General features: G+C 65.8%; 54 protein-coding genes and 1 pseudogene (2 of these 55 only partly in view). 17 read left to right on the forward strand and 38 right to left on the reverse strand.

Translation table 11 applies throughout. From position 1 onward, the window contains the following. Positions 1-742, forward strand: partial view of a 30S ribosomal protein S12 methylthiotransferase RimO gene (gene rimO, locus AC59GX_RS17965; protein ID WP_426281966.1) — the 3' portion only. 614 nt of this gene lie to the left of the window's left edge; only the last 742 of its 1356 coding nucleotides appear in the window; its start codon lies beyond the left edge, outside the window; its stop codon occupies positions 740-742. A gap of 94 nt (positions 743-836) precedes the next feature. On the opposite strand, the gene AC59GX_RS17970 is transcribed toward rimO, so the two are convergent. After that, complete coding sequence (locus AC59GX_RS17970; protein WP_107954842.1) at positions 837-983, reverse strand: lmo0937 family membrane protein; 147 nt, start codon at positions 981-983, stop codon at positions 837-839. 167 nt (positions 984-1150) lie between these two features. On the opposite strand from AC59GX_RS17970, the gene AC59GX_RS17975 reads away from it, so the two are divergent. Together AC59GX_RS17975 and AC59GX_RS17980 are read left to right on the forward strand one after the other, a co-directional pair. Continuing rightward, positions 1151-2542: a serine hydrolase domain-containing protein gene (locus tag AC59GX_RS17975; RefSeq protein WP_426281964.1), complete on the forward strand. Its 1392-nt coding sequence runs from the start codon at positions 1151-1153 to the stop codon at positions 2540-2542. After that, positions 2539-3924, forward strand: coding sequence for a leucyl aminopeptidase family protein (locus AC59GX_RS17980; protein ID WP_497302130.1), 1386 nt, complete (start codon positions 2539-2541; stop codon positions 3922-3924). Before AC59GX_RS17975 ends, AC59GX_RS17980 begins: the two co-directional genes overlap by 4 nt. A 116-nt stretch (positions 3925-4040) precedes the next feature. Here the strand turns inward: AC59GX_RS17980 and AC59GX_RS17985 are convergent, their stop codons facing one another. Together AC59GX_RS17985 and tpiA are read right to left on the reverse strand one after the other, a co-directional pair. Next, positions 4041-4739: a hypothetical protein gene (locus AC59GX_RS17985; protein WP_497302131.1), complete on the reverse strand. Its 699-nt coding sequence runs from the start codon at positions 4737-4739 to the stop codon at positions 4041-4043. Between the two features lie 167 nt (positions 4740-4906). After that, positions 4907-5650, reverse strand: a complete 744-nt coding sequence (tpiA, locus tag AC59GX_RS17990) for a triose-phosphate isomerase (RefSeq protein WP_426281960.1) — start codon at positions 5648-5650, stop codon at positions 4907-4909. Positions 5651-5800: 150 nt separating this feature from the next. Between tpiA and AC59GX_RS17995 the strand changes: the two genes are divergently transcribed. Beyond that, positions 5801-7756 carry a peptidylprolyl isomerase gene (locus AC59GX_RS17995; protein ID WP_426281959.1) on the forward strand — a complete coding sequence of 652 codons (1956 nt, stop codon included), beginning with the start codon at positions 5801-5803 and terminating at the stop codon, positions 7754-7756. 4 nt (positions 7757-7760) lie between these two features. Then, entirely contained in the window at positions 7761-9254 is a 1494-nt protein-coding gene (gene trpE, locus AC59GX_RS18000) for an anthranilate synthase component I (protein WP_497302132.1), read from the forward strand. A gap of 151 nt (positions 9255-9405) precedes the next feature. On the opposite strand, the gene AC59GX_RS18005 is transcribed toward trpE, so the two are convergent. Then, a complete protein-coding gene (locus AC59GX_RS18005; protein ID WP_426281956.1) occupies positions 9406-9810 on the reverse strand; it encodes a hypothetical protein in 405 nt (134 codons plus the stop codon). 184 nt (positions 9811-9994) lie between these two features. Between AC59GX_RS18005 and AC59GX_RS18010 the strand changes: the two genes are divergently transcribed. The 4 genes from AC59GX_RS18010 to moaC are packed head-to-tail and all read left to right on the forward strand — an operon-like array spanning position 9995 to position 12909. Next, on the forward strand, positions 9995-10678 hold the full coding sequence (locus AC59GX_RS18010) for an anthranilate synthase component II (protein WP_426281955.1): 684 nt from the start codon (positions 9995-9997) through the stop codon (positions 10676-10678). Then, positions 10675-11667: an anthranilate phosphoribosyltransferase gene (gene trpD / locus AC59GX_RS18015; RefSeq protein ID WP_426281954.1), complete on the forward strand. Its 993-nt coding sequence runs from the start codon at positions 10675-10677 to the stop codon at positions 11665-11667. Before AC59GX_RS18010 ends, trpD begins: the two co-directional genes overlap by 4 nt. 1 nt (position 11668) lies before the next feature. After that, positions 11669-12445, forward strand: a complete 777-nt coding sequence (gene trpC / locus AC59GX_RS18020) for an indole-3-glycerol phosphate synthase TrpC (RefSeq protein ID WP_056048598.1) — start codon at positions 11669-11671, stop codon at positions 12443-12445. After that, positions 12442-12909 (forward strand): cyclic pyranopterin monophosphate synthase MoaC, encoded by a 468-nt coding sequence (gene moaC / locus AC59GX_RS18025; protein ID WP_426281953.1) that lies wholly within the window; start codon positions 12442-12444, stop codon positions 12907-12909. Before trpC ends, moaC begins: the two co-directional genes overlap by 4 nt. A gap of 85 nt (positions 12910-12994) precedes the next feature. On the opposite strand, the gene AC59GX_RS18030 is transcribed toward moaC, so the two are convergent. After that, positions 12995-13687, reverse strand: a complete 693-nt coding sequence (locus AC59GX_RS18030) for an energy transducer TonB (protein WP_497302133.1) — start codon at positions 13685-13687, stop codon at positions 12995-12997. A 540-nt stretch (positions 13688-14227) separates the two neighbouring features. Between AC59GX_RS18030 and AC59GX_RS18035 the strand changes: the two genes are divergently transcribed. Both AC59GX_RS18035 and lexA read left to right on the forward strand, forming a co-directional pair. Then, entirely contained in the window at positions 14228-15409 is a 1182-nt protein-coding gene (locus tag AC59GX_RS18035) for a molybdopterin molybdotransferase MoeA (protein ID WP_426281951.1), read from the forward strand. Between the two features lie 68 nt (positions 15410-15477). After that, positions 15478-16152 carry a transcriptional repressor LexA gene (gene lexA, locus AC59GX_RS18040; protein WP_426281950.1) on the forward strand — a complete coding sequence of 225 codons (675 nt, stop codon included), beginning with the start codon at positions 15478-15480 and terminating at the stop codon, positions 16150-16152. A 665-nt stretch (positions 16153-16817) separates the two neighbouring features. On the opposite strand, the gene AC59GX_RS18045 is transcribed toward lexA, so the two are convergent. After that, positions 16818-19028, reverse strand: coding sequence for a ComEC/Rec2 family competence protein (locus AC59GX_RS18045; protein WP_426282435.1), 2211 nt, complete (start codon positions 19026-19028; stop codon positions 16818-16820). A gap of 90 nt (positions 19029-19118) precedes the next feature. On the opposite strand from AC59GX_RS18045, the gene gltX reads away from it, so the two are divergent. The 3 genes from gltX to AC59GX_RS18060 are packed head-to-tail and all read left to right on the forward strand — an operon-like array spanning position 19119 to position 22061. Continuing rightward, positions 19119-20549 (forward strand): glutamate--tRNA ligase, encoded by a 1431-nt coding sequence (gene gltX, locus AC59GX_RS18050; RefSeq protein ID WP_497302134.1) that lies wholly within the window; start codon positions 19119-19121, stop codon positions 20547-20549. A gap of 25 nt (positions 20550-20574) precedes the next feature. Then, positions 20575-21858 carry a citrate synthase gene (locus AC59GX_RS18055; protein WP_056048581.1) on the forward strand — a complete coding sequence of 428 codons (1284 nt, stop codon included), beginning with the start codon at positions 20575-20577 and terminating at the stop codon, positions 21856-21858. Beyond that, the gene (locus AC59GX_RS18060; protein ID WP_060524735.1) at positions 21858-22061 is read left to right on the forward strand and encodes a hypothetical protein; all 204 of its coding nucleotides are present in this window, start codon (positions 21858-21860) and stop codon (positions 22059-22061) included. The genes AC59GX_RS18055 and AC59GX_RS18060 overlap by 1 nt, the downstream gene beginning before the upstream one ends. Here the strand turns inward: AC59GX_RS18060 and AC59GX_RS18065 are convergent. From AC59GX_RS18065 to AC59GX_RS18075, 3 genes are read right to left on the reverse strand one after another with little or no spacing between them, the layout of a single operon-like run. Continuing rightward, on the reverse strand, positions 22035-23417 hold the full coding sequence (locus AC59GX_RS18065; protein ID WP_426281948.1) for a sensor histidine kinase: 1383 nt from the start codon (positions 23415-23417) through the stop codon (positions 22035-22037). The genes AC59GX_RS18060 and AC59GX_RS18065 overlap by 27 nt on opposite strands. Beyond that, entirely contained in the window at positions 23414-24511 is a 1098-nt protein-coding gene (locus AC59GX_RS18070) for a DUF2336 domain-containing protein (RefSeq protein WP_497302135.1), read from the reverse strand. The genes AC59GX_RS18065 and AC59GX_RS18070 overlap by 4 nt, the downstream gene beginning before the upstream one ends. Positions 24512-24546: 35 nt before the next feature. Then, the gene (locus AC59GX_RS18075; RefSeq protein WP_333960164.1) at positions 24547-25728 is read right to left on the reverse strand and encodes a hypothetical protein; all 1182 of its coding nucleotides are present in this window, start codon (positions 25726-25728) and stop codon (positions 24547-24549) included. Positions 25729-26051: 323 nt separating this feature from the next. On the opposite strand from AC59GX_RS18075, the gene AC59GX_RS18080 reads away from it, so the two are divergent. Beyond that, the gene (locus AC59GX_RS18080; protein WP_497302136.1) at positions 26052-28259 is read left to right on the forward strand and encodes a coiled-coil domain-containing protein; all 2208 of its coding nucleotides are present in this window, start codon (positions 26052-26054) and stop codon (positions 28257-28259) included. Positions 28260-28335: 76 nt separating this feature from the next. Then, positions 28336-29113 (forward strand): annotated as a pseudogene (locus tag AC59GX_RS18085) (SDR family oxidoreductase). 151 nt (positions 29114-29264) lie between these two features. On the opposite strand, the gene AC59GX_RS18090 reads toward AC59GX_RS18085, so the two are convergent. From AC59GX_RS18090 to relB, 26 genes are all read right to left on the reverse strand, one after another. Then, on the reverse strand, positions 29265-29546 hold the full coding sequence (locus AC59GX_RS18090) for a DUF1467 family protein (protein WP_426281945.1): 282 nt from the start codon (positions 29544-29546) through the stop codon (positions 29265-29267). Between the two features lie 4 nt (positions 29547-29550). Then, on the reverse strand, positions 29551-31188 hold the full coding sequence (locus tag AC59GX_RS18095; RefSeq protein ID WP_497302137.1) for a ribonuclease J: 1638 nt from the start codon (positions 31186-31188) through the stop codon (positions 29551-29553). 63 nt (positions 31189-31251) lie between these two features. After that, positions 31252-32028 (reverse strand): type III pantothenate kinase, encoded by a 777-nt coding sequence (locus tag AC59GX_RS18100; RefSeq protein ID WP_133019532.1) that lies wholly within the window; start codon positions 32026-32028, stop codon positions 31252-31254. 10 nt (positions 32029-32038) lie between these two features. Continuing rightward, positions 32039-32770 carry a biotin--[acetyl-CoA-carboxylase] ligase gene (locus AC59GX_RS18105; RefSeq protein WP_426282434.1) on the reverse strand — a complete coding sequence of 244 codons (732 nt, stop codon included), beginning with the start codon at positions 32768-32770 and terminating at the stop codon, positions 32039-32041. Between the two features lie 2 nt (positions 32771-32772). Next, positions 32773-34218: an NADH-quinone oxidoreductase subunit NuoN gene (gene nuoN / locus AC59GX_RS18110; protein ID WP_133019531.1), complete on the reverse strand. Its 1446-nt coding sequence runs from the start codon at positions 34216-34218 to the stop codon at positions 32773-32775. Continuing rightward, the gene (locus tag AC59GX_RS18115) at positions 34218-35753 is read right to left on the reverse strand and encodes an NADH-quinone oxidoreductase subunit M (protein WP_426281943.1); all 1536 of its coding nucleotides are present in this window, start codon (positions 35751-35753) and stop codon (positions 34218-34220) included. Before AC59GX_RS18115 ends, nuoN begins: the two co-directional genes overlap by 1 nt. After that, positions 35753-37858, reverse strand: coding sequence for an NADH-quinone oxidoreductase subunit L (gene nuoL, locus AC59GX_RS18120; RefSeq protein ID WP_497302138.1), 2106 nt, complete (start codon positions 37856-37858; stop codon positions 35753-35755). Before nuoL ends, AC59GX_RS18115 begins: the two co-directional genes overlap by 1 nt. Positions 37859-37863: 5 nt before the next feature. Further along, positions 37864-38172: an NADH-quinone oxidoreductase subunit NuoK gene (nuoK, locus tag AC59GX_RS18125; RefSeq protein ID WP_082441002.1), complete on the reverse strand. Its 309-nt coding sequence runs from the start codon at positions 38170-38172 to the stop codon at positions 37864-37866. Next, positions 38169-38780, reverse strand: a complete 612-nt coding sequence (locus AC59GX_RS18130; RefSeq protein WP_060524713.1) for an NADH-quinone oxidoreductase subunit J — start codon at positions 38778-38780, stop codon at positions 38169-38171. Before AC59GX_RS18130 ends, nuoK begins: the two co-directional genes overlap by 4 nt. 43 nt (positions 38781-38823) lie before the next feature. Further along, entirely contained in the window at positions 38824-39309 is a 486-nt protein-coding gene (gene nuoI / locus AC59GX_RS18135; RefSeq protein WP_055877898.1) for an NADH-quinone oxidoreductase subunit NuoI, read from the reverse strand. Then, the gene (gene nuoH / locus AC59GX_RS18140) at positions 39306-40352 is read right to left on the reverse strand and encodes an NADH-quinone oxidoreductase subunit NuoH (protein WP_056058320.1); all 1047 of its coding nucleotides are present in this window, start codon (positions 40350-40352) and stop codon (positions 39306-39308) included. Before nuoH ends, nuoI begins: the two co-directional genes overlap by 4 nt. After that, positions 40349-42343 (reverse strand): NADH-quinone oxidoreductase subunit NuoG, encoded by a 1995-nt coding sequence (gene nuoG, locus AC59GX_RS18145; protein ID WP_426281940.1) that lies wholly within the window; start codon positions 42341-42343, stop codon positions 40349-40351. Before nuoG ends, nuoH begins: the two co-directional genes overlap by 4 nt. Continuing rightward, positions 42343-43644 carry an NADH-quinone oxidoreductase subunit NuoF gene (gene nuoF / locus AC59GX_RS18150; RefSeq protein ID WP_056050371.1) on the reverse strand — a complete coding sequence of 434 codons (1302 nt, stop codon included), beginning with the start codon at positions 43642-43644 and terminating at the stop codon, positions 42343-42345. Before nuoF ends, nuoG begins: the two co-directional genes overlap by 1 nt. Further along, positions 43644-44312 (reverse strand): complex I 24 kDa subunit family protein, encoded by a 669-nt coding sequence (locus AC59GX_RS18155; protein ID WP_426281939.1) that lies wholly within the window; start codon positions 44310-44312, stop codon positions 43644-43646. The genes nuoF and AC59GX_RS18155 overlap by 1 nt, the downstream gene beginning before the upstream one ends. After that, positions 44312-45523: an NADH-quinone oxidoreductase subunit D gene (locus AC59GX_RS18160; protein WP_426282433.1), complete on the reverse strand. Its 1212-nt coding sequence runs from the start codon at positions 45521-45523 to the stop codon at positions 44312-44314. Before AC59GX_RS18160 ends, AC59GX_RS18155 begins: the two co-directional genes overlap by 1 nt. A gap of 20 nt (positions 45524-45543) precedes the next feature. After that, positions 45544-46368, reverse strand: a complete 825-nt coding sequence (locus AC59GX_RS18165; protein WP_426281938.1) for an NADH-quinone oxidoreductase subunit C — start codon at positions 46366-46368, stop codon at positions 45544-45546. Then, entirely contained in the window at positions 46365-46913 is a 549-nt protein-coding gene (locus AC59GX_RS18170; RefSeq protein WP_056058310.1) for a NuoB/complex I 20 kDa subunit family protein, read from the reverse strand. The genes AC59GX_RS18165 and AC59GX_RS18170 overlap by 4 nt, the downstream gene beginning before the upstream one ends. Then, on the reverse strand, positions 46904-47278 hold the full coding sequence (locus AC59GX_RS18175) for an NADH-quinone oxidoreductase subunit A (RefSeq protein WP_056048518.1): 375 nt from the start codon (positions 47276-47278) through the stop codon (positions 46904-46906). Before AC59GX_RS18175 ends, AC59GX_RS18170 begins: the two co-directional genes overlap by 10 nt. 583 nt (positions 47279-47861) lie before the next feature. Beyond that, on the reverse strand, positions 47862-48674 hold the full coding sequence (locus AC59GX_RS18180; RefSeq protein ID WP_056048515.1) for an inositol monophosphatase family protein: 813 nt from the start codon (positions 48672-48674) through the stop codon (positions 47862-47864). Positions 48675-48785: 111 nt separating this feature from the next. Beyond that, positions 48786-49349: an elongation factor P gene (efp, locus tag AC59GX_RS18185; protein ID WP_056482276.1), complete on the reverse strand. Its 564-nt coding sequence runs from the start codon at positions 49347-49349 to the stop codon at positions 48786-48788. A gap of 87 nt (positions 49350-49436) precedes the next feature. Beyond that, positions 49437-50042, reverse strand: coding sequence for a M23 family metallopeptidase (locus AC59GX_RS18190; RefSeq protein WP_426281937.1), 606 nt, complete (start codon positions 50040-50042; stop codon positions 49437-49439). 4 nt (positions 50043-50046) lie between these two features. Next, entirely contained in the window at positions 50047-51060 is a 1014-nt protein-coding gene (locus AC59GX_RS18195) for a L,D-transpeptidase family protein (RefSeq protein WP_497302139.1), read from the reverse strand. Between the two features lie 76 nt (positions 51061-51136). Beyond that, positions 51137-51826, reverse strand: coding sequence for a thiamine phosphate synthase (gene thiE, locus AC59GX_RS18200; RefSeq protein ID WP_426281935.1), 690 nt, complete (start codon positions 51824-51826; stop codon positions 51137-51139). Positions 51827-51901: 75 nt separating this feature from the next. Then, a complete protein-coding gene (locus tag AC59GX_RS18205) occupies positions 51902-52822 on the reverse strand; it encodes a class I fructose-bisphosphate aldolase (RefSeq protein WP_426281934.1) in 921 nt (306 codons plus the stop codon). Between the two features lie 14 nt (positions 52823-52836). After that, positions 52837-53166: a type II toxin-antitoxin system PemK/MazF family toxin gene (locus tag AC59GX_RS18210; RefSeq protein WP_426281933.1), complete on the reverse strand. Its 330-nt coding sequence runs from the start codon at positions 53164-53166 to the stop codon at positions 52837-52839. After that, positions 53163-53393: a type II toxin-antitoxin system RelB family antitoxin gene (relB, locus tag AC59GX_RS18215; RefSeq protein WP_426281932.1), complete on the reverse strand. Its 231-nt coding sequence runs from the start codon at positions 53391-53393 to the stop codon at positions 53163-53165. Before relB ends, AC59GX_RS18210 begins: the two co-directional genes overlap by 4 nt. A 131-nt stretch (positions 53394-53524) precedes the next feature. On the opposite strand from relB, the gene AC59GX_RS18220 reads away from it, so the two are divergent. Beyond that, entirely contained in the window at positions 53525-54013 is a 489-nt protein-coding gene (locus AC59GX_RS18220; protein ID WP_426281930.1) for a TlpA family protein disulfide reductase, read from the forward strand. Here AC59GX_RS18220 and AC59GX_RS18225 read toward each other — a convergent pair. The 3 genes from AC59GX_RS18225 to gap form a co-directional block, all read right to left on the reverse strand. Then, positions 54010-55200 (reverse strand): phosphoglycerate kinase, encoded by a 1191-nt coding sequence (locus AC59GX_RS18225; RefSeq protein WP_426281929.1) that lies wholly within the window; start codon positions 55198-55200, stop codon positions 54010-54012. The genes AC59GX_RS18220 and AC59GX_RS18225 overlap by 4 nt on opposite strands. After that, positions 55197-55673 (reverse strand): MOSC domain-containing protein, encoded by a 477-nt coding sequence (locus tag AC59GX_RS18230; RefSeq protein ID WP_497302140.1) that lies wholly within the window; start codon positions 55671-55673, stop codon positions 55197-55199. The genes AC59GX_RS18225 and AC59GX_RS18230 overlap by 4 nt, the downstream gene beginning before the upstream one ends. A gap of 185 nt (positions 55674-55858) precedes the next feature. After that, positions 55859-56661 carry the 3' portion of a type I glyceraldehyde-3-phosphate dehydrogenase gene (gene gap, locus AC59GX_RS18235; RefSeq protein WP_056048489.1) on the reverse strand. 208 nt of this gene lie beyond the right edge of the window, so the window shows 803 of its 1011 coding nt (coding positions 209-1011); the start codon falls outside the window, past its right edge; the stop codon is at positions 55859-55861.

Here is a 56661-nt window from a genome sequence, read left to right on the forward strand (position 1 = left end):
CGCCAGCTGGCCGGTGAAGACCGGCGGCCCGATGTCCCGCAACGAAGCCCGAGACGTCCGCGCGCACATGACCGACCTGTCGCGCGAACTCGGCAAGATCGCGCCGTGGGTCCGCCTTCACTACGTCTACCCGTATCCGCACGTCGACCACGTCATCCCGCTGATGGCGGAAGGCCTCGTGCTGCCGTATCTCGACATCCCGTTCCAGCACGCGTCGCCATCGGTGCTGCGCCGGATGAAGCGTCCCGGCAACGATGCGAAGGTGCTCCAGCGCATCCACAACTGGCGGACGATCGCACCCGACATCACGATCCGCTCGACCTTCGTCGTCGGTTTCCCCGGCGAGACCGAGGAGGATTTCCAGTATCTGCTAGACTGGCTCGACGAGGCGCAACTCGACCGCGTCGGCGCATTCCGCTTCGAGCCGGTCGAAGGGGCGGCGGCTAACCTGCTGCCCGACCATGTGCCCGAAGAGCTCAAGGAAGAGCGCTACGCCCGCATCATGGAAAAGACCGCGGCAATCTCCGCGGCGAAGTTGCAGGCCAAGATCGGCCGCACGCTCGACGTCATCATCGACGCGGTCGACGAAGAAGGCGCCACCGGCCGCTCACAGGCGGATGCGCCCGAGATCGACGGCGAGGTCTTCCTCCGCGACGCGTGCCACCTGACGGTCGGCGACATCGTCCCAGTCACGATCGAAGACGCTGACGATCACGACCTTTATGGCGTGCCCGTCGCCTAACCCCGCTTACTGTTCTCCCGCGAAAGCGGGAGCCCAGGGTCCGGAGCGATACCGCCCGTAACCCTGGACTCCTGCGTCCGCAGGAGAACCAAAGTCAGACGACGTTGCGACCGGTGAACAGCTTCACCAGAACGACGATGACCGCGATCACCAGCAGGATGTGGATCAGCCCGCCTGCGACATGGAAGGCGAAGCCTGCCAGCCAGAGGATCAGCAGGATGACGGCGATGGTGTACAGCATGGTTGTGTCCCCTAAGACGTAAAAAAGGCTCCCGGTCGGACGATGAAACGTGCGTGTAACACGGCGTGTTCCGTCAACATTTCTGCCCTAGCCTAACTCCTTCAACCGCCACGGAATAAAAATCGTGGGCGTTGCGCGCGCACGCCGGTTCTGCTTCGTTGCGCGCCATGATCCTCCGTCTTCTCGCCGTCGCCGCGCTTCTCCCGGCCCCCGCCATCGCGCAGTCGCTCACCCCCACCGAAACCGCGCAGATCGACACGCTGGTCACCGGCGCGCTCGGCGATACCGGTGTGCCCTCAGCCTCGATCGCCGTAGTCCGCGGCGGCCGGATCGTGTTTGCCAAGGCGTATGGCAAACCGTCCGAGGCGATCGCCGTCGCGGACCCCAAGCTCCCCTACCAGATCGCCTCGATCTCCAAGCAGTTCACCGCCGCCGCGATCCTGCTGCTCGAAGACGAAGGCAAGCTCAGCCTCGACGACACCGTCGCGAAATACATTCCCGGCATCACCGGCGGCGACCGCATCACGATCCGCCAGCTGCTCAGCCACACGTCGGGCCTCCAGGATTACTGGCCGCAGGATTACAGTTTCGCGGCGATGGCAAAGCCCGTCACGCCGCAGCAGATCGTCGATCGCTGGGCCAAGAAGCAGCTCGATTTCCAGCCCGGTACGCAGTGGCAATATTCCAACACGGGCTACGTCGTCGCCGGGCTGATCGTCGAGAAGGTCGCGAAAGAGCCTCTCCTCACCTTCCTCCAGCAACGCATCTTCAAGCCGCTCGACATCCGCGCACTCGACCAGGACAAGGCGATCGGCAAAGCCTACCCGCAAGGCTATGGCCGCTTCGCCCTCGGCCCGGTTCGCCCCGAGACGCCGAGCGCGGACGGCTGGCTCTACGCCGCCGGCGAACTCTCGATGAGCGCCGAAGACCTCGCCAAATGGGACGTCGCGCGCCTCAACCGCACCACGCTCCCTGCCGACGACTGGGCTGCGCAGGAAACGCCGGTCAAACTCGCTGACGGGTCGAGCAACGGCTACGGCCTCGGCGTGTTCACCGGCAGCGCGAACGGCCGCCGCTATGTCGAGCACAGCGGCGAAGCGGTCGGCTTCCTGTCCGAGAACACCGTCTACCCCGACGACAAGGCGGCCATCGTCGTCCTCACCAACAGCTGGTTCAGCGACGCAACGGGCCGGATCGCCGCGGGCGTTGCCAAGATCGTCCTGCCTACCGCACCCGCCAATGCCGAAGACACCGCCGCGCTCGCCCGCGCCCGCACGGTCTACGACCAGCTCCGCACCGGCACGCTCGACCGCAAGGGGCTGACCGAAGACGCCAACTATTACTTCAAGCCCGTCGCGCTCGCCGACTACAAGGCCAGCCTCGGCGTACTCGGCGAGCCCACTGCATTCGCACAAACCGGCAAGACCCGCTTGCGCGGCGGCTTCGTCAACCGCACCTACCGCATCACCTATCCCGACCGCACGCTCTCGCTCAGCACCTATGCCGAACCCGGCGCGAGCGGCCGATACGAACAACTTTTGGTGGCGCCCGCACAATGACCGACTTCGCCTCGATGCTCCAACCCGACCGCAGCCAGCCCGCACGGACGATCCACGTCGTCCACCCCGACGCCTATGAAGGCTGGCTCGCGAAACAGTCGCAGCGCGTCCGCACGACGATCGCCGCGCACCGCCTGACCGGCAAGCCCGGCGACCGCGCGGTGCTGCCCGGCGAGACCGCGGAAGATTGGTCGATGCTCCTGGTCTGCAACGAAGCCGTGACGTCGCCGTGGCGGATCGCCTCGCTCGGCGCGTCGTTACCCGCGGGCACCTATCGTCTCGCCGAAGGCCCGGTCGGCGCGGCCGGGCTCGGCTGGATGCTCGCCCAGCACCAGTTCACGCGGTACGTGAAGCCCGACGCAACCGGCCCGCGCGTGCTCCTGACCACCGACGCCGCGCATATCGACGAGACAATCCGCCTCGCCGAAGCCACCGCGCTCGTCCGCGACCTCGTCAACACCGGCGCCTCCGACATGGGCCCCGCCGACCTGGAAGCCGCTGCCGAGACGCTCGCCAAACGCCACGGCGGGACCGTCACCACCACGCGCGGCGATGCGCTCGCGACCGGCTACCCGATGATCCACGCGGTCGGCCAAGCCGCGAGCAAGGACCGCGCGCCACGGCTGATCGAACTCGAATGGGGCGACCCGTCGCACCCCCGCATCGCACTGGTCGGCAAGGGCGTCACCTTCGACACCGGCGGGCTCGACATCAAGCCGTCGGCCGGCATGCGACTGATGAAGAAGGACATGGGCGGCGCGGCGCATGCCCTGGCGCTCGCGAGCCTGGTGATGGCCGCCAAACTCCCGGTCCGCCTCCACCTCCTGATTCCCGCGGTCGAGAACTCCATCGCCGGCAACGCCTTCCGCCCCGGCGACGTGCTGGCCACGCGCAAGGGCCTGACGGTCGAGAACACAAACACCGACGCGGAAGGTCGCCTCGTGCTCGGCGACGCGCTGACCAAGGCGGGCGAGAGCAACCCGGAGCTGATCCTCGACTTCGCAACGCTCACTGGCGCAGCGCGTGTCGCGCTCGGCCCGGACCTTCCGCCGATGTTCACCGACGACGAATCGCTCGCGGCGGACCTGCTCGCGTCGGGGCTGGAACAGAACGACCAGATGTGGCGGCTGCCGCTCTGGAACGGCTATGACGAGATGCTCAAGTCCGACATTGCCGACATGGTCAACGCCCCCGATGGCGGGTTCGCGGGCGCGATCACCGCCGCGCTGTTTCTCCGGCGGTTCGTGCCGAAGACCGCGGCGTGGGCGCATCTTGACGTGTTCGCATGGCGGCCGTCCGCCAAGCCGGGGCGGCCTAAGGGCGGCGAGGCTTACGCCCTTCGCGCGACGTTCGCGATGTTGGCGAAGCGGTACGGCGCCTAGCCGTTCCCCCGCGGAGGCGGGGGTCCAGGGTCACGGACGTCAGCCTGTGAGATCCTGGGCCCCCGCCTCCGCGGGGGAACAAGCTGGTGCTTAGAACAGCGCAAGCGAAGACGACGTCAACTCGTCGCGAATTGCCCGAACGGAAGCAACTTGTCCGCCAGAGCCTTCGTCGCATTCGCATCGCCAGCCCGCAACGGCACCAGCACCGCCACCGCAGCCTTGCGCACATATCCGTCGATCGCAGTCGGCGTCGGCGCCTTGCTCGCCGTCTCGACCAAAGCCCGTCCCCGAGCATCGTTCGGATCCAGCTCCAGCCGCAACAACCCGGCAAGCCCTGCAAACATCGCGCGATTGCCACCCAGCGCCACCGACTTGTCCAAAGCCTCGAACCCGGTCGCCTTCTGCGCCCCCGCGACCGCACGCCCGACGAACCGCCCGAGCTTCGCGATCACCCCGACATGCCACGCGCCAAGCGCCGCCTGCGCCTCCGCATTGCGCGGATAGCGGACGACCAGCGCCTCATATTGCCTCCGCGCGGCGATCGCCTCGCTCCGGTTGCCGAGCAGCTTGGCGCGATACCCTTTCGCCATCGCCTGCATGATCGCGGCCTCGGCATCGTTGGGCGAGCGGCTCAGCGCCTGCCCCGCCGCCGCCGCCGCCCGGTCGATCCGCGCCAGCGCGACATTACGATCGCGGTCGACGAACCCGGCCTGCGTCAGCAACTCGCGCGGCGTCTCCGCGCGCGCAGCGATCGGACACAGGACGGCGCTCGCGATCAGCGAGGCACTCACGAAACCGGGAAACCACCTGGCCATATCAACCCTCGCACCGAAGTTGTCCGATCAAAGTCCCGGCCCGAAACTTGGCCGTCGAATCGTTTCACGGACCATAAGACCGCCATGTTTATCGAGACTTAACACGCTCTACCCGAGATCCGGATCATAAACGTCCAGATCAGGATCAAGATCGACCGGACCGCCCGTCACAACCCCGCCGCTGCCTCGATGATCGGCACGAACTTCTCCGCGGTCAGGCTAGCGCCACCGACCAGCGCCCCGTCGACATTCGGCGTATCGAGAATCGACGCTGCATTCGCCCCCGTCACCGACCCGCCGTACAGGATTCGCACCCCGGCCGCCGCATCGCCGATCAGCATCCGCAGTTTCGCACGCGCAATCGCGTGGATCGCCGCGATTTCGTCCAGCGTCGGCGTGCGACCCGTCCCGATCGCCCAGCGCGGCTCATAGGCCAGCGTGAACCAGCTTCCGTCCGCATTGTCCGGCACCGACTTCTCGATCTGCGCCTGCACGACACGTTCTGCACGGTCCGCATCGCGTTCCGCCTCGGTCTCGCCGCAGCACAGGATCACGTTCAGCCCCTGCCGCCGCGCCGCCGCCGCCTTCGCCCAGGCGTCATGGCTGGTCTCGTGCTGGTCCGCGCGACGCTCGGAATGGCCGACGATCGTGAAGCGCGCGCCGACTTCCTTGACCATCGACGCCGACACGCACCCGGTATGCGCGCCCGAATCCGCCTCGTGCACATCCTCAGCGCCGATCGCCAACCCCGGTACGCGCTGCGACGCCGCGTCGATCAGCGTGAACGGCACCGCCACCGCGACATCGACGCCCGGCGCGGCGGCCGCTGCCGCAGCGATCGTATCGAGCTCGGCCAGCGCCGCGCGCGACCCGTTCATCTTCCAGTTTCCGGCTACAAGCTTACGCCGCATCGTCATCTCCCGAGTGTTTTGCCCAGCGATAGCGCCGCACCCGCCCCGCACAACCCCGCACAACCCCAAGCAACGTTGCGCGCCCGACTTGAAGAGCCGCCCTCGCCCCCGTAAAGCAACCGCGTTCCTATCCCTGTCGATCGGCTGTCCATGCTCGCTTTCTTCCGCCGCCTTACCCATTCGAAGGTCGGCGTGATCATCACGTTCCTGGTACTCGGCGTGATCGCGCTCGCGTTCGCGGCGGGTGACGTCACCGGGCTCAGCTCGATGACCGGCGGTGCCGGGATCACCGGCGGCGACGTCGCCAAGGTCGGCAAGGCGGACGTCACCGCGAACCAGCTGAAGACGCAGGCGCAGACCGAGATGGAGGGCTTCCGCCAGCAGCAGCCGACGCTCGACATGGCGACCTTCGTCAACCAGGGCGGCTTCGACGGCACGCTCGACCGGATCATCTCCAGCATGGCGCTCGAGCAGTTCGGCCGCGCACAGGGCATGGTCGTCAGCAAGCGCGCGATCGACGGCCAGATCGCCAGCATCCCCGCGCTGCAGGGCCCGACCGGCAAGTTCGACGAGAATCTCTACCGCCAGGTGCTCGCCCAGCGGAAGCTGACCGACGCGCAGATCCGCAGCGATATCGAGCGTGACACGTTCGCGCAGCAGCTGACGCTGCCCTCGAACGGCGCGACCCAGGTCGCCAGCCAGCTCGCGCTTCCCTACGCGTCGCTGCTGCTCGAAAAGCGCACCGGCACGATCGGCTTCATTCCTGCCGCCGTCGTCCCCGCAGGCCCCGCGCCGAGCGATGCGGACCTCAACACCTTCTATCAGCGCAACATCGCGCGCTACACCGTCCCCGAGCGCCGCGTCGTCCGCTACGCGATGATCACGCCCGAAGCCGTCAAGGCACAGGCCGTCCCGACCGACGCCGAGATCGCCAAGACCTATCAGCAGGACAGCGCACGCTACGCCGCGACCGAAAAACGTGACATCACGCAGGTCGTCGTCGCCGACCAGGCCGGTGCCGCCGCGATCGCCGCCAAGGTGAAAGGTGGCGCCAGCCTCGCCGACGCCGCTCGCGGTGCCGGTCTCGAAGCCTCGACCCAGACCGGTGTCGAGAAGGCCGCCTATGCCGGAACGACGTCCGCGCAGGTCGCCGATGCCGTCTTCGCGGCCGCCAGCGGCGCGGTGATCGGCCCGGTCCGCACGCCACTCGGCTGGACCGTCGCCAAGGTCGACAAGATCGAAAAGGTCGCGGCGCGTTCGCTCGATCAGGTCCGTGGCGAAATAGCCGCCGCGCTCGGTATCCAGAAGTCGGCCGAGGCGCTCTCGTCGATCCACGACAAGATCGACGACTCGCTGTCGAAGAACGCGACGTTCGACGAAGTCATCGCCGACCAGAAGCTCGCGGCCGTCACCACGCCCGCGCTGATCGCCAGCGGCATCAACCCCGACGATCCCGCCAGCAAGCCCGACCCTGCGCTTACGCCGCTCGTCGCCGCAGCGTTCCAGGCTGCCGATGGCGACGGCCCGCAGCTGGTCCAGGTCGGCACCGATGGCGGCTTCGCAGTCGTCGCGCTCGGTCGTGTCGTCCATTCCGCCCCGCGTCCGCTGGCACAGGTTCGCGCCGCGGTGCTCAAGGACGTGACCGCCGATCGCGCGCGCCAAGCCGCGCGTCGCGTCGCCGGCGAAGTGCTTGCGCGCATCAACAAGGGCATGCCGATCCAGCAGTCGCTCGCGCAGACCAAGCTGCCGATGCCGCCCGCGCGCACGCTGACCGCCGCCCGTGCGCAACTCGCCGCCGATCCGCGCGGCGCCCCGCCCGCGCTCGCGCTGATGTTCAGCATGGCGCCTAACACCGCCAAGACGCTCGCCGCACCGGACGACAGCGGCTGGTTCGTCATCAAGCTCGACAACGTCCAGAGCGGCAACGCGACCGGCAACGACGCGGCGATCAAGGCGGCGCGTGGCAACATCGCCCGCTCGGTCGGTCGCGAATATGTCGAGCAGTTCGCCAAGGCGGTCCGCGCCGATGTCGGCGTGAAGACCAACCCGTCCGCACTCGCGCGCGTCCGTTCCGACCTGCTCGGCCAGGGCGGCTCGGGCAACTGATCGCATGACCAGCGCGCGTGAAGCCTTGGCCGAAGGGCGTCCCGCGCTCGTCTGGCGTCGTCAGGTTGCCGATACCGAGACGCCGGTCGCCGCCGCGCTGAAGCTGATCGAGCCCGGGCGCGGCGACTTCCTGCTCGAGTCGGTCGAGGGCGGCGAGACCCGCGGCCGCCACAGCCTGATCGGCCTCGCGCCCGACCTGCTGTTCCGCGCGCACGGCCACCGCGCGGAGATCAACCGCCACTGGGCAACCGATCGCGAGACGTTCGCGCCGTGCCCGATGCCCACGCTCGATGCGTTGCGCGCACTGGTCGCCGAATGTCGTGCGGAAGTTCCCGCCGAACTGCCCCGCGCGCTAGCCTGCCTCGTCGGCTATTTCGGCTACGAGACGATCGGGCTGGTCGAGACCCTGCCACAGCCGCCGGTCGATCCGCTCGGCCTGCCCGACATGATCTTCGTACGGCCGACCGTCATCCTGGTGTTCGATCGTCTGACCGACGCGCTCTACCTCGTCGCGCCGGCCTGGCCCGATCCCGCACGCGATGCCGACTCGATCGTGACCGAAGCCGAAGAGCGCCTCGACGCGGTCGCCGCCAAGCTCGCCAGCACCCCCGTCCCCGCGCCGATCCGTGCCGACGTCGCCGAACCGACCTACACGCCAGCGCTCCCCGAAGGCCGCTACCGCAAGATGGTCGCCACCGCGAAGGACTACATCCTCGCCGGCGACATCTTCCAGGTCGTGCTCGCGCAGCGCTTCAGCACGCCGTTCGCGCTGCCGCCGTTCGAGCTCTACCGCTCGCTACGCCGCATCAATCCGTCGCCGTTCCTGTACCACCTCGACCTCCCCGGCTTCGCGCTGATCGGCTCGAGCCCTGAAATCCTCGTCCGCGTCCGCGACGACGAAGTCACGATCCGCCCGATCGCCGGCACGCGCCCACGCGGCAAGACCGCCGCCGAGGACGAAGCGAACCGCATCAGCCTGCTCGCTGACCCCAAGGAGCGCGCGGAGCATCTGATGCTCCTCGATCTCGGCCGCAACGACGTCGGCCGTGCTGCGTCGCCGGGTTCGGTGAAGGTGACAGCCAGCTACGGCGTGGAATTCTACAGCCACGTCATGCACATCGTCTCGAACGTCGTCGGCACGCTGTCCCCCGACAAGGACGCGCTCGACGCGCTGTTCGCCGGCTTCCCAGCCGGCACGGTCAGCGGCGCGCCCAAAGTCCGCGCCTGCCAAATCATCGCCGAACTCGAACCCGAACGCCGCGGCGCGTATGCGGGCGGAGTCGGCTATTTCTCGCCCGACGGCTCGATGGACTCGTGCATCGTGCTGCGGACCGCGGTGGTGAAGGACGGCACGATCCATGTCCAGGCCGGTGCGGGAATCGTCGCGGACAGTATTCCCGAATACGAACAACGCGAATGCGAAGCCAAGGCCGGCGCGATTCTCGCCGCTGCGCGCGAGGCTGTCGGTCGAGCGAAAGCTCCAGGCTTCGGTCAGTAGATCACAGCCCATTATCACCACCCCGGCGAAGGCCGGGGCCCAGTTGGAAAGGCCGTAGTAACTAAGCGCAGCGATCCGTTGGCGCCGCCCTTTACTGGGCCCCGGCCTTCGCCGGGGGGGTGTAAATCTCAAATATCTCTTACGGGAAAGCTTACGGCGTAGTCGTGGTCTCGCTAGCCGGCGCACGGCGCTCCTGGGCATAGGCATTGTTCCGCGCCAGGAAGCAGCCCGACTGGCCACCAGTCCCTACCGCCGAGCATGTATCCGGCAACCCGCCGGCAACACGCCCGAGCTGATCCATCGACGCCGCACGATTGACCCAGCTCTGGTTCTGCGCCGCGATCGGCTTGTCGTCGCGCAACTGCTTCGGAATGCGATACGGCTGGTCGAGCGTCGAACACACCACGACTTCACCCGCGGTCGACTTCGGGCACGCCTGGTCCCCGGTCAGCGTCACGCTGCGAATGCGCTGCGGCGGCGTGTCGACCTGCGCCTCCTGCGCGTACGCCATGGCGGGGAATGCGATCAGTGCGGCGAGGACGGCGGTACGAAACATGGATCAGGCTCCTTTGAGCGAATAACGTCCGTCATGCAGCATTGCTCCGCACTGAATGATAGTCGCCTACCCAGGCGATATAGGAACCACCAACGCCGTTCGCGACCTTGCCGAGGACAATTAGCGCCGAACCGTCCCGGCCGAGCGCTGTTGCACCGCGCCCCGCATCGGCTATGGCGGCGCCATGATCCTCGTCGTCGACAATTACGACAGCTTCACCTGGAACCTCGTCCATTATCTGATGGAACTGGGTACCGAGGTCGAAGTCGTCCGCAACGATGCGATCTCCGCCGGGCAGGCTCTGTCGTCGGGCGCGGACGCGTTCCTTATTTCCCCCGGCCCCTGCACGCCGACCGAGGCAGGCGTGAGCCTCGACCTCGTCGCCGCGTGCGCAGACGCCGGCAAGCCGCTGCTTGGCGTGTGCCTCGGCCACCAGGCGATCGGCCAGCATTTCGGCGGCAAGGTCGAGCGCGGCGGCCTGATGCACGGCAAGACCTCGCCCGTCGTCCACGACGACACCGGGCTGTACGCTGGGTTGCCCTCGCCGTTCATCGCCACGCGCTATCACTCGCTGATCGTCAACGCGGTCCCCGACACACTGGTGGTGAACGCGACCGCGCAGGACGGCACGGTCATGGGCTTCCGCCACAAGACGCTGCCGATCCACGGCGTCCAGTTCCACCCGGAGAGCATCGCCACCGAACACGGCCACGAAATGCTCGCCAACTTCCTGAAGATGGCGAACATTCCCCACCAACTCCCCTCCCGCCTCCGGGAGGGGTCGGGGGAGGGCCGCGCCGCGCTCACGACCTCGGCTGGACAGGACGCCCCTCCCCTGACCCCTCCCGCAAGCGGGAGGGTAATGTGACCACCACCACGCTCCTGCCTGACCCCGGCTCCCCCCTCTCGCGCGAATCCGCCCGAGAAGCGTTTGCCGACATCCTCGACGCCCGCGCCAGCGACCGCGCGATCGCCACCTTCCTCACCGATCTCGCGACCCGCGGCGAAACCAGCATCGAGATCGCCGAAGCCGCACGCGCGCTCCGCAACCGGATGATCCCGATCGACGCCCCCGCCGGCGCGATCGACGTCTGCGGCACCGGCGGTGACGGCCACCACACCCTGAACGTCTCGACCGCCGTCGCGCTCGTCGTCGCCGCGTGCGGAGTCCCCGTCGCCAAGCACGGCAACCGCGCCGCCTCCAGCAAGGCCGGCGCCGCCGACACGCTGGAAGTCCTCGGCCTCGACATGGACCGCGCCGGCGCCACCGCGGAGGCAAGCCTCAACGAGATCGGCATCGCCTTCCTCTTCGCCGCCAACCACCACCCGGCGATGAAGCGCATCACCCCGATCCGCCAACGCATCGGCAAGCGGACGATCTTCAACCTGATGGGCCCGCTCGCCAACCCGGCGGGCACCACCCGCCAGCTCATCGGCATCGCCCGCCCCGACTATGTGTCGCTCTACGCCGAAGCCCTCGAACAGCTCGGCACCGAAGCCGCGCTCGTCGTCTCCGGCGAAGAAGGCCTCGACGAACTGTCGGGCGCCGGCCCCAGCATCGTCGCCTCGGTCGGCACCGTCGCGCTCCCCGGCAAGGTCACGCCCGAAGACGCCGGCCTCACCCGCCACGCCATCACCGACATCCGCGGCGGCGACGCGCACCACAACGCCGACGCGCTCCGCCACCTGCTCAAGGGCGAGACCGGCGCCTACCGCGACGCCGTCCTGCTCAACGCCGCCGCCGCCTTGATGGTCGCCGGCACCGTCCCCACTCTCGTCGACGGCGCGGCCAAGGCCGCCGCCGCCCTCGACACCGGCAGCGCCGACGCGCTGCTCGCCCGCTGGATCGCCTACTGACATGACCATGCTCGACCGTATCCTCGAGACCAAGCGCGCCGAAGTCGCCGCGCGCAAGGCAACCACCTCGCTCGCCGACATCGACGCCGGCATCGCCCGCATGTCGAAGCCGCGCGGCTTCCGCGCCGCGCTTGACGCCAAGACCGGCTACGCGCTGGTCGCCGAAGTCAAGAAAGCCAGTCCCTCGAAAGGCCTGATCCGCGCCGACTTCGATCCCGTAGCCCACGCTCGCGCCTACGAAGCCGGCGGCGCCGCGTGCCTGTCGGTGCTGACCGACGAAAAGTGGTTCCAGGGCTCCGACGCCTATCTGACCGCGGCGCGCGACGCCGTCTCGATCCCCGTGTTGCGCAAGGACTTCATGGTCGACCCATGGCAGTCGACCGAGGCGCGCGCGATCGGTGCCGACTGCATCCTGATCATCGTCGCAGCACTCGACGACATCCAGATGGCCGAGATCGAAGCCTCCGCGCTCGAATGCGGCATGGATGTGCTGGTCGAAGTCCACGACGCGCACGAGATGGAGCGCGCGCTGAGGCTCAAGTCGCGCCTGATCGGCGTCAACAACCGCGACCTGCGCGACTTCTCGGTCGATTTCCAGCGCACCTACGACCTCGTCGGCAAGGCGCCCAAGGACTGCACCTTCGTCGCCGAAAGCGGCCTGACGACGCGCGCGGAACTCGACGCGATGGCCGAACACGACATCCACTGCTTCCTGATCGGCGAAGCGCTCATGCGCCAGGACGATGTCGAAGCGGCTACACGGGCGCTGGTGGGATGACCGGCCTCACCCATATCGACGAAGCCGGCGCGGCCCGCATGGTCGACGTCGGCGGCAAGGCCGTCACCGCCCGCGAAGCCATCGCCTCCGGCCGCATCACCATGTCCGCCGAAGCCGCCGCAGCGATCGGCGCCGGCACCGCGAAAAAGGGCGACGTCCTGGCTGTCGCGCGCGTCGCGGGCATCATGGCCGCCAAGCGCACCAGCGACCTCATCCCCCTCTGCCACCCGCTCCCGCTCACGAAGGTGGAAATCGACTTGGTCGTCGACGAAACCGGCGTAACCGCCACCGCCACGGCCTCGACCGAAGGCAAGACAGGCGTCGAGATGGAAGCTCTGACGGCTGCCACGGTAACGCTCCTGACGATCTACGACATGGCCAAAGCGATCGACAAGAGCATGGTCCTCACTGACATCCGCGTCCGCGCAAAGTCCGGCGGCAAATCCGGCGACTGGACCGCCTAAAACAAAACCCTCGCCCCAAAGGGGAGAGGGAAAGACGCCAAAGGCGGCGAGGGTGAGGGCAAGCCAAGCAGAACGCGCCTAGCTTTCAGTCATCATCGATAGACCAGTCGTGGCTCTCGACGATCGTAGACTCAACTGGTCGCCCCGCCGCATCCAGCGAAGGGTCATACCGAAACCGCTGCTCGATCAACCGACAGGTCAGTGCATCAAGCTCCCGGCTCCCGCTAGACCGAGTCACCCGACACCCCGACACGCGCCCATTGGTTTCAACCACGTACCGCACGAATACGCGCCCTCTGATCCCGGTCTCCGCACCGTCATCCGGATAATCCGAATCCTTCAACCGCCCCTTTCGCCACCGCGGCGGCGTCTCCTCGCCACCCCCGCCGTCGCCATCGCCATATCCCCCACTCCCGGTGCCATTGCCGATCCCCCCACTCCCGGTCCCCGGCCCGCGAATATCCGAAGCTCCCGCCGTCGCCTGCGCCCCCACTCCAGCCTTCTCCGCAACCACGACAGGCGGCGGCACCACAACCGGTACCACCGGAGGCGGCGCCACCACCTCGGTAGCCTTCGACTTCAAATTAGGAGGCGACGCAGCCCCCTCCGGCTTCCGGCTAGGCGAAGGCCGAGGCCTCACCTTCTCCTCGGGCGGCGGTGGCGGACGCGGCGCCGCATCGAACACCTTCAACGCATCACTCACCGCCGCCGACATCGGCACCACCAGCCCATTGAGCAGGGCATAGCCCAGCACCCCCGGCAACAGGACAGCACCCACCGCCGCCCCGATCCTGTCTCTCGCCCGAGGCTGATTGCGTGTCATCATGCTGATCTGGTGTCTCTTTCCCCCAAACAAAGCCCCGCAAGCGATGAACCCGCGCTGGCCGAGCGTGCGAAGAGGTGATCGACGACTATCCCGAACTCCGCGTCGGGCCGCGGAGAAAACAGTGGAGCACTATCAACACCACCCCGGCGAAGGCCGGGGCCCAGTTGGGAAAGCCGCGGTAATTCAACGCGACCGCCCCGCCCAACCCTGTTTCCCCGCGAAGGCGGGGACCCAGACTGGACTCCCGCCCCTCGAGGCAGTGGCTGCGCCGATCGCCCCGCCGTCCTGCCGCAACCCCAACAACACCTGTCCTACGTTCCAAACCCATGGCAAAGCGCCAGATACGCCAAAACTCACCCCCTCCCGCCGGACCTTCTACCGGACGAGACCGTTCCAAACCTGAATCTCAGAACCGCACCCGCCAAATGTCTCCCAGCGTGTGAACTTCCTGCACTTCCAGCAGGAAAACCACGTAATATCAGAGCCAAAAGCATGACCCTAGTCCCCGTCGCCGAAGCCCAGTCCCGCCTCTTCGCCATGGCCCCCCGCGTCGGCCACGAGACCGTGACGCTACGCGAAGCCGCCGGCCGCTGGGCCGCCGAGGACATCCTCGCCCGCCGCACGCAACCGGCAGCAGACCTCTCGGCGATGGACGGCTACGCGATCCGCTACGCCGACCTCCCCGGCCCCTGGACCGTCATCGGCGAAAGCGCAGCCGGCCGCCCCTTCGCAGGCCATGTCGCCCCCGGCCAAGCCACCCGCATCTTCACCGGTGCCGCAATGCCCGACGGCGCCGACACCGTCATGGTCCAGGAAGAAGCCCAGCGTGATGGCGAAACCCTGATCCTGGCCGGCGAAGGCCCCCCGACGCTCGGCCGCAACACCCGCCGCAAGGGCCTCGATTTCTCCACCGGCACCCGCCTGATCGCCGCGGGCGATCGCCTCAGCCCCGCGCGCATCGCCGTCGCCGCAACCGGCGGCCACGGCAGCCTCACCGTCAACCGCCGCGTCCGCGTCGCCGTCGCCGCCACCGGCGACGAACTCGTCCCCCCCGGCTCGACCACCGACGGCGTCGCGCTTCCCGAATCGAACGGGATTATGCTCGCCGCGATGCTCGCCGACATGCCCGTCGACATCATCGACCTCGGCATCCTCCCCGACAATCTCGAGATCCTCCGCGAAGCCTTCGCCAGCGTCGAGGCAGACCTGCTAGTCACTACCGGCGGCGCGTCGGTCGGCGACCACGACCTCGTCCGCCCGGCAATCGAAGCCGCCGGCGGCACCATCGACTTCTGGCGGATCGCCCTGCGCCCCGGCAAGCCGATGATGGCCGGCCGGATCGGCGAGATGATGGTACTCGGCCTCCCCGGCAATCCGGTCTCCGCGTTCGTCACCGCGACGTTGTTCGTCAAACCCGTCGTCGCGCACATGGCCGGCGCTAGAGACCCGCTCCCCCAGTCGACCCACGCGCTGCTCGGCGAAGACCTGCCCGCCAACAACGCCCGCACCGACTATCTCCGCGCCGAACTGCGCGACGGGAAAGCCTATGCCTCGACGATACAGGACAGTTCGATGCTGCTGACACTCGCCCGCTCGACCTGCCTCATCGTCCGCCCCGGCAACGCTCCCGTCGCGAGGACCGGCGAATCGGCCGAAATCCTCGTAATCGCGTGATACGGACGCTTGACGGCGTTAGTTATGTTCCATAGAAGTTCCCAGTCTGTTCCGGACGGAGAACCGCCATGCTCACGCGCAAGCAGCACGAACTCGTCTGCTTCATCAACGATCGCCTCAACGAAACCGGCGTCTCGCCGTCGTTCGAGGAGATGAAGGACGCGCTCGACCTCAAATCGAAGTCGGGCGTCCATCGTCTGATCAGCGCGCTCGAGGAGCGCAACTTCATCCGCCGCCTGCCGAACCGCGCGCGCGCGCTCGAAGTGTTGCGCATGCCCGAACGTGCGGAGAAAAAGGCGCCGTCAAAGGCATCGAACGTCAAGGCAGCTCCCGCCGCCGCGACCCCGCAACCGGCCAACGACGTCATCGAGATTCCCCTCCACGGCCGCATCGCTGCCGGCGTCCCGATCGAGGCGTTCGAAGGCAGCACCATGCTAGCCGTCCCCGCCGCGCTGCTCGGCACCGGCGAACACTACGCTCTCGAAGTCTCGGGCGACTCGATGGTCGAAGCGGGCATCCTCGACGGCGACTACGCCCTGATCCGCCGCACCGAAACGGCGAGAGACGGCGAGATCGTCGTTGCGCTGATCGAAGACAGCGAAGCCACCCTCAAATACTTCCGCCGCGAAGGCGCCATGGTCCGCTTAGACCCGGCAAACCGAGCCTACGACCCCCAACGCTACGCCCCCGCCCAGGTCCGCGTCCAAGGCAAACTCTCCGGCATCCTCCGCCGCTACGACTGAGTCGCGGAGACCGACCTGCGTTATCATCGCGCAGGCCGGTCTCTGTTTTAGCTGCTTAGGAAAAGTGCCCGCTCAAGCTGGTGAGCCAAGTCGCTCTCTCCCGCTAGCGACAGCGACCGGTCTGATCGGCAAATTAAGCGATGTACTCGGAGTTGTCCGAGACAGTTCTTCGATATGCCCAAGCAAAGACCGCCAAGCGTCCGGAAGACTCTGTCCCGCTTCGATGCATAAGCGCGACCTCGACTCGAACCCTAAATATCTGTGCCTCCGCGCCTTTGCGCGAACATATCGCCATCTGCCCCCCGCGCAGCCGAAGAATTGGTTCGCGCGGAGACGCGGAGGTGTTGCGTTCGGGGAGGGATGAAGCTGTTCCAATGCCTTCGGTAGTGAGACTGAACAATAGCCAGCCCGATTCATCCATCGTATCAAAATTCTCCGCGGCTCCGCGTCTCCGCGTGAACAAATTCTTCGCACTGCGATCGCAGGTGATGACGGATGATTTTGTTCACGCGAAGGCGCAAAGGCGCGAAGATGTGGTGCTTAGATTGGCGTCTATTTGTCTTCGCAGACCACGGAAAAACCGACGTCGGCTCATCGTTCATGAAGGTGTGAAGGTCTCCCGAATCGCATCACCTTCGCAACTGTGCGCCTTCACGTGAACATTTCTACTTTTGACGGCCTCGGCTGGCACGAAACGCCGGCGCAGTACCGTGAAACCGGTCATAGCGCGGCCTGAACGAATGCGCGGTGCGTTCGAGGAGAGGCGGATCGCGCCAAGGGTGACGATCACCTGCGTTCAGGATGGTCACGACTGTCCCGCTCCCCAAGGTCAGCGCGACGCCCCCCGTACGCCGGAGTACACGACGATCCAGTTTCAACCACCGCGGTACACACCGTCTCGGCAGACCGCGTTCGCTGACGACAATATCGGCGCCCTGACAGGCGGCGATGAACTCAGCAATCGGAACCATATAGGCGCTGCGCGTCGCAAGTATCCGCCACATCTGCCCACGCGCGGCGATATCGGTGACGCACAGATCGCGGCTGCACCGGGCATCGGGTTGGTCCGCGAGCAGGAGCGGCTCGCCGTCCACCCCGCCATTCTCGGCGAGCATGTCGCGCGTATAGTCGCCTGCCCGGTCACGCAGCATTGCCAGCCCCGCCGCGGTTCGTACCGCGACGTGGCGACCGTCTCCCGTCACCAGAACGTCAGGCGCTGGCGTGGTCAGCGCCCAGATCGCGCCGACCATGAGCGGCAGAATACCCAACCGACGCCACCAAGTCCGCCACAGCGCGATCCAAATCCCCCCGACAATCATGAGCACGAACGCCGCCGTCGGCATCGCGGGCAACGACCGCACCGAGCCGGGAGCGCTGGCCACGATATGCGCGAGCCACAGCAGCGCATCGAGCGAGCGCTGGACCAGCCACCAGATCGGCGCGCCGAAGCCGCCCGCATCGAGCAGCAGCGCCAGCGCCTCCAGCGGCATCACGACGAACGTGGTCAACGGGATCGCGACGATGTTGGCGAACGCGCCGTACAGCCCCGCCTTGTGGAAATGATAGACCGCGATCGGCATCAGTGCGAATTCGACCAGCAGCCCCGTGAGCAGCAGCGATGCGACACCCCGCGCCAGCTTGCGTCCCCGCCCTTCGTCATGCGGGCCGAAGAACGCGCGGATCACCGGATGTTCGTGCAGCGCCATGATCGCGGTGATCGCCGCGAACGAGAGTTGGAAGCTCGGCCCCGCCGCCGATTCGGGCAGGACCAGCATGACACACGCCGCCCCCGCCGCGACCAGCCTCAAGGTCATCGCCTCGCGTCCCATCGCCAGCGCGGCCAGCACGAGCAAGGCGGCCACGCAGGATCGGATCGTGGGGACCTGGCTGCCGGTCAGCAACGTATAGCCGATCGCCGCCGCCGCACCCGCCAGCGCGGCGATCAACGGCAGGCGCCCATGCAGCGCCAGCCACGGACTGAGCGCCAGCAGCCGCAACACGATCAGCATCGTCGCCGCCACGGCTGCGGTGATATGCAACCCGCTGACCGACAACAGATGCGCGAGCCCCGCCCGGCGCATCGCCTCCGAATCGTCCTCGCTGATCGCACCGACGTCACCCGTTGCTAGGGCGGCGGCGATGCCGCCTGCGCTGCCGTCCAGCCGCGAAACGATGTGGTGCGACAGCGCGACGCGTATGCCCGCGCCCGATTCGCTCGGCGTCGTTACGACCACCGGTGCGAAACCGCGTCCGGTCGCGCCAATTCCGCCGAACCACGCGACCCGGGCAAAGTCGTAGGCGCCCGGCACCGCTGGCAAAGGTGGCGGCATCAGGCGGGCGCGCAAATGCACGACTGCCCCGGTCCCGAGCAGCTTGGGCGCATCGGCCTCCGCGAGGTTGACGCGGACTCGGTATGGCAAGGCAACCGGCTGCCCATCAGTCTCCACACCTTTACCAAGTGGGAGAACCGTCAGCCGCACCAGTTTGCGCGCTACCAGCGGCTCGATCGCCTCCACCTTGGCCGAAAAGCTCGCGATCGTCGGGCCGCCCAACACCGGTCGTGCCACCGATTCCGACCGAGCCCAGATCAACCCAAGACCGAGCCCCGCCGTCAGCAGACCAATCGCCAGCGAGCGCGCCGCACGCCCGCCCTGCCCCACGGCCAGACAAGTCAGCCCACTCGCCACCAGCAGCAGCACCGCCACGCACCACGCCGGCGGGTCCGGCAAAGCGAACCACAACGCGATCCCGCTCCCCAGCATCACCGGCAGCCACAGCACCAACTGGTCGCGCTCCGCCTCCAGCCAGCGCTCGACCGCCAGGCCCCCGCGCTCCACGGCAAGCTCGACGACGGCCCCCCATCGCGGCACGCCCATTTGTCGCCGCCAAGGACGCATGCTAGGGGCGGCGACGGCTGTCATGGCCATCGTTTCTCCATCGTTTCATCAGTCTGGGAGCACCCGCGGTTGGGCGCAATATCTGATACGGGCACCGCCAATTCGGCCGCACCCGTGGTTACCCGTTTCGCTCCGTCGCCGACGGGGTTCCTGCATCTTGGCGGCGCGCGCACAGCGCTGTTCAACTGGCTGTTCGCAAAGGCGAACGGGGGTAAATTCCTGCTGCGGATCGAAGATACCGACCGGGTCCGCTCGACCCAGCCGGCGATCGACGCGATCATCGACGGGATGCGCTGGCTCGGGCTCGACTGGGACGGCGACGTCGTCATGCAGTTCGCGGGCGCCGAGCGCCACGCACAGGTTGCGCACGAGATGGTGGCAAATGGGCATGCCTATCGCTGCTACATGACCAACGACGAGATTGCCGCGATGCGCGCCGAGGCACAGGCCGCGAAGAAGCCGCTGCGCATCCGCAGCCCGTGGCGTGATCGCCCGGAAAGCGAAGCGCCGAGCCTTCCCCATGTCGTCCGCCTGCGCGCGCCGCAGGAAGGCGCCGTCACGATCGAGGACCGCGTGCAAGGCGCCGTCACGGTCAAGAACGAAGAGATCGACGACCTCGTCCTGCTCCGCTCCGACGGCACGCCGACCTACATGCTCGCGGTCGTCGTCGACGATCACGACATGGGCGTCACGCACGTCATCCGCGGCGACGATCATCTCAACAACGCGTTCCGCCAGTTGCCGATCTACCGCGCGATGGGCTGGCCCGAGCCGATCTATTCGCACATCCCGCTGATCCACGGCCCCGACGGCGCCAAGCTGTCGAAGCGTCACGGCGCAGTCGGCATCGAAGCGTACCGCGACGAGATGGGTATCCTGCCCGAGGCGTTCGACAATTACCTGCTCCGGCTCGGCTGGGGTCACGGCGACGACGAGATCATCAGCCGCGAACAGGCAGTCGAGTGGTTCGATCTGTCGGGCGTCGGCAAGTCGCCCTCGCGCTTCGACCTGAAGAAGCTCGAGAATCTCAATGGCCACTACATCCGCGAAGCCGACGACGCGCGGCTGGCACAGCTCGCCGCCGATCGCCTTGGCCACGACCTGCCGACCGGCGGACTCGATCTTCTGACTCGCGCAATGCCCGTCCTGAAGCCGCGTGCCGCAAACCTGAATGAGTTGGCCGAAGGGTCGAATTTCTTGTTCAGCCAACGGCCCTTGGCGATGGACGACGCCGCGGCGAGCCTTTTGCAGGGTGAAGCGAGTGCGATTTTGGTCAATGCCCATGCCGAACTTGACGCGCTCGCCACGTGGGATACGGAGGCGCTCGAAGGCGCGGTACGGCGCGTGGCCGAAGCGTGGGGCGTCAAGCTCGGCCAGGTTGCACAGCCGCTTCGCGCCGCGCTGACGGGACGCAAGACGTCGCCGGGGATCTTCGATGTGCTCGACCTGCTCGGGCGCGACGAGAGCCTGGGACGGATCGCCGACCGGATGGCTAGCTGATAAGATTTCGAGGAAGGATACAAGCATGAGCGAGACCGCAACCCTCAAGGTCGACGGCAAGGATTTCGAGTATCCGGTGATGTCCGGTACGGTCGGACCCGATGTCATCGATATCCGCAAGCTGTACGCGCAGACGGACAATTTCACCTATGATCCGGGGTTTACCTCGACGGCGTCGTGCCAGTCGAAGCTGACCTATATCGATGGTGACGCGGGCACGCTGCTGCACCGCGGCTACACGATCGGCGAGCTGGCCGAGCAGTCGAACTTCATGGAAGTCGCCTATCTGCTGCTAAATGGCGAACTGCCGAGCGAAGACGAGCTAGCGAACTTCTCGAACACGATCACGCGCCACACGATGGTGCACGAGCAGCTCGCGCAGTTCTTCCGTGGCTTCCGCCGCGACGCGCATCCGATGGCGATCCTGTGCGGCGTCGTCGGCGCGCTGTCGGCGTTCTATCACGATTCGACCGACATCCACGATCCGGCGCAGCGCGTCATCGCGTCGCATCGCCTGATCGCCAAGATGCCGACGATCGCCGCGATGGCGTACAAGTACAGCGTCGGCCAGCCGTTCGTCTATCCGGACAACACGCTGAGCTACACCGGCAATTTCCTAAAGATGACGTTTGGTGTCCCTGCCGAGAAGTACGTCGTGAACCCGATCGTCGAAAAGGCGATGGACCGCATCTTCATCCTGCACGCCGATCACGAGCAGAACGCGTCGACCTCGACCGTCCGTCTCGCCGGTTCGTCGGGCGCCAACCCGTTCGCGTGCATTGCGGCCGGCATCGCCTGCCTGTGGGGCCCCGCGCATGGCGGCGCGAACGAAGCCGCGCTCAACATGCTGCATGAGATCGGCACCGTCGACCGCATCCCCGAGTACATCGCCCGCGCCAAGGACAAGAACGATCCGTTCCGCCTGATGGGCTTCGGTCACCGCGTCTACAAGAACTACGATCCGCGCGCGGCCGTCATGCAGACGACCGTCAAGGAAGTGCTCGGCGAGCTGGGCGTCACCGACCCCGTGTTCGACGTCGCGATCGAGCTCGAGCGTCTCGCGCTCAGCGATCCGTACTTCATCGAGAAGAAGCTGTTCCCGAACGTCGATTTCTACTCGGGCGTGATCCTCTCGGCGATCGGCTTCCCGACGTCGATGTTCACCGTCCTCTTCGCGCTCGCCCGTACCGTCGGCTGGGTCGCGCAGTGGAACGAGATGATCACCGATCCCGACCAGAAGATCGGCCGCCCGCGCCAGCTGTACAGCGGCCCGACCGCGCGCGACTACGTCCCGATGGCGTCACGCTGATGAAGGCCCTTCGGCCGATTCTGATGATCGTCGGCGTGCTCAGCGCGCTGATGGGTCTGCTGTGGATCGGTCAGGGGCTCGGTTACGTCCACTGGCCGCAGTCGAGCTTCATGCTCGATCAGCGGCCATGGGCGGACCGCGGTGCATTCCTCGCCGCGTTCGGCCTCGCGCTGATATTAGTGGCGCGCCGGATCCGCCGGTAACGTCAGCACGAACCGCGCGCCTTCGCCGGGTGCGCTCTCGATTCCGAGATCCCCCTGCATCGCCCGCGCGAGACGCCGTGCGATGTACAGGCCGAGCCCGTTGCCGCCGGCCTCCGATGGATCGACCCGCTCGAACTTCTCGAAGATCCGCACCTGATCCTCGGGCGCGACGCCCTTGCCCTTGTCCGCGACCACGACGACCGCGTGGGTCTGAGTCCGCGTCACGGTGACGATCACCTGCGCACCGCGTGGCGAATAGCGCACCGCGTTGCCGACAAGGTTGACCAGAACCTGCAACACGCGGCGGAAATCGCCCAGAGCCGGAACACGCACGTCCAGCGCCGGGCGCGTGATCGTGACGCCTGCGTTCGCCGCGCGCACCGACAACAGCCCAGCCGCTCGTCGCGCTACATCGGCAAGGTCGATCGGCTCGGGCACGAGTGCAAAATCGGGCCGCTCGACCGCCTGGAGATCGACGAGGTCATCGACCAGTTCGAGCAGATGCCGTCCGGCGCTGGCGATATCCGCGGCGTAATCCGCGTAATCGCCCTGCACCGGGCCATCCGCCTGCGCATTGATGCTGTCTGCGTTGGCGACGATACGCGCGAGCGGAACCCGCAACGCCTTGTCGAGTCCGCTCGTAAAGGTCGGCGACAGTGTCTCGGTCGAGGCAGCAGGGGACGGCGCGTCTTCTACCACCATGCGTGCAGCGCCAACGAACCCCGCAAAGTCGCCCGCCGCATCATGTCGAACATTGGCCGTCAACGTCACCGCGCGTCCGGAACTCCGCAGCCGCGCGGGCTGCGCCGTCATCGGGCGTCGCCGGGCGAGAGAATCGAGGATCGGCAAAGCCCCATCCACACCGGTATCCAGCGAAAACATCGCCGTCAGCGGCTGGCCAAGCAAGGCGAACGCGTCGAACCCGTGCTTCGGCCCTGCATCGAGCGTGACGAACGTCAGCCGCAGCGCGGAATCCGTCTCCCACCGCCAATCCGTATCGCTGCCGTGGAAATCGTCCTGCGTATCCGGCGATGGTCGCGCCGGCCGCCACGCCGCGATCTCGCGCCAGCCGCTCACCGTGAGCCGTACGTTCTCACCATCTGGTTGAGCCCGCACCCAGAGATCTACGTCCGTTTCGTCGTCGGCGACGACCACGCCGCGCGACACAACGATTTCGAGCCGACGTGCGAGCCGGGCGATCGTCGCAAGCTGCGGCACGGCAAGTGGCGCACCGCGCATTCCGCCCGCCCGCTGGTTGAGCGCAACCAGCGCCGGGTCCGCAAACGACAGCGAGCCGTCCGGTGCGACGATCGCATGCGCGATCGGACTTTCGATCGAAGGGTCGAACACGCTCATCGCCGATCCGTACGCGCCAGCGCGCGCAACGCCATCCGAAAATCGCGGTTCAACGCCAATGGCGCGAGCGACGCACGCGCATCCTCGACCCCGACCGACACGATCGCATCGAGCGCATCCGCAAACGCCTCGATATCCCGCCGCGGATCCGCCTCCGACAGCGCCAGCCCGATCCGCGCGATCGTCGGCCGATCGAGATCGATCGCGCGCAACGCCAGCCACAGCCGATCGCCCTCCGGGTCCAGCGTGATAGCCCGCGCCTGATCGAACGCGATGCCGATCGCATGCGCCAGCACCGCGACGAACAAAGACAGCCGCCGGTCGCCGATCGATTCGACCAGCACCGCAGGCAATTCGTTCGGTCGCGCATCGAGCGCTCCGGCGAGCCGCGTCGCTACCGCATCGGGTCGCTCGCCTTCGTCATGCGCCGCGAGACTGCGCTGTGCCGCATCGGTGATCGCCCGGTCGCTTTCCCGCGTGACGGACTTCAAGCCATCGCGCACGGCCGCCGCCACCCACCAGACCAGCCGGTGATGCAGTTCGGCCGGCAACTCGCTGCCCCCGACGGCCCCCTGCTCGTTCGCCACCCGCCGCCGGCTTTCCGCAGCCAGCAGCGCAGACGCCGCCGACGCCACCACGCTGTCCGGCACCCCCGCCAGCCGTACCAGCAAGCTCGCTTCGTCGGGTTCCGCGACCTCGACCGGCAACGACGCGGCGATCAGGTCATGCCGCACGCGCGCGATCAGTTCGTCCATCAATTCTTCGTCGCGAAGCAATCCCGCCCGCGTGAGACGATCGAGAACGCCGTCCGCCCCGGCCTTCAACATCGCCTCCCCGGCCTGCGTCGCGCCACCACCCGCGAGCAGTCGTGCGGCATGTCGGCGGATGTCCCATTCGATCGCCCCGACGATCGCGCCGAGCACCTGCGCGAGCATCAGCCGCGTCCGGTCGTCGAGCCGTGCATCGGCATCGAGAAAGAAATCCGCGATCGTTCCGGTCAGCCGCGCGTCCGCGCGCAGGCGTGCATCCTCCGCTCGCGCAACGGGATCATAGGGCGACACGACGTCACGCACTGGGTCTGGACCGACCGACATGATCCCGTGCTTAGCCTCCGGACGTTAAGGTCCGCCTAAGGCGTTCGGCGAAGTCGCTCGATGACCACGGCCAGCGTCGCGGTCGCATACACCGCGGTCAAGCCGAGCCCGAACACCGGGAACCCCAGGATCGCGAACAGCGCGATGATCAGCAGATAGGCCGCCGGACTTCCCCACCACATCTGCCGTTCGCGCTCGAGGATGGCGCGTTCGGCCAGCGCGCCGATCGCGACGAGCGCGGTACCGATCGCCAATGCGGTGTTGTTCCCAGCATAGCCGCTGACAAAAAACGCGAAGACCAGGATCGATGCCGCGGCCACGCCGCCGATCGCCAGGGTCTGCCCCCGGGCCATCGACGCATCGTCGCGCAGTCCGCTGAGCACCGAGCCGAGTGCCAGGGCTACGCATCCGAGGAGCGACAGGACCAGGCCGATCGACGGCAGCCCGAAGCCGATCGTCACCAGTCCGGCCACGCCCAGCGCTGCGCCGGCGGCTCCAACGGTCGTACCAGCCGCACCGCGATCGACCAGCAGCGGCAATGCGAGCCGCGCGATCGGTGCGAGAACGAAGCGGTCGAACCAGCCGCGCCGCCCCGACACGATCGTCATCAGCACCGCGCGCCCGCGCTCTTCCAGCGTCCGCGCCTGACGCTCGATCCCATGCCCACCGCGCACCGCGTCGGTCGGCAGCAGCACGTGCGTCGCGCGCGACTGCACTGCGAACCGCAACAGCGACGACTGGAGATCGTAATCCTGCGGCAGGCCCGCGACTTCGGCGATCCGGCTCGAACTCAGCCGAGCGACGCCGGCCCACGCCATTTGCCCGCCGACACGCTCGAACCCCGGCCCTGCGTCGCTCTCGGGGACGACGAGCAGGCAGTCGCCATCTTCGACCGCCATCGCCTTGACGATCGCGTCGGTGGTGACGAGCCCGTCGCCGAGCATGAGCACCGGTGCCAGCGGATGAAGTTTCTCGCCAGCTTCCATCGCGGATCGTACCGTATCGACGCTCACGCCGCGTCGTCCGATGCGGTTGATCGCCCCGAGCAATTCGGGTGTCATGCGCGCGACGACGATGATGATCTGCGAAACGCCGGCGGCGATCAGCAACCGCGCCTGATACTCGATCAGCGTCACGCCGCTGAAGGGCAAGGTCGCAGCAAGACGATCGGGGCGATCGTCGGCATCATGAATTGCAAATAATAGGCCGGCAAGCATCGCAGGCTGTTAGGCGGTACGCGCCGTCCTGCAAAGCCCGCGTTCGGCCGAACCGCCCTGCGCCAAGGCTCGGTTCGGCGTGCAGGCACGAAACCGCGCGTCGTACGGTACCTAACCTTATGGTCGCCGGATCGTAAGCCGTGCCGCCCTGCTTACCGGACGGATGAACGCGCAAGGATCGCATCATCCGTTTTGTCCCGCTGCAATTCATGATACTTCCGCAGTTCATGAACGGGGGTTCGTCAATGATCGGGTTTCGCGCGTCGGCAGGCAATGCCCATCCCATTCGCGCGGATATCGTGATGGATCCGGTGATAGAAAACATGTCCGACACCGTCACAGAATCCAGTTTCGATGAGGTTTATCAAGACCCTGCGCCCGACCGCGCACGCCTTTACGTAGGTATCGCGGTTGCCGTCGTGGTCGTCTGGCTGGCGGCGATGCTGTGGCTCGCGCGCGGTTCGCTCGCGACGATCGAGCCGGTTGCTTTAGTCCAGTTCATCGCCGCGCTCTGCGTTATCCCGGCGCTGATCGGCATCGTCTGGCTGCTCGCGATGCGGACCAGCCGTAGCGAGGCGCACCGGTTCGGCATTACCGCGCAGGCGATGCGCGACGAGGCGGCGAGCCTCGAACGCACCGTCGCCGCCCTGTCGAACACGATCGACGCCAACCGCCAGCACCTCGCCGAACAATTGAACGCGTTGATGGCGATGGGCGGCGGCGCGACCGAGCAACTCGCAGCGATTGGCCGCGGCATGGTCTCCGAAATCGACCAAGCCGCAGCGCACGCGCGCAATCTGGCGACCTCGACGGCCGGCGCACAGACGAGCCTCGGCGTCCTGATCGCCACCCTCCCCCGCGCGCAGGCGGATATCGACGACGTCGCCAAGCGCCTCGAACGCACCGGGCTGTCTGCGAGCGAACACGCCGCCGCCCTCGACGCGCAGATCGTAGCGCTGGCCGAACGCGGCCGCGATGCCGACGCGATGGCCAGCGGCGCCGCACAGCGTCTCGCCGCCCACATCGTCCGGATGGAGGCGACCAGCCAGACCGCCGGCGCGCATCTCGAATCGGTCACCGACGGCATGTCCGCGGCGGTCGACGCACTGCTCAACCGCACCGCCGACGCGGTAGACCTGTCACGCCGTGGTATCGCCGCGCAGGGTGACGCGATGCTGGCGATGGTCGGCGCGAACCAGGCCGCACTCGACAGCGCCGCCCGCGACAGCGCCGAAGCGCTCGCCAAGCGGATCGCCAGTGTCGAGGACGCGATCGAACGCGTCGCGATCCGTCTCGACCTGCAACGCAGCGCCGGCGACCGTATCGTCGACGATCTTCACACCGGACTCGGCGAAGTCGAATCCCGGATCGAACTGCTCCATCGCCACGGCACCGAGCGCACGCAGGATCTCGCGGTATCGATCAGCGCGCTAGGCGGCTCCGCGGATGCCATGACCGAAGCGCTTCGGGCTGGCGACGACATGGCGCACCGGACTATCGCGACGACCGAAACACTGCTCGTCGCCCTCGACTCTGCCGCGCGCGAGATCGACGAAACGATGCCAGCCGCACTCGGCCGCCTCGATACGCAGGTCCTCGCCAGCAAGAGCATCGTCGTTTCGGCACGCCCCGAACTGCTCGCGCTCGTCACTGCGGCGGAGAGCACGCACGACGCGATCGAGGCGATCGCCGGGGTGATCGGCGAACAGCGCCATGTGCTCGACACGCTCTCGACCGACCTGCTCAACACGCTCAACACCGGCCGCGCGAAGGCCGATGCGCTCGGTCACATGGTCGATGAGGCGATCGGCCGGACGCAGCATTTCGCCGAAGACGCCGCGCCGCAGCTGATCGAGGCGCTCCACCGCGTCCGCGAGACCGCCGCCGTCGCCGCCGACAAGGCGCGCGAGACGCTGTCGAAGGTCATTCCCGAAGCCGCAGCCGCACTCGAAGCCGCCAGCGCCGACGCGATGCGGCGCGCGACCAATGACACCGTGGAACGCCAGGTCAAGGCGCTCACCGACGCCACCGGCGCCGCGGTCGACGCCGCTACCGGCGCGACCGAACGCCTTGCGCGCGAAGTCCAGGCGATCGTCGACCAGACCGCGATCGTCGAAACGCGGCTCCAGGAAGCCCGCGCCGAGCGCGAGGACGCCGACCAGGACACCTTCGCGCGCCGGGTCTCTCTGCTGATCGAATCGCTCAACTCCGCCTCGATCGACATCACCAAGGCGATCGCACCCGAAATCTCCGACAGTGCCTGGGGAGCGTATCTCAAGGGCGATCGCGGCGTCTTCACGCGCCGCGCCGTCCGCATCCTCGACGCCAGCGAAGTCCGCGAGATCGCCGGGCTGTATGACGAGGACGAGACCTTCCGCGAGATGGTCAACCGCTACATCCACGACTTTGAAGCCATGCTTCGCACGATCCTGACGCAACGCGACGGCTCACCGCTCGGCGTGACGTTGCTCTCATCCGACATGGGCAAGCTGTACGTGGCACTGGCGCAGGCAATCGAACGCCTGCGCTGAAAACGACCTCCCGAAATGATTCAACGTCACCGCTAACGGAGCAATCCGCCGACCGGACTCATATTTCGAGGCCCAAATGCCAAGACTGAACATGAAGATCTGCGTCATAACCGGCGCAGCCCGCGGCATCGGCCGCGCGATCGCCGAGCGCTTCCACGACGAAGGCGCCATCGTCATACTCACCGACATCGACGAAACCGCCGGCGTCGAGGCTGCGACGGCGATAGGCTGCCGGTTCGAAAGGCTCGACGTCCGCGAAGAGGCGGATTGGCAGCGCCTGGCGGAGATCGTTCCGGTGGTCGACGTGCTCGTCAACAATGCGGGCGTAACGGGTTTCGAGCACGGCATGGTCGCGCACGATCCGGAACATGCTAGCCTTTCAGACTGGCGCGCGGTCCATGCGGTCAACCTCGACGGCACGTTCCTCGGCTGTCGTTATGCGATCGGCGCGATGAAGGTGGCCGGCCGGCTCGATCATCAACATCTCGTCGAGATCCGGGCTGGTCGGGATTCCCCTCGCCGCGGCCTATGCGTCGTCGAAGGCGGCGATCCGCAATCACAGCAAGACGGTGGCGCTGTATTGCGCGCAGCAGGGGTGGAAGATCCGCTGCAACTCGGTGCATCCCGCGGCGATACTGACGCCGATCTGGGAGCCGATGCTCGGGGATGGGCCGGACCGCGAGGCACGGATGGCAGCGCTGGTGGCCGATACGCCGTTGAAGCGGTTCGGGGTACCCGACGAAGTCGCCGCGGTCGCGGTAATGCTCGCGTCGGACGAGGCGACGTATATTACGGGGACAGAGATCAATATCGATGGCGGCTTGCTGGCAGGTTCGGCCGCATCGCCGGGGTAACGACGACTGTGTAATCCTCCCCCGCTAGGGGGAGGTGGCACCGAAGGTGACGGAGGGGGAGGACACGGAACAGAGGTTACCACTTCCTCCCCCTCCGTCTGGCAAGAGCCAGCCACCTCCCCCTTGCGGGGGAGGATCGTGGGGTCGCCCCTCAGCGCGTGACCATGTTCCCGCGGTCGAACAGGTCGACGCTCTGCGGCGTGATCCACCCGTAAGAATAATTCAGCTGGAACAACACGAACAGAACCGTCGCGACCACAGTCACCCGCCACGCCGTCCACCCCGGCCGAAACTCGTGCGGCGCGCTTTCCGCCTGGCCGGGGACGTGTTCGCCCCCGACCTCCCGCGTCGTCTTCACGCCAAACGGCAGGACCAGGAACACCGAGAACGACCAGAACAGGACGTAGATCGCGAGTGCCGAGGTCCAGCGCATCGGCTCAGCCCTCGATCAGCAGGACATCGACGATCGGCTGCTTGCCGGTCCAGCGCTTGGCGACCTTGCGCACTGCGAGACGAATCTGCTCGCGCATCTTCTCGCTCTCGCGCTTGCCACCGCGTACCGTGTCCGTGGCCGCCTGGACCGCATCGGCGATGAACGCCGCGCGGTCTTCCTCGACCGGCACGCCCTGCACGCGAACCTGCGGCTGGCCGACCATCCGGCCGTCCTTGCCGAGCGCGACGCCGACCGAAATCTGACCGTTGATCGCCAGCTTGCGCCGCTCGCTCAGCGTCGCGCCGTCCGCCGGGAGGATCACGTCGCCATCGAGCACGAGACGCCCGACCGTCGCGTTGCCGATCTTCGCCGGGCCCTTGGGCGCCAGACGGATGATGTCGCCATTGCTCTGGACGATAGCGCGCGGAATGCCCTGCTCGAGACCGAAGCGCGCATGCTCCATCATGTGGCGCATCTCGCCATGCGTCGGCACGAGTACCTCCGGCCGGAGCCAGTCATACATCTGCGCGAGCTCGGGCTGACCCGGATGGCCCGACACATGGACGTGCGCCTGGCGCTCGGTGATCATGCGAATGCCCTTGGCCGCCAGCGTGTTCTGGATGCGACCGATCTGGACCTCGTTGCCCGGGATCTGCTTCGACGAGAAGATCACCGTGTCGTCGGCCTCAAGCGTGATCGTGTGCTGGCCATTGGCGACACGCGCCAGCGCCGCGCGCTCTTCACCCTGGCCACCGGTGGCGATGATCAGCACCTTGTTCTTGGGCAGGCGCATCGCCTCGTCTGGGCTGATCGTGTCGGGGAAATCCTTCAGATAGCCGGTCGCACGCGCGACCTTGATGATCCGGTCGAGCGAACGTCCGGTCACGCACAACTTGCGCCCGGTTTCCTTCGCGACTTCGCCGAAGGTGTGCAGCCGCGCGGCGTTCGACGCGAAGCTGGTGATCATCACGCGGCCCTTGGCCTTGGTGACCTCCTCGAACAGGCCCTTCCGCACGGTGCTCTCGCTGCCCGATGCGGTGGTGTTGAAGATGTTGGTGGAATCGCAGACCAGCACGTCGACGCCCTTGTCGCCGATCGCCATGAAGCCCTCGGGCGTGGTCGGATTGCCGATCACCGGGTTCTTGTCGAGCTTCCAGTCGCCGGTGTGGAACACGCGACCGTAAGGGGTGTCGATCAGCAGCGCGTTCGCCTCGGGGATCGAATGCGACATCTCGACGAAGGTAAAGCCGAACGGCCCGAGCTGGAAATTGCCGCCCATCGGGATCATCTTGAGCTTCACGCGGTTGGCGATGCCCTCTTCCTCGAGCTTGCCGCGGATCAGGCCCATCGTGAACGGGGTCGCGTAGATCGGCACGCCGAGGTCTTCGGCGAGATACGGCAGCGAGCCGATGTGATCCTCATGGCCGTGCGTGATGACGATGCCAAGCAGGTCATCGATCCGGTCCTCGATAAAGGACAGGTCGGGCAGGATCACGTCGACGCCGGGATATTGCGGATCGGCGAAGGTGATGCCGAGATCGACCATCACCCACTTGCCCTGGCAGCCGTACAGGTTGACGTTCATGCCGATTTCGCCGGAGCCGCCAAGGCCACAGAAAAGGAGTTCGTTCTTCGGAGTCATTGATTACTTTCAGGATTATACAGGAATATGGCCCGCAGGCCGGTCGGCGCGAGCCCAATGGCCCTAGATATGGTGACGATCCCACATCATCGCCAGCCCCTGGATCGTCAGGTCGGCTTCGATGACGTCGAACACGTCGGTCTGTTTCTCGAATAATGTAGCAAGCCCGCCAGTGGCGACGACCTTCACGGGACGGCCGATCTCGCGCTTCATCCGCGCGACCAGCCCCTCGATCATCGCGACATAGCCCCAATAGATGCCGATGTGCATCTGCGAGACGGTGTTGAGCCCGATCACGCTTGTATCGCTCGGCGCCTCGATCGCGATCCGCGGGAGTTTCGCCGCGGCGGTGACCAGTGCGTCAAGCGACAGGTTGATCCCCGGCGCAATGATCCCGCCCTTGTACGCGCCGCTATAGTCGACGACGTCGAACGTGGTTGCGGTGCCGAAATCGATCACGATCAGATCGCCGGGATGCAGCGCGTGCGCGGCGATCGTGTTGACTGCACGGTCGGCACCGAGCGACGCAGGCTCGTCGACGTCGATAGAGATGCCCCATTCGACCGGAGCGTGGCCCGCGATCAGCGCTTCGGTGTTGAAGTATTTCGACGCGAGCACCTGAAGGTTGTGCAGCGCGCGCGGGACGACGGTGGCGACTATTACGCCCTCGACCGCGTTACGATCATGCCCCCCAAGCTGCATCAACTGGCTCAACCACACCGCATACTCGTCCGCCGTCCGCCGGGGATCGGTCGCGATCCGCCAGCGTGCGACGATTTCGCCGCTTTCGACGAGCGCGAACACGACATTGGTATTGCCGGCATCGATCGCGAGCAGCATCAGCGGGGCCTCAAAGCAGGAAGACGTCGGCAGCGTGAATGACACGCCGTTCGCCAGACGCCAAGCGGAGGATCAGCGCGCCGTCGGTGTCGAGCCCGACGAACAGGCCGTCGATCCCGGTGCCATCGGGGAGCCGCGCGGTCAACGCTGTGCCCGCCGGGTGCGCGCAATCGACCCAGCGCTCGCGGACGGGGGCGATGCCCTCGGTGCGCCAACGGCCGATCCAGCGCGCGAAGCTGTCGGCGAGGATGTCGAGGAACATCGCCGGTTCGACGACCACGCCGTGCGCGGCGAGATCCGTCGTCGCACGGTCGGGCAAATCGGGATGATGCGCGATGTTGACGCCGTAGCCGACGATCACCGCATTGTCCGCGCGTTCGAGCAGGATACCCGACAGCTTGGCATCCGCCAGCAACAGGTCGTTCGGCCATTTCAGGACAAGCGTCTCGCTCGCATCGGTCGTGCCCTGGCAGATCCCCGCGACGAGAAACGTCGACACCGTTTCCTGCAAGGCGACCGCGGCGACCAGCGCTAGGCTGGCGGCTGGCGGATCGTTAGGTCGCAACCGGACGAGCGTGCTCGCGTAGAGGTTACCCTCGGGTGACGACCACTCCCGCCCGAGCCGCCCCCGCCCCGCCGTCTGTCGGATCGCACGCAGCCAGAGACCGTCCTCGCCACCGCCGCGTGCAAGCTCCAGCAGGTCGGCGTTGGTCGATCCTGTCTCCGCGACGGTGCGGATGATGCTCAGAACAACGCCCGTGCGGCCGCCATCGTCCACGCGCCGAGCACGGGGATGAGGAGGTAGCCGGCTGGCGACACGAACACCGCGGCGATGGCGATCAGGCCACCCTCGACCTTGCTCTCCATCGGCGCGAACGCCGGAGCGGGGTCGTCAAAGTACATCGTCTTGACGACACGCAGGTAATAATACGCGCCGATCACCGAGGCGGCGATGCCGACCACTGCCAGCGGGAACAGCCCGGCGTCGACCGCTGCGCTGAACACCGCGAACTTCGCGTAGAAGCCGAACAGCGGCGGGATGCCGGCGAGGCTGAACATGAAGATCGCGAGTGCCGCCGCCAACGCAGGCCGGGTCCGCGACATGCCGGCGAGACTGTCGATCGTCTCGACCGGCTGCCCGTCGTCACCACGCATCTGCAACACCACCAGGAACGAGCCCAGCGTCATCGCGACGTAGATCGTCAGGTACATCAGCACGCCCGATACGCCCTCCGGCGTCCCGGCTGCCAGACCGATCAGCGCGAAGCCGACATTGTTGATCGACGAGTACGCCAGCAGACGCTTGATGTTGGTCTGGCCGATCGCGGCGACCGCACCGAGGATGATCGAGGCGAGCGCCGCGAAGATCACGATCTGGCGCCACTGGTCGGTTGCCGGGCCCATCGCATCGACCGCCACGCGCACGCTGAGCGCAAGCGCCGCGACTTTCGGGGCGGACGCGAAGAACGCGGTGACCGGGGTAGGTGCGCCCTCGTACACGTCGGGCGTCCACATGTGGAACGGCACGGCGCTGATCTTGAAGGCGAGGCCAGCGAACACGAACACCAGACCGAACAGCAGGCCGAGCGACTTCGTGCCTGCATAGGCTTCCGAGATGCCCGAGAACAACGTCGTGCCGCTGAACCCGTAGACCAGCGAGATGCCGTACAGCAGGATGCCGCTGGCAAGCGCGCCGAGCACGAAATACTTCAAGCCGGCTTCCGCCGAACGCCCGTCGCGCCGCATGAAGCTCGCAAGGACGTATGCCGCAAGGCTCTGGAGTTCGAGACCGACATACAGCGTCAGCATGTCGGTGGCCGAGACCATGATCCCCATGCCGCACGCCGACAGCAGGACCAGCACCGGATATTCCGGACGCAGATCGTCGCCGTGCGTCCGCGCGAAGAACCTCGGCGCCATGACGATCGCGACCGCCGAGGCGATGTAGATCAGCACCTTGGCGAACGCGCCGAACGCGTCCGCGCGGTACAGGCCGTCGAACGCATAGCCACCCGACGACGCCGGACCGACCAGTGCGATCCCTGCCCCGACCAGCACGAAGACGGCGGCGATGGAGACGGCGCGCGTGGACTTGTCCCCGCCCCAGGCCGAGACGAGCATCAGGGCGATCGCACCCAACGCAAGCACCAGTTCGGGCAGCGTCATTGCGATGTTAGCAGCGTAATCCATCAGTGTGCCTCCCCGTGCGCGGCACTATGGACGGTTGCGGCGGGCTTCCCCGCAGTTGGGTTGGAATCGTTGGCAGGCTTGGCGCGGTCGACACGGGCGAGAAGCACGCCCACGTCCTTGCGCATCGGTGCCAGGAAGCTCTCGGGATACACGCCCATCCACAGCACGACGGCTGCAATCGGTGCGAGCAGCCACATCTCGCGGCCCGACAGGTCGACCATCGCACGAACGTCATCCGACTTGATCTCGCCGAACACGACGCGACGGTACAGGAACAGCATGTACGCGGCGCCCAGGATGATGCTCGTCGTGCAGAGCAAAGCGGTCCAGGTCGAGACCTGATACGTGCCCATCAGCGACAGGAACTCGGCGACGAAGCCGCTGGTGCCCGGCAGGCCAATCGAGGCCATCGTGAAGAACAGGAAGAAGATCGCATACTTCGGCATGTTGATCGCAAGGCCGCCATAGCGCGAGATCTCGCGGGTATGGAGCTGGTCGTAGATCACGCCGACGCACAGGAACAATGCACCCGATACCAGGCCGTGGCTCAGCATCATGATCATCGCGCCCTCGATGCCCTGCCGGTTGAATGCGAACAGGCCGATCGTGACGATCGCCATGTGCGCCACCGACGAATAGGCGATCAGCTTCTTCATGTCCGACTGCACGAGCGCGACGAGCGACGTGTAGATCACCGCGACCGCCGACAGGCCGAAGATCAGCCAGGTCAGCTGACCCGAGGCTTCGGGGAACATCGGCAGCAGGAAGCGCAGGAAGCCATATCCACCGAGCTTCAGCAGCACGCCGGCCAGGATCACCGAGCCTGCGGTCGGCGCCTGAACGTGCGCATCGGGCAACCAGGTGTGGACCGGCCACATCGGCATCTTGACCGCGAACGACGCGAAGAACGCCAGCCACAGCCACGTCTGCACGGGCGCCGGGAAGTCGTAGTTCATCAGCGCCGGGATGCTGGTCGTGCCCGCAGTCTTCGCCATGTAGAGCATCGCGATGAACATCAGGACCGAGCCGAGCAGCGTGTACAGGAAGAACTTGTACGACGCGTAGATCCGGTTCGCGCCGCCCCAGATGCCGATGATCAGGTACATCGGGATCAGGCCGGCTTCGAAGAACACGTAGAACAGGAACAGGTCCTGCGCCGCGAAGGTACCGATCATCAGCACTTCGGTGAACAGGAACGCCGCCATGTATTCGGGCACGCGCGTGGTGATCGAGCGCCAGCTGGCGCCGATGCAGATCGGCATCAGGAACACGCTGAGCATGATCAGCATCAGCGCGAAGCCGTCGATCCCGAGCGACCAGCCGAACGGGCCGAAGATGCCGGGGGCATGCTCGACGAACTGCCACTGCGCGCCGCCGATATCGTAGTTCATCCACAGCATGATGCCGAGAACGAAGTCGATCAGCGTTGCCGACAGCGCCAGCGTCCGTGCCGTATTCGCCGAGACGAACAGGCACGCGATGGCCGCGATCATCGGGACCGCGATCAGGACGGAGAGGATAGGAAAGCCGGTCATTACAGTCCGATCGCCCAGGTTACGGCTGCGGTCAGCCCGATCAGCATGACGAAGGCATAGGTGTAGAGATATCCCGTCTGGAAGCGGTTGGCGACACGGCTACCGATCAGGACGACCCAGGTCGCGCCGTCGGGCCCGAACCGGTTGATCGTCTTCTCGTCGCCGCGGTGCCACAGGAAACGACCGATCGCGAACGCCGGGCGGACGAAGATCAGGTCGTACAGCTCGTCGAAATACCACTTATGCAGCAGGAAGTCGTAGAGCACGCCGAACTGTTCGACGACCTTGGCCGGGAACGTCGGGGCCTTGATATAGGCGTACCAGGCGGTCAGCAGTCCGAGCAGCATCGCGATCGTAGCCGACAGTTTGATCAGCAACGGCACGCCGTGCATCTCGTGCATCAGATGTTCGCGGAACGCGAGTGCGCCCTTCCAGAACTCTTCGCCTGCGGTCGGCTCGATGAAGAAGCCGTGGAACACGAAGCCGGCGAGAACCGCACCGATCGACAGGACGATCAGCGGGATCAGCATCGGCAACGGGCTCTCGTGCGGGTGATACCCACCATCGCCCTCGGCTGGCGCATGCGCGGCGTCGTGATGACCGTGCGGCGCGTGCCCTGCATCCTCGGCCTGAGCCGGGTTCGCATGATGATCGTCCGCATGATGCGCGTCATGCGCGTGGCCGTCATGACCATGCGCATCGTGAAGCGCATGCTGGATGTGCTCCGATGCAGCCCAGCGTGGCTTGCCCCAGAAGGTCAGGAACATCACGCGCCACGAATAGAAGCTGGTCAGCAACGCGACGAGCACGCCGACGAACCACACGCCCGGCTGGCCCGCAGCCCAGCTCGCCTCGATGATCGCATCCTTCGAATGGAAGCCTGCGAAACCGATCGCGGTGTTGCCGAAGATGCCGGGGATGCCGACACCGGTGATCGCGAGCGTACCCGCCATCATCGCCCAGAACGTCACCGGGATCTTCTTACGCAGGCCACCGTAATAGCGCATGTCCTGCTCGTGGTGCATCGCATGAATGACCGAGCCGGCGCCGAGGAACAGCAACGCCTTGAAGAACGCGTGCGTGAACAGGTGGAACATCGCCGCGCCGTATGCGCCGACACCGGCCGCGAAGAACATGTAGCCGAGCTGCGAACAGGTCGAATACGCGATCACGCGCTTGATGTCGGTCTGCACGAGGCCGCAGGTCGCCGCGAACAGGCAGGTCGCGGCACCGACCGAGGTGACCACGGTCAGCGCGACCGGGCTCATCTCAAACATCGGCGACAGGCGGCACACCATGAACACGCCGGCGGTGACCATCGTCGCTGCGTGGATCAGCGCCGACACCGGGGTCGGGCCTTCCATCGCGTCCGGCAACCAAGTGTGCAGGCCGAGCTGCGCCGACTTGCCCATCGCGCCGACGAACAGCAGCAGGCAGAGCACCGTCATCGTGTCGAAGCGGTAGCCGAGGAAGCCAAGCGTCGAGCCCTCCATACCGGGGGCAGCAGCAAGAATCTCGGGGATCGAGACCGTGCCGAACACCAGGAACGTACCGAAGATACCGAGCATGAAGCCGAGATCGCCGACGCGGTTGACGACGAACGCCTTGATGGCCGCGGCGCTGGCGGAAGGCTTGCGGAACCAGAACCCGATCAGGAGGTAGGATGCGAGACCCACGCCTTCCCAGCCGAAGAACATCTGGACGAGGTTGTTCGCGGTCACGAGCATCAGCATCGCGAAGGTGAACAACGACAGATACGCGAAGAAGCGCGGCTGGTCGGGATCCTCGTCCATATAGCCCCAGCTATACAAATGGACGAGCGCCGAGACCGACGTGACGACGACGAGCATCACCGCGGTCAACGCGTCGACGCGCAGCGACCACGCGACGTTCATGTCGCCGGAGTGGATGAAGTCGAGCAGCGGCGCGACGGTGGCCGTGCTGGTGCCCGAAAGGAAGCCGATGAAGATCGGCCAGGACAACAGGCACGACGCGAACAGTGCGGCCGTGGTGACGATTTTCGCCGGCACGTTGCCGATCGCGCGATTGCCGAACCCGGCAACGATCGCGGCCAGTAACGGCAGGAAGACGATAAGCTGGATCAACCGTATTACCCCTTCATCCGGTTGACGTCGTCGACCGCGATGGTGCCGCGACCGCGGAAATAGATCACGAGAATGGCGAGGCCGATCGCGGCTTCACCTGCGGCGACCGTCAGCACGAACATCGCGAACACCTGTCCGACGAGATCGTGGAGGAACGCCGAGAACGCGACGAGATTGATGTTCACCGCCAGCAGGATCAGCTCGATCGCCATCAGGATGACGATGAGGTTCTTGCGGTTCAGGAAGATGCCGAGCACCCCCATCGTGAACAGGATCGCCGCGACGACCAGATAATGGACGAGACCGATCGTCACAGTTCGACTCCCTGCCCGACGACCGGGCTCGTGTTGCGCGTAGCGTCCTGCGGACGGCGCGCGTTCTGGCGGCTGATGTTCTGCGCCTTGACGCCGCCACGCTGGCGGTGGGTCAGCACGATCGCCCCGATCATCGCGACCAGCAGCACCAGGCCGGCACCCTCGAACACGAACAGATAGCGCGTGTAGAGTAGGTTACCGATCGCCTGGATGTTGGGCACGGTGTCATCGATCGGCGCGGCACGACGTGCGAGCTGGATTGGCCCCGTGCGCCATGCGCCGATCGCGATCATCACCTCGGCGGCGAGTGCGACGGCCAATGCGAGACCGATCCCGAAATACCGGGCGACGCCTGCGCGCAGTTCGGTGAAGTCGATGTCGAGCATCATGACGACGAACAGGAACAGCACCGCGACTGCCCCCACATAGACGATGACGAGCAGCATCGCGATGAACTCGGCGCCGACCAGGATCATGAGGCCGGCCGCGTTGAAGAACGCGAGGATCAGCCACATCACCGAATGGACCGGGTTGCGCGACGCGATCGTCAGCGCGCCCGACAGGACGACGACGAAGGCGAAGAGGTAGAAGGCTAAGGCCTGAATCACGATTGCGGCCCCTTAGACGCCCACGAGAAGAATGAGCGCGCCATTAACGGTACGGCGCATCGGCGGCAAGGTTCGCCGCGATCGCGCTTTCCCAACGGTCGCCATTATCAAGCAGCTTCGACTTGTCGTAGATCAGCTCTTCGCGCGTCTCGGTCGCGAACTCGTAGTTCGGCCCCTCGACGATCGCATCGACCGGGCACGCCTCGGCACACAGGCCGCAGTAAATGCACTTGGTCATGTCGATGTCGTAGCGCGTGGTACGGCGCGAACCGTCGTCACGCGGCTCGGCTTCGATCGTGATCGCCTGTGCGGGGCACACGGCCTCGCACAGCTTGCACGCGATGCACCGCTCTTCACCATTCGGATAACGACGCAGCGCATGCTCGCCACGGAACCGCGGCGACACCGGATTGCGCTCGTACGGATAGTTGATCGTCGCCTTTTCCTTGAAGAAATAGCGAAGCGTCAACGCGTGCGCCTTCACGAATTCCCACAGGGTAAACGACTTGATGATCTGAGCGACGCTCATGAACCCACTCCAACGCGCGTCAGCATGAGATAGCCCGACACGAGGAAAACCCAGAACAGCGAGACGGGAAGGAAGACCTTCCAGCCGAGCCGCATCAGCTGATCGTAGCGATAGCGCGGCACCGTCGCCTTCACCCAGCTGAACAGGAAGAAGAAGAACAGGATCTTGGCGAACAGCCAGATGATCCCCGGCACGTAATACAGCGGCGCCCAGTCGACCGGTGGCAGCCACCCGCCCCAGAACAGCGTCGCGTTCAGCGCGCACATCAGTAGCACGTTGGCGTACTCGCCGAGCCAGAACAGCGCGAACGACATCGACGAATATTCAGTCTGGTACCCGGCGACGAGCTCGCTCTCCGCCTCGGTCAGATCGAACGGTGCACGCTGCGTCTCGGCCAGCGACGAGATGAAGAACATCACCGCCATCGGGAACATCAGCGGGTTGAGGATGTACCCGTTGAAGAACCAGACGTGCGACTTCTGCGCCATCACGATCGCGGACAGGTTGAAGCTGCCGGTCCACAGCACGACCGAAATCAGGATGAAGCCGATCGCGACTTCGTACGACACCATCTGCGCGGCCGCACGAAGCGCCGAGTAGAACGGGTATTTCGAGTTCGACGCCCAGCCCGACAGGATGATCCCGTAGACGCCGAGCGACGAGGCCGCGAGAACGTAGAGCAGCCCGACGTTGATGTCCGCGAGGACGACGCCGACCCCGAACGGCACCACCGCCCAGACGATCAGCGCGACCGTGAAGGTGATGATCGGCGCCAGCAGGAACAGCGTCCGGTTGGCGGCTGCGGGGACGATCGTCTCCTGCAGGAACACCTTCAGGCCGTCGGCAAAGCTCTGCAGCAGACCGAACGGACCGACGACGTTAGGACCGCGGCGCAGTGCCATCGCCGCCCAGATCTTGCGGTCGGCATAGATGATCATCGCCACCGCCAGCATCAGCGGCAGTGCGATCACGAGGATGTCGATGATCGTCGCGAGGAAGAAGGCCCAGTCGTAACCGAGCGAGGATTCGAACCAGGAGATCATTCGGCTGCCTCCGCGTAATCTTCTCCGTGGAGAAGTTCGGCCGAGCAGCGCTGCATCGTCGGCGACGCACGGCAGATCGCGTTAGTCAGGTAGAAATCCTTGATCGGATAGCCGGCGAGAGCGCCCTGCCCTTCACCCTGAAGCGAAGGAGGGTTCCACTCGAACGTCGCGAGCGCCTGATGACGCAACGCAGGCACGTCCGCGTACATTTCCTCGCGCAGCCCCTCGAAGCTGTCGAACGGCAGCGTGTGGCCGAGCGTGTCGGACAGCGCGCGGAAGATCGACCAGTCGTCACGCGCATCGCCCGGTGCGAACACCGCACGCTCGCCGCGCTGGACACGCCCTTCGAGATTGACCCACGTCCCCGACTTCTCGGCATAGGTCACACCCGGCAGGATGACGTCGGCAGCCGCCGCCCCCTTGTCGCCGTGATGGCCCACGAACACCTTGAAGCCGGCGAACTTCGAATAGTCCACCTCGTCCGCGCCGAGGAAGAAGCCGAGCTTCGCCCCCATCACGTCGGCGATACCGCCCTTCTGCGCATAGCCGAGCATCAGCCCGCCCATCCGCGAGGCCGCCATGTGAACGACGTTGAAACCGTTCCAGCCGTCCTTCACGAGACCCAGCGTATCGACCAGCTTCAGCGCAGCCGCATGGCCACCCTTCAGCGCGCCGCCACCGACGATCACCATCGGACGCTCGGCCTTGCCGAACGCCTCGGTCACCGCCTCGGGCAGCGCGCCGAGCAGCGCCAGATCGTCACCAAGCCACTCGACCTTGTACGTCAGGTCCGTCTCCGGCCCGATCGCGAAGACCTTCGCGCCCTTCTTGATCGCTTTGCGCACCCGCGTGTTCACCAGCGGCGCTTCCCAGCGCAGGTTGGTGCCCACCAGCAGGATCGCATCGGCACGCTCGGTGCCGGCGATCGTCGTGTTGAAATTCACCGCAGCGATGCTCGTCGCGTCATACTCCATGCCGGTCTGACGGCCTTCGAGCAGGGTCGACCCCATCTTCGCAAGCAGCGCCTTGGCGGCGTACATCGTCTCGCAATCAACCAGATCGCCGGCGACGGCCGCGACGCTCGACCCGGCGTTAACCGCCTTGATCGCCGCAAACGCTTCGTCCCACGTCGCGGGAACCAGCTTGCCGTTCACCCGGACATAAGGCTTGTCGAGACGACGACGCACGAGGCCGTCGATCGCGTGGCGCGTCTTGTCGGTCGCCCACTCCTCGTTCACGTCCTCGTTGATCCGCGGAACGCAACGCAGCACCTGGCGACCACGGCTGTCGAGCCGGATGTTGGTGCCGACCGCGTCCATCACGTCGATCGTCAGCGTCTTGCGCAATTCCCACGGACGCGCCTCGAACGCATATGGCTTCGACGTCAGCGCACCGACCGGGCACAGATCGACGACGTTGCCGCTGAGCTCGCTCTTGACCGCATTCTCGAGATACGAGGTAATCTGCATGTCCTCGCCGCGGAAGATCGCACCGATTTCCTCGACGCCGGACACTTCCTCGGCGAACCGGATGCAGCGCGTGCACTGGATGCAGCGGGTCATGACCGTCTTGACGATCGGACCCATATACTTCTCGGTGACCGCGCGCTTGTTCTCGTCGTAGCGCGAATGGCCGCGGCCGTACGCGACCGACTGGTCCTGGAGATCGCACTCGCCGCCCTGATCGCAGATCGGGCAATCGAGCGGATGGTTGATCAGCAGGAATTCCATGATGCCCTCGCGGGCATTCTTCACCATCGGTGAGTTGGTGAAGATCTCCTGCTTGTCCGCCGCCGGCAGCGCGCACGACGCCTGCGGCTTGGGCGGACCAGGCTTCACCTCGACCAGGCACATCCGGCAATTGCCAGCGATGCTCAGGCGCTCATGATAACAGAAACGCGGGATCTCCTTGCCGGCAAGCTCGCACGCCTGCAGCACGGTGGCGCCCTGCGGCACCTCGATCTCTACGCCATCGACTTTGACTAAGGGCATTACTCTGCGGCTTCCATCATCGGCGCGGTGTCGCCACCACGTTCGCGGATACGGCGTTCCATCTCGGGGCGAAAATGCTTGATCAGGCCCTGGATCGGCCATGCTGCGGCGTCGCCCAGCGCGCAGATCGAGTGACCCTCGACCTGCTTGGTGACCTGCTGAAGCATGTCGATCTCGGACAGCTCGGCGTCGCCGGTGCGCATCCGCTCCATCACGCGCCACATCCAGCCGGTGCCCTCGCGGCACGGCGTGCACTGGCCACAGCTCTCGTGCTTGTAGAAGTACGAGATGCGGCTGATCGCGCGGACGATGTCGGTCGACTTGTCCATGACGATGATCGCCGCGGTGCCGAGGCCCGACCCGACCGCCTTCAGGCCGTCAAAGTCCATCGCGCAGTCCATGATCTGCGCGGCGGGCACGAGCGGCACCGAAGAACCACCCGGGATCACCGCGAGCAGATTGTCCCAGCCGCCCCGGATGCCACCGCAATGGGTCTCGATCAGGTCGCGGAACGAGATGCTCATCTCCTCCTCGACCACGCACGGCTTGTTCACATGGCCGCTGATCTGGAACAGCTTCGTGCCGCGGTTGTTCTCCGCGCCGAAGCTGGAGAACCACGCAGCACCGCGCCGCAGGATCGTCGGCGCGACTGCGATCGACTCGACGTTGTTGACCGTCGTCGGGCAGCCGTAGAGGCCTGCACCTGCCGGGAAAGGTGGCTTCAGCCGCGGCTGGCCCTTCTTGCCCTCGAGGCTCTCCAGCATCGCGGTCTCTTCGCCGCAGATGTAGGCGCCAGCACCCCGGTGGACGAACACATCGAAATCGTAACCCGACCCGCATGCGTTCTTGCCGATGAAGCCGCGGTCATACGCCTCGGCGACGGCCGCAAACAATGTCTCGGCCTCGCGAATATATTCGCCGCGGATGTAGATGTACGCGGCGCGCGCGCGCATCGCGAACCCGGCGATCAGCGCGCCCTCGATCAGCTTGTGCGGATCGTGGCGGATGATCTCGCGATCCTTGCAGCTGCCCGGCTCGGATTCATCGGCGTTGATGACGAGGAAGTTGGGCCGGTCCGGCTTCGGCTCCTTCGGCATGAACGACCATTTCGTGCCGGTCGGGAAGCCCGCGCCGCCACGGCCGCGCAGACCAGACGCCTTCATCACGTCGATGATCGCGTCCTGGCCGAGCGCCATCAGGTCCTTGGTGTTGTCCCAATCGCCGCGCATGATCGCCGCGTCGATGTTCCACGGCTGGAAACCGTAGACGTTGGTAAAGATGCGGTCCTTGTCGGCGAGCATCAGGCCCACTCCCCCCGGTAATCGTGGTTCGCGTCGACCATCGCCTTCAGCGAGGTCGGCCCGCCTTCGGGGCAGCTCGCGCGACGACCGAATTGCGGACCCGGCTTCGGGTGCCCGCCATTGGCCAACGCCTCGAGGATCTCGGTCGTCTTGTCGTAATCGAGATCTTCGAAGTTATCGTCGTTGATCTGCACCATCGGCGCGTTCGCGCACGTGCCCAAGCACTCGACTTCGGTCAGCGTGAACATCCCGTCCGGCGTCGTGCCGCCCTTGACCAGACCGCGGTTCTTGCAGGCGGCAAGAACGTCGTCCGACCCGCGCAGCATGCACGGCGTCGTGCCGCAGACTTGGACGTGGAAGCGACCGACCGGCGAGAGGTTGAACATCGTGTAGAAGGTGACGACCTCATACACGCGCATGTACGGCACGCTGATCTGACGCGCGACGAACTCGATCACCGGTACCGGCAACCAGCCCTGCGTCTGCGTTTCCGCGCCGACCTGGCGCTGCGCCAAATCGAGCAACGGGATCGACGCCGACTGCTCGCGACCCTTCGGATAGCGCCCAAGGATCTCGTTCGCCTTCACCTGGTTCTCGTCCGTCCACGCGAACGAACCCCAGCGAGCGCGGGTCTCGGCCTCGTCGGGAATTTTCGGAGCTTCAGCCATCAGCGGTCACATTCACCAAAAACGATATCCATCGCACCGAGGATCGCGGTCGTATCCGCCAGCATGTGGCCTTTCGCCATGAAGTCCATGGCTTGCAGATGCGAGAACGCGGTCGGGCGGATCTTGCAGCGGTACGGCTTGTTCGAGCCATCGGCGACGAGATACACGCCGAACTCGCCCTTAGGGCTTTCGGTCGCGACATAGACGTCGCCGGCGGGCACGTGGAAGCCCTCGGTATAGAGCTTGAAGTGATGGATCAGCGCTTCCATCGACTGCTTCATCTCGGCCCGCTTGGGTGGCACGACCTTGCGATCGAGCGACGCGATCGGCCCCTCGGGCATGTCGCGCAGGCACTGCTTCATAATCCGCGCGGACTGGCGCACTTCCTCGACGCGCACCATGAACCGGTCATAGCAATCGCCGCGCGTGCCGACCGGCACCTCGAAATCCATCTTCGCGTACACATCATAAGGCTGCGACTTGCGCAGATCCCAGGCGATACCCGAGCCGCGGATCATCGGGCCGGAGAAGCCCCATTTGATCGCATCGTCGCGGCTAACCACGGCGATGTCGACGTTGCGCTGCTTGAAGATGCGGTTATCCGCGACGAGCGAGATCGCATCCTCGAACAGCCGCGGCAGGCGCGTGTCGAGCCAGTCGCCGATGTCGGCGAGCAGCTTCAGCGGCGCATCTTGATGTACGCCACCAGGGCGGAAATAGTTCGAGTGCATACGCGCCCCCGAGACACGCTCGAAGAAGTTCATGCAGTCTTCGCGGATCTCGAACAGCCACAGGTTCGGCGTCATCGCGCCGACGTCCATCACGTGCGAGCCCAGATTGAGCATGTGGTTCGAGATGCGTGTCAGCTCGGCGAAGAACACCCGCAGATACTGCGCACGCTCGGGCACTTCGAGGTCGAGCAGCTTCTCGACCGCCAGCACCCAGCTATGCTCCATGCACAGCGGCGAGCAGTAATCGAGACGATCGAAATACGGCAGCGCCTGCGTGTAGGTCTTGTACTCGATCAGCTTCTCGGTGCCGCGGTGAAGCAGGCCGACATGCGGGTCGACACGCTCGACGATCTCGCCGTCGAGCTCCATGACCAGGCGCAACACGCCGTGCGCCGCCGGATGCTGCGGACCGAAGTTGATCGTGTAATTCTGGATCGTGACGTCGCCGGTCGTGGGATCGGCTGCGTCGGCTTCGCCCAGAAGCTCTTCGACATACAGACTCACTGGTTCTGTCCTCCACCCTTGGTCGGGACCACGTCGGGATTCGCAGGCTTCGGCGTCGCATCAGACTCCGACTTGCCGGCGCCCGTCTGCGCGGTCGACTCGGTGCTCTTGGGTTCGGTCGGCGCCTGGGTCGGCGACTGCGCCGCGTCCGCCTTCACGATCGTGTCAGCCTTGAGCGGCGTCGGCGCGCCCTTGGCCTCGGGCAATGCGCCCTTCTCGTCACCCGGAAGGACGTAGTTCGCGCCCTCCCACGGGCTCATGAAATCGAACGTACGGAAATCCTGCGCAAGCTGCACAGGCTCGTACACGACGCGCTTCGACTCTTCCGAATAGCGCAGCTCGACATACCCGGTCAGCGGGAAGTCCTTGCGCTGCGGATGACCGCGGAAACCATAGTCGGTCAGGATGCGGCGCAGGTCCGGATTGCCACTGAACAGCACGCCGTACATGTCGTACACTTCGCGTTCGAGCCAGCCGGCGACCGGCCAGATGTCCGTCACCGACGGCACCGGCTTCTCCTCGTCGGTCGCGACATGCACGCGCAGGCGGTGGTTCCGCGTCAGCGACAGCATGCAATAGACGACTTCGAACCGCTCAGGCCGATCCGGATAGTCGACGCCGGCGATCTCCATGAGCTGCTGATAGGCAAGCCCCGGCGTGTCGCGCAGCGCGATCATCGCGTCGTACAGATCTTCGCGACGAACGTGCAATGCGACTTCGCCGACATGGTCGACCGCATCGAGCAACATGCTGCCGAGCGCCGCGCGGGCGCTGTCGATCACACCGTCGTTCGACGCGTAAGCGGGTGCGGGAGCCCTCAACGCTCGATGCTCCCGGACCGCCGGATCTTCCGCTGCAACTGCATGATGCCGTACAGCAATGCCTCAGCCGTCGGCGGGCACCCGGGGACGTAGATGTCCACGGGCACGATCCGATCGCAGCCACGCACGACGCTGTAGCTGTAATGATAATAGCCGCCGCCGTTCGCGCACGATCCCATCGAGATTACGTACTTCGGCTCCGACATCTGGTCGTAGACCTTGCGCAATGCAGGGGCCATCTTGTTGCACAGCGTACCGGCAACGATCATCACGTCCGACTGACGCGGCGACGCGCGCGGTGCGGCGCCGAAGCGCTCCAGATCGTAGCGGGGCATGTTGACGTGGATCATCTCGACCGCGCAGCAGGCGAGCCCGAACGTCATCCACCACAGCGAGCCGGTACGCGCCCACTGGAACAGCTCCTCGGTCGACGTGACGAGGAAACCCTTGTCCGTCAGCTCACCGTTCAATCCGTCGAAAAAGCCCTGGTCGGGTGGCACCAGCGAGCTGGGCGAACCGGGTGCGGGCTGAAGCTCTACTCCCAATCGAGTGCTCCCTTCTTCCATGCGTAGACGAGGCCAAGGGCCAATTCGCCGATAAAGATCATCATCGAAATCCACGCGGTCCAGCCGAGCGTGAAGACCGAGACGGCCCAGGGATACAGGAACGCGGCCTCGAGATCGAAGATGATGAAGAGGATGGCGATCAGGTAGAAGCGTACGTCGAACTGGCTCCGCGGATCCTCGAATGCGGGAAAGCCGCACTCGTATTCGCTGAGCTTTTCAGGCGTAGGCTTGTGTGACCCCGTGAGGCGCGAGACGGCCATCGGCAGGAACACGAACGTGCTCGACAATGCGATGGCGATCCCGAGGAACAGGAGGATCGGAAGATAGTGCGACAGGTCGACCAAATTGCTTCTCGCAAGTGCGAACGGAACGGGGCCGCTTTAGGCCGATGGGGGGTGATGGGCAAGGCGTGGAGGGTGTGAGAATCACTCGCAAGTGGAGGGACCGGGGTGGCGGGAAACATGCGTTACTCGGCGTACACGAGCGCTGGCGCTCCATGACGTCGCCGATACCGATCCGTCACCTCGGACGTGTTCGGCGCCTTGCTGAGAAGCGAAGACGACGCCGCGTTCGAAAGACAGCCCCCGCCTCCTTGTTCTTCCGCGAAGGCGGAAGCCCAGTCTGGATCCGCGCCTTCGCGGGGAGACAAGCTGACTTCGGCTCTAGGGGATACACCGAGTAGCCCCGAGGTCCCCGGCACCGCAAACAAACGACGGGAGATGTTTGCGCGAGTGGATGCCGGAACAAGCCGGCATGACGGACTGCGCGCTGACGCCGTCAGACCTCACGATCCTCCCCGCCAGGCGGAGGCGGCACCGAAGGTGACGGAGGGGGGGGGGGACGCGGAACAGAGGTTGCCCTTACCTCCCCCTCCGACTGGCAAACGCCAGCCACCTCCCCCTTGCGGGGGAGGATCGTTCATCCGCCTTAGCGCAGCGCGCCGGCCACCAGCTTGTGAAGACGCGAGTGCAATGCATCGTTCGCAGCGAGGAACTCGTTACGCTCCATAGCGCGGTCGCCGCCGCGGAAGTCGGTGACGAAACCGCCGGCCTCCTTCACCAGCAACATGCCGGCTGCAACGTCCCAAGGCTTCAGGTTCGATTCCCAGAACCCGTCGAAACGCCCGGCTGCAAGCCAAGCCAGATCCAACGCCGCAGCACCAAGACGACGGATCCCAGCAACCTCAGGCGCAACCGCGCCGAAAATCCGGCTCCACTGCGCGAAGTCGCCATGCCCCAGGAACGGAATCCCCGTAGCGATCAGCGATTCGGACAAATCACGCCGCGACGACACGCGGAGACGCTGGTCCGTGAGCCACGCCCCCCGCCCCTTCTCCGCCCAGAAGCTCTCGTCGGTCAGCGGCTGATACACCAACGCGGTGGTGACCTCGCGCTTGCCGTTCGGCATCGGCTCCTCGACCGCGATCGAGATGCAGAAATGCGGGATGCCGTGGAGGAAGTTCGACGTCCCATCGAGCGGATCGACGATGAAGCGCGGCTTGTTCGGATCGCCCTCGACCTCGCCGCGCTCTTCCATCAGCATGCCCCAGTCGGGACGCGCGTGCGACAGTTCTTCGAAGATCGTCTGCTCGGCGCGCTGGTCGGCCTGGCTGACGAAGTCGGCTGGACCCTTGCGGCTCACCTGGAGCTGCTGGACCTCGTTGAAGTCGCGGCGCAGGCGCGGCGCGGCCTTGCGGGCGGCGCGCTCGATGACGGTCATGATGCCGGAATGGCTGGGCATTAGAAATCTCCTCCCCTCCCGCTTGCGGGAGGGGTCGGGGGAGGGCTTGAACCGATACGCGAAGCTGGAAGAAGGCCCTCCCCTAACCCCTCCCGCAAGCGGACGGGGAATTTAGTCCGCGCGACGCACGTAGGTCTGCTCGTAGACATCGACGACGATCCGCGTGCCCGCGCCGATATGCGGCGGGACCATCACGCGGACGCCGTTCTCGAGCACCGCGGGCTTATACGAAGACGAGGCCGTCTGCCCCTTTACGACGGCATCCGCCTCGACGATCAGCGCCTCGATCGTATCAGGCAGCTGGACCGAGATCGGCCGCTCTTCCCAGAGCTCCATCACCACGTCCATGCCGTCCTGCAGGAACGCCGCGGCGTCGCCCAGGATGTCGGCATCGAGCGAGATCTGCTCGTAGTTGATCTTGTCCATGAAGGTAAGCATGTCGCCTTCGCGGAACAGGAACTGGAAGTCGACGGTCTCGAGCCGCACCTTCTCGACGCTCTCGGCGGAGCGGAAGCGGGTGTTGTTCTTGCGGCCGTCGATGAGGTTCTTCATCTCGACCTGCATATAGGCACCGCCCTTGCCGGGCTGGGTATGCTGAATCTTGACGGCGCGCCAGATGCCGCCCTCATATTCAAGAATGTTGCCGGGACGAATCTCGACCGCGTTGATCTTCATGACCGATTCCTGCTGGAAAGAGCTAGGGGCCGTCCGCGAAGCATGGCCATCAAGGCGTGGCTCTGTGGAAACCCGAAGCGGCGGGCTTTAGCGGGCGCGCTCGCGTCCGGCAAGCAGCGGGTACGGGTTGACGTTCTCACCCTGCCACCAGCGCTCCCCTGGCTGCATCTTGGTCAGCCCGAAATGGAGGTGGTAATTGCCTGCCCCCGCATCGCCGGTGTCGCCCACATAACCGAGCGTATCACCCGCCTTGACCGCCATCCCCTCGCGAAGGCCAGCCGCGTAGCCGGCAAGATGCGCGTAATAATAGGTCCAGCGGCGGTCGGGCGAGCGGACGTACAGCGTGACGCCACCGAGTGCGCTCTGGAACAGTTTCTCGATCCGTCCCGGCGCGGCTGCAACTACGGGCGTGCCGCCCGGCGCCATGATGTCCGTGCCATGGTGGCCGCGCAGACCGCCCCCCCGCGCACCGTTCCAGCTGTCCGCAATCGCTTTTCGCGGAACGCCAGCCACCGGGACAACCAGCGCCCCCGGCGTCACGGAAACGGTAGCAATCTGAGCCGGAGGCACCGGCTTGCGCCAAGGCACCCGCCGCTCGATGCCGCTACCGCTGCTCCCGAACGACATCATCGAGGCAAAACCGCCGACCACGACCACGATCAGCCCAAGAATGATCCAGAACGTCCGCGTCATCGCCTCAGTCCTGGAACACGGCCTTGGTCCCCGGCTTGATCATCATCGACAATCGCGCCGCATCCCAGTTGGTCAGGCGAATGCAGCCATGACTCTCCGCACGCCCGATCGTCTCGGGGTTCGGCGTGCCGTGGATGCCGTAATGCTCCTTCGACAGATCCATCCAGACGACGCCGACTGGACCATTCGGCCCCGGCGGCAGCATCTCCTTCTGCTGCCCCTTCTTCGCATCCCAGAACAGCGCAGGATTGAAGTGGAACTTCGGGTTGTAATCCGAACCGTAGATCTTCCACGTGCCGAGCGGCAACGGGTCATGGCCCGATCCCATCGTCGCGGAGAACTGCGCGATCAGCTTGTCGTTCGCGTCGAGCACGCGGAGCACGCCATCCGACTTGTCGACGACGATATGGTCCGCCTGAGGCTGCTTCGCGTCGACGTTCAGCATGGTGAGCGTGGCGATCCAGTCCGGCTTCAGCTTTGGATCGTACGCGCGCGAGGTCGGCAGAGCGTTCGGGAACACCACCTTCGTCCCCGGTGCCAGCTTCGTCGTCGGCGAGTTCAGCGCCACGATCACCGCCGGCGTCGTGTGGAACATCTCGCCGAGCTTCTCCATGACGGTCTTGTAGCCCAGCGACGGGAGCTCGGCCTGCTTGGCGGGATCCTTCGGGAACGGATTGACGAACGGCCCCGCCAGCATTTCCGGCGTCAGCACGACCGTCACGGTCGGCCGAGCAGCGCGGTACGGATACAGCGCCTGCAACGTCCGCGCGTCAGGCTTGCCAGTGATCGGCAGTCCCTTCGCCTCCTGGAACCCCTTCAGCGCCGCCACCAGCGACTGCCCGCCGCGCCCGTCGAGCACGCCCGGCCCAAAGGCGAGATGGTCGAGGATTACCTGCACATGCAGGATGTTGCGATCGATCGGCGCGGGCTTGGCTGGCGCCGTCTGCGCCAATGCGGGCGAAGCGGCACCCAGCAAGCAGGCCGCAAGAACCGAAGCCTTCATCGCAAATGCCACCATGCCCATCATCCCAAACCGTTACGCCGCTGCATCAAACGGTCGGGACGACGGTTGTTTCCAACGGTTCAGCGCGATCTCAGCGCTGCGCAAGAACCTCGGCAAACGCCTTGACTGCGGCGACCTCATCGCCGCCCCAAATGGCGCCTGACACCGCAATGAAATCCGCACCGGCCGCCACGAGCGGCGCGGCATTTTCTGGCGTGATCCCACCGATCGCGACGCACGGCATCTCGAACAGCGTCGACCACCAAGACAGGATCACCGGCTCGGCGGTGTGCGTCGCGATCTTCGTCGTCGTCGGATAGAACGCGCCGAACGCAACGTAATCGGCGCCCGCCTCGCCCGCTTCCATCGCCAGATGACGGCTGCCGTGACAGCTCACGCCGATCTGCGCATTGGGCCCAAGCTGCGCCCGCGCCTCGCGCGGATCGCCATCGTCCTGCCCGAGATGCACGCCGTCAGCATCGAGCCGCTTCGCCAACCCGATATCGTCGTTGACGATGAACGCGACATCGCGCTCAGCACAGATCGCGCGCAACGGCTCGCCCAGCGCCGCAGCTGCATGCTGATCGATATCTTTCACGCGAAACTGGAACGCAGCCACCGGGCCAGCATCAAGCGCCCGAGCAAGACGCTCCGGGAAGTCGCCACCGACGTCCAGCGGCGACACCAGGTAAAGCTGGCAAGCCGGCCGACGCATATCGCGGCGGAAATTCTCGGCGAAATTGGGATCGAGCGGGCCCAGCGGATCTTCGAATTCGGTCATTTCCGCCCCCTAGCCGCTCATGCCGGCCACGTCACCCCGGCGCATGACCGAGGTGACGTGCAGTCAAACCGAGGCTTATTCCTCGTTCTTGTAGATCCGGATGATCCGGTCGAGCATCGCCAGCGCCTCGTCGCGCGGGCGCTGGAAGGTGTTGCGGCCGATGATCGAGCCGTTGCCGCCGCCGTCGCGAATGTCGCGCGCGTCCTGGAAGATCGCGTCCTCGCCCTTCGACGCGCCGCCCGAGAAGACGTTGATGCGACGCCCGGCAAAGCTCGACTGGACGACGTGCTTCACGCGGTCCGACTGCTTCGACCAGTCGGAGTTCGCGTAGAGCGGCTTGGCTTCCTTCTGCTCGATATGCGCGGTCGGCAGCTTGGTCTTGATGATGTGCGCGCCGAGCAGCGCCGCGATGTGCGCGGCATAGGCGCCGACGTCCAAAGCGAGCTCGCCGTCCTTGGTCAGCTCGCCGCCGCGCGGGTACGACCAGATCACGGTGGCGATGCCGACCGACTTGGCCTCTTCGCTCAGCTCGCGGATTTCCTCGACGAGGTCAAAGAACTGGTCCGCGCCGGGATAGATCGTGAAGCCGATCGCCGCCGAGCCCAGCCGCACCGCGTCCGACACCGTCGCCGTCACCGCCTGGTCGATCGTCGTCGCCCAGCTGTTCGAGCTGTTGCACTTCAGGATCGTCGGGATCTGCCCGGCAAACGTATCCGCCCCCGCTTCGAGCATGCCGAGCGGCGCTGCATAGGCGCTGAGCCCGGCATCGATCGCCAGCTGGTAATGATAATGCGGGTCGTACGCCGGAGGATTGACCGAGAAGCTGCGCGCAGGGCCATGCTCGAAGCCCTGGTCGACCGGCAGGATCACGAGCTTGCCGGTGCCGCCGAGCTTGCCCTGCATCAGGATGCGCGCGAGGTTCGCCTTCACCGCCGGACTGGTGGCTTCGTACTTGTCGAGAATGGTTTTGACTTGCGGAGTAATCGTCGATGTCATGCTGAAATCCTGTCTTAAAGTTCGAGCCAGCGGCGCAGCGCGTCATCGACTCGGGTCATGGTGGTGATGGGTATCGTACCGATAATCTTAACGACCTTGTTGCGGTCGAGCGTATCAACCTTGTCGATCTGGATCTCGCTATCGCGAAACAGGCCGGTTTCCGCCGATGCCTCGAGCGACACGCGAAACAGGTTCGTCCCGCTAATGACGCTGGTCAGCGGGCACAGAGAAATCGTCTCGTGATCTGCAAAAAGGTCTGATTGGACGACAAGAAAGGGGCGCGGCTTGCCAGAGAAATCGCCCTTGCCCGCTCCGACGACGATCATACCGCGGACGAATTTCATGCAGGGGGCGCCCCGATGAGTGCGTCCCAATCCTCTTCACCTGCTTGCCTATCGTGATCCGCCGCCGCGAGCGACTGGCGCTTCGCCTCGGCAAGGAAAGCCTCGTCGTGGCGCTCGACATAGCGACGTACGGCTTCGCGTGCGATATCGCTCTTGCTGCGCCCTTGGGTGCGCGCAACTGCCGCGAGCCGCTCTTCGAGTTCGCTATCGAGCCTGACGCCGAGCATCCGAGTCTCTCCGTTTAACATGTTAAACATAGGCCCGCCGACCGTCGAGATCAATCCCCGTCCGCTCGATTGGCTGCACGATTGACGGAGCGGCGTTCGACGCCGAGACTGGCGAAGGGGAGACAGGGCCGATGACGATTTTACGCTGGGTCATGGCGTGCGCGGCGTTGATGGCGACATCCGCGGCACCAGCGGCCGTGAAGGTGGGCGAACGCGCACCCGACTTCGAAATGACGCTGATCGACGGGACCAAGGTGCACAATGCCGACCTGCGCGGGCAGGTCGTCGTGCTGAACTTCTGGGCGACGTGGTGCGGGCCGTGCAAGGCGGAACTGCCGCTGCTCGACAGCTATTACCGCATTCGCAAGGACAACGGCCTGCGCGTGTTCGCGGTGGCGACGGAGGATTCTCTGCCTGCCTCCAGGCTGAAACCCCTGGTCGCGGCCATGGCGATCCCGTCGGCGCGGCGAATCAAGGGGCCGTTCGCGGTGATGGGCGCCCTCCCCACCAACTACATCATCGATCGCGCCGGCGTGGTTCGCTATGCGAAAGCCGGCGCGTTCGACCTGGATGAACTCAATACCCTGCTGGTCCCGTTGCTGCGGGAACCGGCGCCTTAGCGCGTCAGCGCCGCGACGCCAGGAAGGTCCTTGCCTTCCATCCACTCGAGAAACGCGCCGCCTGCGGTCGAAACGAAGGTGAACGCTTCCGCGACGCCAGCGTGATTAAGCGCCGCAACCGTATCGCCACCGCCCGCGACCGAGACGAGCGAACCGCCTTCGGTCAATGCTGCGGCGGTCTTTGCGAGGGCGACGGTCGCTTTGTCGAACGGCACCGTCTCGAACGCACCGAGCGGGCCGTTCCACACCAGCGTGCGGCAATTCTTGAGCACGTCGCCGAGCGACTCTACTGCCGCCGGACCGACGTCGAGGATCATCTCGTCGGCGGCGACTTCGTGCACGTTGACCGTACGGGTGGCGGGGTTCGGCTTGAACTCCTTGGCGACCACGACGTCGTACGGCAGATGAACCGTGCAGTTCGCCTTGTCCGCAGCTTCCATGATCTGTTCGCAAACGCTCGCAAGCTCATGCTCGCACAGGCTTTTGCCGACGTCGACGCCGCGTGCCGCGAGGAAGGTGTTCGCCATGCCGCCGCCGATGATCAGATGATCGACCTTGGTGACGAGGTGGCGCAGCACGTCGAGCTTCGACGACACCTTCGCGCCACCGACGACCGCCGCGACTGGATGCTCGGGCTCGCCGAGTGCCTTCTGGAGCGCGTCGAGTTCGGCTTCCATCGCGCGGCCGGCAAAGGCGGGAAGAACGTGGGCAAGGCCTTCGGTCGAAGCATGTGCGCGGTGTGCGGCGGAGAAGGCGTCGTTGACGTACAGATCGCCAAGGCTTGCAAACCGCTGGACGACAGCCGCGTCGTTGGTTTCCTCGCCGCCGAAGAACCGCGTGTTCTCCAGAACCGCGATGTCGCCGGGGTCGAGCGTCGCGACGGCGTCATCCGCGCCTTCCCAGTCGATGTAGCGGACTTCGCGGCCGAGCACTTCGCTATACGGCTTCACGACCTGCGACAGTGAGAATTCGGGGCTCGGCACGCCCTTCGGACGGCCGAAATGGGCGAGGACGAGGACGATCGCGCCCTTGTCGGCAAGCTCGCCAACCGTCGCGACGGTCGCGCGCAGGCGGGTATCGTCGGTAACATGACCCTCGGCCATCGGCACGTTGAGGTCTTCACGGACGAGCACGCGCTTGCCCTGGACATCGCCCATATCGTCGAGCGTCTTGAATGGCTTGGTCATGGTTCTTCGATCCTGATCTCATCACCGACGGCGATTCTGCCGCCCATCAAAACTCGGGTACAGGCCCCGCCCCGCCAATCCGGCGCCAGCGCGGCGAACAATCCTGGCGCCAGTGCATCCATGCGGTCGCATGGATCGGTGTGACGCGTCACCTCTAGCACGACGTCCGCGCCGATGCGCAGCCGCGTGCCGGGTATCTGGGGAAGGTCGAAGCCGTCGACCAGCAGATTGGCACGCCGCTCGTACCACGGAATATCGCGCCCGACTTCAGCCATCGCCGCGTCCCAGTCACCACGTTCGAGCAACGTGATCTGCCGCCGCCCCTTGCCGCCCGGCTTCACGCGACCGCGGAAGTCGCCGTGCAGGCCAGCCTCGATGGTGATCTCGACATCGTCGATGACCTCCATCGGGCCCTTGGCGCGGGCGTGGCGGGCGATCCCGGCGATCGTGCCCACCTCGGGGCCGACCGTCATCATCCTTCCTTCAAGCCGTCACCCCAGCGAAAGCTGGGGTATCCCTGTTGGCGGGTGCTGCAACCCGAACGGGGAGATCCCAGCTTTCGCTGGGATGACGGGCTAGGAGGGCGTGATCCCAGCTTTCGCTGGGATGACGGTTTTGTCCGGAGCGGAAGTTGTAGGAACGCAGCGTCCGTCTACCTTCAGATGAACTTGGCCATCGCGGTCGCAGTATCGACCATCCGGTTCGAGAAGCCCCACTCGTTGTCGTACCAGCTGACGACGCGCACCAGCTTGCCGTCGATCACCGCGGTCTCCAGGCTGTCGATCGTCGACGACGCCGGGGTATGCTGGAGATCGATCGAGACGAGCGGCTCGTCCGACCAGTCGAGCACGCCGACCAGCGGGCCGCTCTCGGACGCCGCCTTCAGCACCGCATTCACCTCTTCACGCGTCGTATCGCGCGACGGGGTGAAGGTCAGGTCGATCAGCGAAACGTCCGGCACCGGCACGCGGATCGCCGAGCCGTCGAGCTTGCCCTTCAACTCCGGCAGCACTTCGGCAACCGCACGCGCGGCACCCGTCGTGGTCGGGATCATCGACATCGCCGCAGCACGCGCGCGACGCAGGTCGGGGTGGATCTGGTCGAGGATCTTCTGGTCGTTGGTGTAGGCGTGGACGGTCGTCATCAGGCCGCGCTCGATGCCGATCGCATCGTTCAGCACCTTGGCGACGGGCGCGAGGCAGTTGGTGGTGCACGACGCGTTCGAGACGATCGTGTGCTCGGCGGTCAGCTTGTCGTGGTTGACGCCGTAAACGACGGTCAGGTCGACGTTCTTGCCCGGTGCCGAGATCAGTACTTTCTTGGCGCCCGCATCGAGATGCTTCTGGCAGCTAGCCTTGTCGGTGAAGAAGCCGGTGCATTCGAGGACGATGTCGACGCCCAGCTCGGCGTGCGGCAGGTTGGCGGGATCGCGCTCGGCGGTGACGCGGATGCGCTTGCCAT

Source organism: Sphingomonas sp. 320_CC, assembly GCF_059691795.1.

Excerpts from the sequence above, each read along its gene's own strand:
- AC59GX_RS17970 (WP_107954842.1), bottom strand. The coding sequence starts at position 983 with ATGCTGTACACCATCGCCGTCATCCTGCTGATCCTCTGGCTGGCAGGC.
- AC59GX_RS17975 (WP_426281964.1), top strand. The coding sequence starts at position 1,151 with ATGATCCTCCGTCTTCTCGCCGTCGCCGCGCTTCTCCCGGCCCCCGCC.
- AC59GX_RS17980 (WP_497302130.1), top strand. The coding sequence starts at position 2,539 with ATGACCGACTTCGCCTCGATGCTCCAACCCGACCGCAGCCAGCCCGCA.
- AC59GX_RS17985 (WP_497302131.1), bottom strand. The coding sequence starts at position 4,739 with ATGGCCAGGTGGTTTCCCGGTTTCGTGAGTGCCTCGCTGATCGCGAGC.
- tpiA (WP_426281960.1), bottom strand. The coding sequence starts at position 5,650 with ATGCGGCGTAAGCTTGTAGCCGGAAACTGGAAGATGAACGGGTCGCGC.
- AC59GX_RS17995 (WP_426281959.1), top strand. The coding sequence starts at position 5,801 with ATGCTCGCTTTCTTCCGCCGCCTTACCCATTCGAAGGTCGGCGTGATC.
- trpE (WP_497302132.1), top strand. The coding sequence starts at position 7,761 with ATGACCAGCGCGCGTGAAGCCTTGGCCGAAGGGCGTCCCGCGCTCGTC.
- AC59GX_RS18005 (WP_426281956.1), bottom strand. The coding sequence starts at position 9,810 with ATGTTTCGTACCGCCGTCCTCGCCGCACTGATCGCATTCCCCGCCATG.
- AC59GX_RS18010 (WP_426281955.1), top strand. The coding sequence starts at position 9,995 with ATGATCCTCGTCGTCGACAATTACGACAGCTTCACCTGGAACCTCGTC.
- trpC (WP_056048598.1), top strand. The coding sequence starts at position 11,669 with ATGACCATGCTCGACCGTATCCTCGAGACCAAGCGCGCCGAAGTCGCC.
- moaC (WP_426281953.1), top strand. The coding sequence starts at position 12,442 with ATGACCGGCCTCACCCATATCGACGAAGCCGGCGCGGCCCGCATGGTC.
- AC59GX_RS18035 (WP_426281951.1), top strand. The coding sequence starts at position 14,228 with ATGACCCTAGTCCCCGTCGCCGAAGCCCAGTCCCGCCTCTTCGCCATG.
- lexA (WP_426281950.1), top strand. The coding sequence starts at position 15,478 with ATGCTCACGCGCAAGCAGCACGAACTCGTCTGCTTCATCAACGATCGC.
- AC59GX_RS18045 (WP_426282435.1), bottom strand. The coding sequence starts at position 19,028 with ATGGGCGTGCCGCGATGGGGGGCCGTCGTCGAGCTTGCCGTGGAGCGC.
- AC59GX_RS18055 (WP_056048581.1), top strand. The coding sequence starts at position 20,575 with ATGAGCGAGACCGCAACCCTCAAGGTCGACGGCAAGGATTTCGAGTAT.
- AC59GX_RS18060 (WP_060524735.1), top strand. The coding sequence starts at position 21,858 with ATGAAGGCCCTTCGGCCGATTCTGATGATCGTCGGCGTGCTCAGCGCG.
- AC59GX_RS18065 (WP_426281948.1), bottom strand. The coding sequence starts at position 23,417 with ATGAGCGTGTTCGACCCTTCGATCGAAAGTCCGATCGCGCATGCGATC.
- AC59GX_RS18070 (WP_497302135.1), bottom strand. The coding sequence starts at position 24,511 with ATGTCGGTCGGTCCAGACCCAGTGCGTGACGTCGTGTCGCCCTATGAT.
- AC59GX_RS18075 (WP_333960164.1), bottom strand. The coding sequence starts at position 25,728 with ATGCTTGCCGGCCTATTATTTGCAATTCATGATGCCGACGATCGCCCC.
- AC59GX_RS18080 (WP_497302136.1), top strand. The coding sequence starts at position 26,052 with ATGTCCGACACCGTCACAGAATCCAGTTTCGATGAGGTTTATCAAGAC.
- AC59GX_RS18090 (WP_426281945.1), bottom strand. The coding sequence starts at position 29,546 with ATGCGCTGGACCTCGGCACTCGCGATCTACGTCCTGTTCTGGTCGTTC.
- AC59GX_RS18095 (WP_497302137.1), bottom strand. The coding sequence starts at position 31,188 with ATGACTCCGAAGAACGAACTCCTTTTCTGTGGCCTTGGCGGCTCCGGC.
- AC59GX_RS18100 (WP_133019532.1), bottom strand. The coding sequence starts at position 32,028 with ATGCTGCTCGCGATCGATGCCGGCAATACCAATGTCGTGTTCGCGCTC.
- nuoN (WP_133019531.1), bottom strand. The coding sequence starts at position 34,218 with ATGGATTACGCTGCTAACATCGCAATGACGCTGCCCGAACTGGTGCTT.
- AC59GX_RS18115 (WP_426281943.1), bottom strand. The coding sequence starts at position 35,753 with ATGACCGGCTTTCCTATCCTCTCCGTCCTGATCGCGGTCCCGATGATC.
- nuoI (WP_055877898.1), bottom strand. The coding sequence starts at position 39,309 with ATGAGCGTCGCTCAGATCATCAAGTCGTTTACCCTGTGGGAATTCGTG.
- nuoH (WP_056058320.1), bottom strand. The coding sequence starts at position 40,352 with ATGATCTCCTGGTTCGAATCCTCGCTCGGTTACGACTGGGCCTTCTTC.
- nuoG (WP_426281940.1), bottom strand. The coding sequence starts at position 42,343 with ATGCCCTTAGTCAAAGTCGATGGCGTAGAGATCGAGGTGCCGCAGGGC.
- nuoF (WP_056050371.1), bottom strand. The coding sequence starts at position 43,644 with ATGCTCGCCGACAAGGACCGCATCTTTACCAACGTCTACGGTTTCCAG.
- AC59GX_RS18155 (WP_426281939.1), bottom strand. The coding sequence starts at position 44,312 with ATGGCTGAAGCTCCGAAAATTCCCGACGAGGCCGAGACCCGCGCTCGC.
- AC59GX_RS18180 (WP_056048515.1), bottom strand. The coding sequence starts at position 48,674 with ATGCCCAGCCATTCCGGCATCATGACCGTCATCGAGCGCGCCGCCCGC.
- efp (WP_056482276.1), bottom strand. The coding sequence starts at position 49,349 with ATGAAGATCAACGCGGTCGAGATTCGTCCCGGCAACATTCTTGAATAT.
- AC59GX_RS18190 (WP_426281937.1), bottom strand. The coding sequence starts at position 50,042 with ATGACGCGGACGTTCTGGATCATTCTTGGGCTGATCGTGGTCGTGGTC.
- AC59GX_RS18195 (WP_497302139.1), bottom strand. The coding sequence starts at position 51,060 with ATGGTGGCATTTGCGATGAAGGCTTCGGTTCTTGCGGCCTGCTTGCTG.
- thiE (WP_426281935.1), bottom strand. The coding sequence starts at position 51,826 with ATGACCGAATTCGAAGATCCGCTGGGCCCGCTCGATCCCAATTTCGCC.
- AC59GX_RS18205 (WP_426281934.1), bottom strand. The coding sequence starts at position 52,822 with ATGACATCGACGATTACTCCGCAAGTCAAAACCATTCTCGACAAGTAC.
- AC59GX_RS18210 (WP_426281933.1), bottom strand. The coding sequence starts at position 53,166 with ATGAAATTCGTCCGCGGTATGATCGTCGTCGGAGCGGGCAAGGGCGAT.
- relB (WP_426281932.1), bottom strand. The coding sequence starts at position 53,393 with ATGCTCGGCGTCAGGCTCGATAGCGAACTCGAAGAGCGGCTCGCGGCA.
- AC59GX_RS18220 (WP_426281930.1), top strand. The coding sequence starts at position 53,525 with ATGACGATTTTACGCTGGGTCATGGCGTGCGCGGCGTTGATGGCGACA.
- AC59GX_RS18225 (WP_426281929.1), bottom strand. The coding sequence starts at position 55,200 with ATGACCAAGCCATTCAAGACGCTCGACGATATGGGCGATGTCCAGGGC.
- AC59GX_RS18230 (WP_497302140.1), bottom strand. The coding sequence starts at position 55,673 with ATGACGGTCGGCCCCGAGGTGGGCACGATCGCCGGGATCGCCCGCCAC.